Raw genomic sequence first — 57,671 nt, 5'->3', positions numbered from 1 at the left:
TCTTCGCGTAGAGGTTGACCATCTCCAGACAGGCCATGGCCGCCTCGGCGCCCTTGTTGCCGGCCTTCACCCCCGCGCGATCAATGGCCTGCTCCACCGTGTCACACGTGAGCACGCCGAAGGTGACGGACACGGGCTTGGACATCGCCGCGGCGCTGAAGGCCACCGAGCCGATGCCCTTGGAGCACTCGCCCGCCACATAGTCGAAGTGGGGCGTGCCGCCGCGGATGACGGCGCCCAGGGTGACGACGCCCACGTAGCCCTGAGACTCCGTGACACGCCGTGTCAGGCCGGGCAGCTCATAGGTGCCGGGGCAGCGGTAGACGTCAATGTCCGAGTCCGCCACGCCGTGGCGCACCAGCGAGTCCACCGCGCCCTTGACGAGCTCCTCGGTGATGAACGCGTTGAAGCGGGCCACGCAGATGGCAAAGCGGCCCTTGGGGGGCAGGAAGTCACCTTCGATGTAGCGAGGCATGAGAGCTTCCTACACCAGCGGCCTGCCCCGCGTCTTCACGACTTGTCACGCCGACGGCGGGGAGTGCGCGCCGCCACCCTCCGCTGGGGCTCCCCGAGGGCCAGGGGGATCTGCTCCACCACCTCCAGGCCGTAGCTCTCCAGGCCCACGATCTTCTTGGGGTTGTTGGTGAGCAGGCGCAGGCGGGACAGGCCCAGATCCTGGAGGATCTGCGCTCCGACGCCGAACTCGCGCAGGCGCGTCTGGTCCGGCTTGCCCTGGACGACTTCCTCGTTGGACATGTGGGTGCACTGCAGCCGGTACTTCGCCGGGACGTCCTTCTGGAGATAGACGATGACGCCCCGCCCGGCGGCCTGGATCTGCTGGAAGGCCTGTTCGAACTGGGTACCGCACTCGCACTGGCCGCTGCCCAACAGATCGCCCATGAGGCAGGCCCGGTGGACGCGGGTGAGCACGGGCTCCTTGCCGCGAAGGTCCCCCTTCACCAGCGCCACGTGCACGGCGGAGTCCACCTCGCTGCCGAAGGTGTACGCCTGGAAGGTGCCCGCGCCCCGGCGCTCGATGGTGGACGTGGCGATGCGCTTGACCAACCGCTCGCGCTCCAGCCGGTAGCGGATGATGTCCGCCACCGAGAGCAGCACCAGCTTGTGCTTCCGGGCGAACTTCACCAGGTCCGGCCTGCGGGCCATGGTGCCATCGGGCTTCATGATCTCGCAGATGACGCCGGACGGGGTGAGCCCGGCCATGCGAGCCAGATCCACGCTGCCCTCGGTCTGCCCGGTGCGCACCAGGACGCCGCCCTCCCGGGCGCGCAGAGGGAAGATGTGGCCTGGGCGCACCAGGTCTCCCGGCTTGGCGTTGGGAGCCACCGCCGCCAGGACGGTGCGAGCCCGGTCCGCCGCGGAGATGCCAGTGGTGACGCCTCGCGCCGCCTCGATGGAGACGGTGAAGGCTGTTTGGAAGGGCGAGGTGTTGTCCTGCACCATCAGCGGCAGGTTCAGCCGGCGGATGCGGTCCTCGGTGAGGGACAGGCAGATGAGGCCGCGCCCGTGGGTGGCCATGAAGTTGATGGCCTCGGGCGTCACCTTCTCGGCGGCCATGACGAGATCGCCCTCGTTCTCGCGATCCTCGTCATCGGTGAGGATGACCATGCGCCCCTTGCGGATCTCCGCGAGCGCCCGCTCCACCAGCCCGATGACGTCCGTTCCCTTCGTGCCGCTCGCCATGATGTCGCTCTCCTAGCCTTTCACCCCGAAGCCAGCCGCCCGGAGCGCCTCTTCGGTGAGCCCGCTGCCTGGGCCCTGGCGCAGCGAGAACAGCCGCGCCACGTACTTGCCAATCATGTCCGCTTCCAGGTTCACCCGCGAGCCCACGCCCTTGGCTCGCAGCGTGGTGCGCGCCTGCGTCTCCGGAATGAGCTGCACGGTGAACCGGTCCGGGAGCACCGCGTTGACGGTGAGGCTGATGCCATCCACCGCCACCGAGCCCTTCTCGATGAAGTAGGGCGCCAGCTCCGGCGGCAGGCGGAAGGCCATCACCCACGAGCCGCCCTCGGGGCGCGTCTCCAGCACCTCGCTCACCGCGTCCACGTGGCCCGCGACCAGGTGCCCGCCGAGCCGATCGCCCAGCGCCATCGCTCGCTCCAGGTTCACCTTGGAGCCCGGTCGCAGCTCGCCCAGGGTGGTGCGGCGGAGCGTCTCCGGAGCGGCCTGGACCTTGAAGGTGTCTCCGCCGCGCTCCACCACGGTGAGGCAGGCGCCCTCCACGGCGATGGACTCGCCCAGGGCGAAGCTGGCCGCCCCGAGCGCCGTGCGGATCCACAAGTCCGTCATCCCACCTGGGACGACACGGTCGACCACACCCACATCTTGAACGAGACCGGTGAACATCGGCGGGGCTTATAACGAATTCTTCAGAGCCGTGCCTGAAGGAGCAGATCCTCTCCGAGCCGCTCGAAGGTGACGTTCTTCAACGCCAGGGCGTCGGACATCAACTTCACCCCGAGCTCGCCCGACCAGGAGAGCCCCTGGCTGCCCACGAGCTTGGGAGCCAGGAACAGGGCCAGCTCGTCGGCCAGCCGCTCGCGGAGGAAAGAGCCGTACAGCTCCGCGCCGCCCTCCACGAGGACGTGGTTGAGCCCCTGCTGGGCAATGCGGGCCAAAAGGGCCTTGAGATCCACCCGGCCGCGCTTCTCGCGCACCTGCCATACCTCGACGCCCTGCTCGGTGAAGCGGCGCGCCTTGCGGCCCTCGGGAGCTTCCAGCGTGGCCAGCACGGTCTTCGCCTTGGAGCGCTGGGTGAAGACGGTGTGCTTGGGCTTGAGGCTCAGGTGCGAGTCCACCACCACGCGCACCGCATCCCGGCCTCCGCCGCCCGGCAGCCGCGTGGTGAGCTGGGGATCATCCAGGCGCACCGTGTTGGCGCCCACGAGGATGACGTCCACCCGGTTGCGCAGCTGGTGCACCCACGCGCGGGCCGGCTCGCCCGTGACCCAGCGCGAGTCCCCGGTGGCCGTGGCCAGCTTGCCATCCAGCGTCACCGCCGCCTTGAGCGTGACGTAGGGCATCCCCGTGCCAATGGCCTTGAAGAAGGCCCGGTTGAGCCAATCCGCCTCTTGCTCGAGGACGCCGGTGAGCACCTCCACGCCGTGGCGCCGCAGCTTGGCGATGCCCTTGCCGTTCACCTTCGGGTTCGGATCCCACGAGGCGCTGATCACCCGGCGAACCCCGGCCTCCAGAATGGCCAGGGTACACGGCGGCGTGCGCCCATAGTGGTTGCAGGGCTCGAGCGTCGTGTAGAGATCCGCGCCTCGCGCTCGAGGCCCCGCGGCCCTCAGCGCCATCACCTCGGCGTGCGCCTGGCCCGCCGGCTGGGTGAAGCCGCGAGCGATGATGCGCCCACCCTTCACCAGCACCGCGCCGACTGCTGGGTTGGGACTGGTGCGGCCCAGGCCCTTGGTCGCCTCCTCCAGCGCGATGCGCATGAAGAACTCGGCCACGGCGCGATCGAAGTCCGCCGCGCGCTTCGCCCGCGGAGCCCTGCTGGCCTTCAGCCGTGCCCGCGTCAACAGCCTCATGACGGCTGGCCACCCTTGCCCGGCTGTGGCTTGGGCCGGCCCTCCTTGGACTGGTCGGCCAGCTCGCGCAGCTCGTTCATGAACTCGGCGATGTCTCGGAAGCTCCGGTACACCGAGGCGAAGCGCACATAGGCCACCTCGTCCAGCGTCCGCAGCTGCCGCATCACCTCTTCGCCGATGACCTTGGAGGGCACCTCCTTCTCGCCCATGCCCTGCAGCATCCGCTCGATGGTCTCGACGGTGTGCTCGATCTGGTCCGCCGACACGGGCCGCTTCTCGCAGGCCTTCTTCAGCCCGCTGACGATCTTGTCCCGGTCGAACGCCTCGCGCCGGCCGTCCTTCTTGACGATGAGCGGGTAGAGCTCCTCCACTCGCTCGTACGTGGTGAAGCGGCGCTTGCACTCCAGACACTCGCGGCGCCGGCGGATCACCGAGCCCTCATGCGACTCGCGCGAGTCGATGACCTTGTTCTCGGTGTCCTGGCAGAAGGGGCAGCGCATCGGGAGCGGAGCGGCAGGTTACTTCAGGCGCGAGGCGTACAGCGGGAAGGACTTCGTCAGCTCCTTCACCTTGCCACGGATGCGCGTCAGGTGCGCCTCGTCCGAGGCATGATCCAGCGCCTCGCCGATGAGCTGGCCGACGATGGCCATGTCCGCTTCCTTCATCCCGCGGGTGGTGATGGCGGGGGTGCCCACGCGGACGCCGGAGGTGGTGGCCGGCTTCTCCGGATCGAACGGGATCATGTTCTTGTTCACGGTGATGCCGGCCTTGCCAAGCACGTCCTCGGCCACCTTGCCGGTGAGCTTCTTGGGCCGCAGGTCCACCAGCATCAGGTGGTTGTCCGTGCCGCCCGAGCACAGCCGCAGGCCCGCCTTCTGGAGCGCCTCGGCCAGCGCCTTGGCGTTGGCGACGATCTGCCGCTGGTAGGCCTTGAACTCGGGGCTGAGCGCCTCCTTGAAGGCCACCGCCTTGGCGGCGATCACGTGCATCAGCGGACCGCCCTGGATGCCCGGGAAGATCTGGCTGTTGACCGACTTGCCGAAGGGCTCCTTGCACAGCACCAGGCCGCCGCGAGGCCCACGGAGCGTCTTGTGCGTGGTGGAGGTGACGAACTCGGCCACCGGCACCGGAGAGGGGTGCACGCCCGCGGCCACCAGGCCGGCGATGTGCGCCATGTCCACCATCATCGCCGCGCCCACGCTGTCGGCGATCTCGCGGAACTTGCCGAAGTCGAGCGTGCGCGGGTAGGCGCTGGCGCCCACGACGATGACCTTGGGCTTGTGCTCCTTGGCCAGCGCGGACACCTGGGCGAAGTCGATCGTCTCCGTGTCGCGGGTAAGCCCGTAGTGGACCACCTTGTAGAGCTTGCCGGAGAAGTTGAAGGACGCGCCGTGGGTGAGGTGGCCGCCCGAGTTGAGATCCAACGACAGCATCGTGTCGCCGGGCTTCATCAGGGCCATGTACGCGGCCATGTTGGCCTGGCTGCCCGAGTGCGCCTGGACGTTGGCCACCTCGGCGCCGAACAGCTCCTTGACGCGGTTGATGGCCAGGGTCTCGGCCACGTCGACGAACTCGCAGCCGCCGTAGTAGCGCTTGCCGGGATAGCCCTCGGCGTACTTGTTGGTGAGCGTCGAGCCCAGGGCCGTCAGCACCGCGGGGCTGACGAAGTTCTCCGAGGCGATCAGCTCGAGCCCCTCCTCCTGGCGCTCCGTCTCCTGATGGATGACCTGGGCGATCTCGGGATCGACCTCGGCGAGCGTGCGGGTGTTCTCCATGATTCCCCTCGGAAGGTTGGGTGCTGCGGGAGGCCCCCAGCCGGGAGGCGCTCGGCCGAAGACTGGACCGCCGGCCGGTGCCGGGACAAGCAATACGAGCGGGCCCGAGGTGGAAAAATCCCCTCGCCGCTCAAGCAAGCCTCATCGCTCTGATTCGGCCTCGCGGATCATCTGGACGCGGCGCGCGTGCTTGCCGCCCGCGAACGGCGTGGCCAGGAAGGCCTCGAGGATGCCCTTGGCCACCCCGGCGCCCAGCACCCGCTGCCCCAGGCAGAGGATGTTGGCGTCGTTGTGCTCGCGGGCCATGCGGGCCTCGAACTCGGTGCTGCACAGGGCGGCGCGGATGCCCCGGTACTTGTTGGCGACGATGCTCATGCCAATGCCCGTGCCGCACACGAGCACCCCGAGGGTGTACTCGCCCGCGGCCACGGCGCGGGCCACCTTCTTGGCGAAGTCCGGGTAGTCCACGGACTCGCTCGTGGTGGGGCCCACGTCCTGGAACGAGACGCCCTTCTCCTGCAGGAGGCCCACCAGGGCCTGGCGCAGCTCGAGGCCCGCGTGGTCGGACGCGAGGATGATCTTCACGCGGGGCTCCTCCCGGACAGCGCGGTGCTACTTGAAGCGGCGGAACAGCAGCACCGCGTTGGTGCCACCGAAGCCGAACGAGTTGCTCATCACCGCGTCGACGCGGACCTCGCGAGGCTGGTTCGGGACGTAGTCCAGATCGCACTCCGGATCGGGCGTGGTGTGGTTGATCGTCGGAGGCAGCACGCCGCGCAGCAGCGCCAGCACGCTCACCACCGCCTCGGCGCCACCGGCCGCGCCCAGCATGTGCCCGGTCATCGACTTGGTGGACGAGACGGCCACCTTCCGCGCGTGATCGCCGAACACGGCCTTGATGGCCTTGGACTCGTTGGCGTCATTGTACGGAGTGGAGGTGCCGTGGGCGTTGATGTAGCCCACCGCGTCCGGGTTCATCTGCGCGGAGGCCAGGGCCAGGCGCATGCAGCGGGCCGCGCCCTCGCCCTCGGGGGCCGGGGCGGTGACGTGGTTGGCGTCCGAGTTGGCCGCGTAGCCCACCAGCTCCGCCAGGATGTTGGCGCCGCGCTTCTTCGCGTGCTCCAGCTCCTCGAGGATGATGATGCCGGCGCCCTCGCCCATCACGAAGCCATCCCGGTCCTTGTCGAACGGGCGGCTGGCGGTGGGATCGTTCCGGGTGGACAGCGCCTTCATCACCGAGAAGCCACCCATGCCCAGCGGGGTGATGGCGGCCTCGGCGCCGCCGGCGATGACCGCGTCACACTCGCCCAGCCGGATGGACTTCCACGCCTCGCCAATGGCGTGAGCGCTGGTGGCGCAGGCGGACACCGGGGACCAGTTGGGGCCCTTGGCGCCGTACCGGATGGAGATCAACCCGGGCGCCATGTTGATGATCATCTGGATGATGAAGAAGGGCGAGAGCCGATCAAAGCCCTTCTCCAGGCCCTTCTTGTGCTGCTCCTCGAGCGAGGAGATGCCACCGATGCCCGAGCCGACGATGACGCCGACACGCTCCTGCTGGTAGCCGTGCGGCTTGTCCGTGCCGATGGGCAGGCCGCTCTCCCGCATGGCCATCTCCGAGGCGGCCACCGCGTACTGGGCGAACAGATCCATCCGGCGCACTTCGCGCTTGTCGATGAACTGCTCGGGCTGAAAGTCCTTCACCTCGCCCGCCACCCGCGTGTCGAGCTTGGCCAGCTCGAAGCGCGTGATGGTATCGATCCCAGACTTGCCGGCGAGCATCGCCTGCCAGCTCTTCTCGGTGCCGGTGCCCAGTGCCGTGATCAATCCGGTACCTGTGACGACGACTCGACGGTTTGACACGATCCTCTCCAACGGGTGCGCGGCCACGGAATGTACGCGGCCACGGAACGCTTGCGACCAGCGTCCCTCCGGCCCGGCCGCGCTTGCTACCTGACTTACTTCTTGTGGCTGTTGATGTAATTGATGGCGTCGCCGACGGTCTTGATGTTCTCGGCCTCTTCGTCGGGAATCTCGACCTCGAACTCCTCTTCCATCGCCATTACGAGCTCCACGATGTCGAGGCTGTCGGCGCCAAGATCCTCGATGAACGAGGACTCAGGCTTGATCTCGTCCTCACCCACGCCGAGCTGGTCGGCGATGATGGACTTGACCTTGGTTTCGATGGCTGACGTCGACATAAGTGATGAACCCTCCAGGGAACCATGTGGGGACCCACCATACTCCCGGGTCCGGTCAAAGGCGGGCGCGGTATATCCCACGCCCGGCAGCAATCCAACCTTGGGCTACATGTACATGCCGCCATTCACCTTCAGAACTTCTCCGGTGATGTAGGTAGCCGCATCGCTGGCCAGGAATACCACGGCAGAGGCGACTTCCTCCGGGGTGCCCAAGCGAGCCATGGGGATGTTCTCCAGCATCTTTTTACGCAGCTCGTCGTTGAGGCTGGCCGTCATGTCGGTGTCGATGAAGCCCGGGGAGACGGCGTTGACGCGGATGTTGCGGCTGGACAGCTCCTTGGCCACCGACTTGGTCAGGCCGACGAGGCCCGCCTTGGAAGCAGAGTAGGCGGCCTGGCCCCCGTTGCCAGACTCGGCCACGATGGAGGTGAGGTTGATGATGGCCCCGCCCCGCTGCTTCATCATCGGGCGGCTGGCGGCGCGGATGAGCGCGAAGGCGCCCTTGAGGTTGGTGTCCAGCTGCTTGTCCCAGTCCTCGTCCTTCACACGCATGACCAGGCCGTCCACGGCCACGCCCGCGTTGTTGACGAGCACGTCCAGCCGGCCATGCGTCTTGACGATGTTCTCCACTGCGGCGGCGCACGCGGCGGTGTCCGCCACGTCGAACTTCATCGCCTCGGCCTTGGCGCCCGCCCCCTGGACGAGCTTGACCGACTCCTGGGCCGCCACCTCGTTGCCGGCGTAGTTGATGACGACCACGGCCGCGCCCGCCTTGGCGAACGCCACCGCGCACGCCCGGCCGATGCCGCGCGAGCCGCCCGTCACCAGCACCACCTTGTCCTTGAACCCGTTCATGCTACCCCCAGAGCCGCCAGCGCCTTGTCGAGGCTGGCGGAGTCCTCCACGTTGAACGTCTCGATGTCCTTGCTGATGCGCTTGACGAGCCCGGCCAGCACCTTGCCCGGCCCCAGTTCGATGATGCGCGTCACGCCCTCGGCCTTGAGGGCCTCCACACACTCGAGCCAGCGCACCGGGGCGCTGACCTGCTCCAGCAGCAGGGGCACCACGCGCGAGGCGTCGCTGTTGGGTCTGGCCTCCACGTTGGTCACCACCGGCATGCGGGGCGCGGACACCTTCACCTTGCCGAGCACCTCGGCCAGCCGCGGCTTCACCGGATCCATCAGCGCGCAGTGGAAGGGCGCGGACACGGGCAGGGGCATGACGCGCTTGGCGCCGGCCTCCTTGAGCTTGGCCTCGGCGCGAGCCACCGCGGAGGCGTGCCCGGCGATGACCGTCTGCTCCGGCGAGTTGTAGTTGGCGGGGGCCAGCACCTCGCCCTGGGCCGCCGCGTCACAGGCGGCCTTCACCTTGTCGGGCTCCAGGCCCAGCACGGCCGCCATGGCGCCGACGCCTGCGGGAACGGCCTCCTGCATGAAGGTGCCACGCGCGCGCACGGCCCGAGCGGCATCCGCGAGCGGGAACGCACCCGCGGCCACCAGCGCCGAGTACTCCCCGAGCGAGTGCCCCGCGACGAACGCAGGCGCCGGCACACGCTTGGAGACGATGGCGTGCACGGCCAGGGACACGGTGAGGATGGCCGGCTGGGTATTGGCGGTGAGCTTGAGCGCGTCCTCGGGCCCCTCGAAGCAGAGGGTGGACAGCTTCTCGCCGAGCGCATCATCCACCGCCTCGAAGACGGCGCGAGCCTCGGGGAACTTCTCGAACAGGTCCTTCCCCATGCCGACCTTCTGGCTGCCCTGCCCGGGGAAGACGAATGCGATCTTCGACATGTGTACTCACTCCCTCCCTGACTGCCCCACTGCTACCACCGTACCACCGCGCTGCCCCACGTCATGCCAGCCCCCACGGCCATCATGGCGATGAGGTCTCCGCGCTTGAGCTTCCCGGCGCGGTTGACTTCGTCCAACGCGATCGGCACCGAGGCGGCCGAGGTGTTGCCGTATTTGTCCAGGTTGATCCAGCACTTCTCGATGGGAATCTCGACGCGCTGGAGCACGGCCTCGAGGATGCGCAGGTTGGCCTGGTGCGCGATGACGTGGTCCACCTGGTTCGGCTTGAGCCCGTGGGCCTGCAGCGCCTCGTGGGTGATGGCCGTGAGCTCGCGCACGGCGGTCTTGAAGACCTCGCGCCCGTTCATGGACACCTTGTGGCGCTGCTCGCGGAGGATCTCCTCGGTCAGCGGCTCCTTGGAACCGCCCGCGGGGATGGTGAGGATGTCGGCCAGGGTGCCGTCCGTGCGCAGCCGGGTGGAGAGGATGCCGCGGCCCTCCTCCTCGGCGGGCGCGAGCACCATGGCTCCGGCCCCATCTCCGAAGAGGACGCAGGTGTTGCGGTCCTTCCAATTCAGCACACTGGTGAACAGGTCCGCGCCGATGACGAGCGCCCGCTTCGCCTGGCCGGTGCGCATGAACTGGTCCGCGACCGACAGGGCGTAGACCGAGCCCGCGCACGCGGCGGCCACGTCGAAGGCGAAGGCCTTCTTGGCGCCCAGCTTGGCCTGCACGAGCACCGCGCAGGAGGGCATGGGCATGTCCGGCGTGATGGTGCCGACGACGATGAGATCCAACTCCTCGGGACGGGTGCCGGCCATCTCCAATGCCTTCCGAGCGGCGGCGACCGCCATGTCGCTCGTCGCCTCTCCGGGCGCGGCTTTGCGGCGCTCGCGAATCCCCGTGCGCTCGGTGATCCAAGCATCGGAGGTATCGACGATCTTTTCGAGGTCTCGATTGGTGAGGACTTGGGCGGGCGCGTAGGAACCCGTTCCGATGATCTGCGCGAGGGGCACGTGGTACTCCCGGAGTGTCGTCGGAACACAACGCTTGAGGGCGGGCTCTCTAATCGGAAAAAGCGTGGGCTGTCGCCCTTTTTCCTCGCCGCCAAGCGGGCAGCCAGACTGCGGCGCGGGCAATGCAGCGCGTCACCGAACGAGCAGGAGGCAGCATCCGCCATCCGGGTGGGCTTCTGGGGGCACGCCATCCCAACCGGTCTGACAGCCAGACAGCTTTGGCCAGAGTGCACCCGAGGGGAGCCTCATCCGATGCAGGTCATCAGTGAGCCGAGGGAGAGCGGGACGGCCGGCGCGGGAGGACCCGTCCGCTGACGGGGGGCCCCGCGCCGAGACGAGGGACCCGCGACCTGCGTTCCCAAGACTGTGTCACCGCCGAGCCCCGTGCACACGCGTGCCCATCTCGGACGAGCTCGGAGCCCATCCGACGCGGGGAGTCCGCTGTTGTCCCTCTCCACCCGGCCCGCACGCGCAACACATGCCCACGAGCACCCTTCGTGCTCCGGGTCCATGCGCGCGAAACGGTACGCCGCCCTCGACTGTAAAGACGGGGGCGCAATCGCCGCCCACCGCATCGAGGACGAGCCGGGCCAGCGCCTCAGCTATTCGGTGGCGATGACTTCTCTACCGCCATAGGTGCCGCAAGCGGCGCAGGCGCGGTGCGGCAGCACCGGCTCCTTGCACTTGGGGCACTTGATGACCTGCACGGCAGAGCGCAGGTTGTTGTTGGCCGCGCGACGGCGATCCCGGCGCATCTTCGAAGTCCGCTTCTTGGGAACTCCCACGACTCACCTCTAGTTCAGCTTGATGTTCATCAGCGGCGCGAGCCGAGGGTCGATGACCTTCTGCTCGCAGCCACACTGCTTCTCATTGAGGTTCTGGCCGCACTGCGCACAGAGCCCCTTGCAGTCCTCACGGCAGACCGCGTTCATCGGGAGGGCGAGCAATACCTGCTCACGCACGATCGGATCCAGATCGATCGTCTTCCCATTGAAAACTTCCTCGTCCGCGTCCTCCAGCTCGAAGGACCCGGCCGTCTCGCCCTGCTCCCGGTCCTCCGCCTCCCCATCCTCGGTGTCATCGCCCCGCAGGAGCGACTCGGGCACCAGGTTGAGGGTGAAGGACACGGGCACATCCAGCGTCACGTCCACCAGGCACCGCTTGCACGGGGCCGCCACGTGGGCCGTGAAGTTGCCCTGCACGAGCACCCCACCGCTCACCTTCCGAAGGGAAGCGTGGAGCGTCGAGGGCCGGGTCGCCCGGAAGCCGGTGTTCTGGCCGCTTCCTCCCAGCACCTCTTGGAGCAGCTCGAGAGCGATGGGCTCATCGAGCTTCAGCCCCGTCTCTTGAATTTGTTCAATCTTTACGACCATCTACAAGGCTTCCAGGCAAAAGGGCGCGCAACATAGTGGGGGGATCCCCAAAAGTCAACGCGCCGCTGTTCACGAAAACCACGGAGATTTCACCCTCCCGTCACCCGTGGGGGATCCTCCTTCCGTGGATCCCTTCAATAACGCTCTGGTACGGTCCGTGTAATGCACGGTTGGCGGCTTCGTGTGGTGGTCAGCATTCTGGTAGGCGGGCTCCTGAGCCCTGCCTTGGCGTTGGCTCGGCCGGCCTTCCCCGGGCCACTGCTCTTCCAGCTCGGGCCGACGAACGCGGAGATCTCCCGCGCCCAGGAGCAGATCGAACAAGGCGACTTCGAGGAGGCGGTGAAGACCCTCCAGGCGGGCCTGGATGCGCCCGACGTCACGGACGATCAGCTGGTGGAGCTCTACCGCCTGCTCGGCCTGGCCTCCTTGTACCTGGGCGATGAGGCGCGGGCCCGCGAGGCCTACGAGCGGCTGCTCCAGGCCCGGCCGGACTTCGAGCTGCCGCGCAACGCGCCTCCGAAGCTCCGCCAGCTCTACGCGCGCATCAAGGAGGACATCAAGAGCCGGCGCGTCCGGCCGGTGACGCTCCTGGTGGACCCCATCCCGGATCCCACCGGCGGCGAGCCGGTGCAGGTGGACGCGCGCATCGAGAACATGGCGCTGGGAGCCAAGGCGAAGCTCTTCTTCCGGCGCGCGGGGGACGAGGCGTACAACTCGGTGGACCTCGTGCGCGCTCGGGGAACCAAGGACCGCTACCAGGCCACCCTGCCCGCCTACGAGCTGCCCTCCGAGGCCAACCCCTACGAGGTGGAGTACTACTTCGAGGTCGCCGACGCGGCCCAGCGCCGGCTGGCTGGCCGAGGCGACTCCTTCCACCCGCTCATCTTCCAGGTGATGCCGCGGCAGGCCGCGGGCCAGTCCGCGGAGGCCAGCAACGGGCGCCCCTGGTACAAGAGCCCCTGGCTCTGGGTCGGCGTGGGCGCGGTGGTCGTCGGAGGCACCGCCGCGGGTGTCGCCCTCGCCTCGTCCCCGGATCGCGGCCACGTCCCCGTCACCATCCGCGTCAACCCATGAACCCGCGCCCGTTCGCCCTCGCCCTGCTGGCCCTCCCGCTCACCCTTGGCTGCGGCGGAGCGCCCTCCTCCAACACGGCCTTCTTCGGGCTGGACCTGGTCGTGGACAAGGCCGTGACAGACCAGCTGGGCGCCTTTCAGATTGTCGTGCTCCCGAACGGCAAGCAGTACGACTGCACGGAGGTCCAGAAGACCTGCCTGCGGCAACAGGTGAAGCCGAGCGACCCGCTGGTGCTGAGCGACGGCAAGGGCTTCGAGGGCCGCGCGCTGCACTTCCCCGTGAACCTGAGCGGCACCGGCACCACCTCGCAGGATGTCAGCATCGAGGTGCCCGTGGGCCGGGACTACGCGCTGGTCATCGAGGCGCTCTCCAATGACGCCCCGCCTCGCTTCCTGGGCAGCTCCTGCAACTACCTGCCGGAGGTCAGCGCGAGCCAGAACAACCCGGTCATCGCCGCCCCCATGACGCTGACCCCCGTGGACTGCAACCCCACCTTCTGACCCTTCGACGGCTGGCTCCCAGGCATTCAACGGAGCGGGCCAGGGGGCACGGTGTGTTCACACCGCTGTCACAGAGGGATCTGCTACTGGTGCGGCGCCACGGGGCCGTCACGCGGCTCCCCACCGGAGGCAGGGAAGTCATGGCGCGCATCCTGATCATCGAGGACGAACAGGACCTCGCTGGGCTCGTCGAGTACAACCTCCGCGCCGCGGGGTTCGAGACGGAGACGGCGAACACCGGCGCGGGCGGGCTGGCCAAGGCGCGCGCCCGGATGCCGGAGCTGGTGCTATTGGATCTGATGCTTCCGGACGTGGCCGGCAGCGAGGTGCTCCGGATGCTCAAGAGCGACTCGGAGCTGCGCAAGGTGCCGGTGGTCATCGTCAGCGCCAAGGGCCAGGAGTCCGACCGCATCCAGGGCCTGGAGGCGGGGGCGGACGACTACGTGGTGAAGCCCTTCTCCGTCCGCGAGCTGATGCTCCGGGTCAAGGCGGTGCTGCGGCGCTCGGACGCGGAGGAGGGGCCTGCTCCGCAGCTCAGCACCGGGGACATCCAGCTCGACACCTCGCGCCACCAGGTCCGCGTCAAGGGCGAGGAGGCCGTCCTCACCGCGCTGGAGTTCCGCCTGCTGCGCACGCTGATGGAGCGCGGCGGCCGGGTGCAGACGCGAGAGGTCCTCCTGTCGGACGTCTGGGGCATCCAGGCGGAGATCCACACCCGCACCGTGGACACCCACATCAAGCGCCTGCGCGAGAAGCTGGGGCCCGCGGGCGACATCATCGAGACGATCCGAGGCGTGGGCTACAAGCTCAACTCGCCCTGAATCCGCTCGGCCCGCCCATGCGCGACATCTTCCTCCCGCTCCTGCTGCCCGCGACCGTCGTCCTGGTGGTGCTGATGGTCCTGGGCACGCCGGGCACCGTCCTCGTCGCGGCGCTGATCACGATGGCGGGCTTCGTGATGGCCATCATCGCCAGCCGGGACAGCGTGCAGCGGCAGCTCCAACTGCTGGCGCGCCGGACCCGGGGCCGCGCCGAGGGCACTCCCGCCCTGCCCTCCTCCTCTGAGGACGACACGCTGGAGGAGGTGGCGAACCTCGCGGGCGCCATCGACTCGCTGCACGCTCAGCTCAACAGCCAGAACGCCCAGCTCACCCAGGAGGCGCGCACCCTCACCGCCGTGCTGGACGGCATGATCGAGGGCATCTGGGTCACGGACGCCGAGGGCACCGTCGTGCGCCACAACGACGCCTTGCGAGAGATGCTCCAGCCGGGCAGCGCGGGCATCACCGGCCAGCGCCCGCTGGCGCTCATCCGCAACGAGGAGCTCAACGACGCCGTGATGCGCGCCTGCCGCGAGGGGAGCTCCTCGCGCCTGGAGCTCACGCTAGAGGGACTGTTCCCGCGCACGCTGGCCATCCGCGTGACGCCGCTGGGGAAGGATCTCCCGGGCAGCGCCGCCGTCTTCCACGACGTGACGGAGCTGCGGCGGCTGGAGAAGGTCCGCAAGGACTTCGTGGCCAACGTCTCCCACGAGCTGCGCACGCCCATCACCGCCATCCGAGGCTACGCGGAGACCCTCCAGAGCGGCGCGCTGAAGGACGCGGAGATGGCGCCCAAGATGGTGGAGATCATCCACCGCCAATCCGAGCGCCTCTCCGAGCTCGTCGAGGATCTGCTCGAGCTGTCCCGGCTGGAGTCCCGCGAGGTGCAGCTGAAGATCGCCAACGTCCCCCTGGCGGTGGCGGCGTCCCGGGCGGCCGAGACGGTCAAGCCCAAGGCGGCGGGCAAGAACATCCACGTGGAGCTGCAGCTCCCCCCCACCCTGGTGGCGCGCGGAGACGAGCGAGCGGTCGAGCAGGTACTCCTCAACCTGCTCGATAACGCCGTGAAGTACACCCCTGCGGGCGGCCGGGTGGACGTCTTCGGCACATTGGAGGAGGGGCGCTGCGTGGTACGGGTGAAGGACACGGGCGTGGGGATTGAGCCCAAGCACCTGTCTCGTATCTTCGAGCGCTTCTACCGGGTGGACAAAGGTCGCAGCCGGGACATGGGCGGCACGGGGCTAGGGCTGTCCATCGTCAAGCACCTGCTCGGCGCCATGGAGGGCGAGGTGAAGGTCGAGAGCCAGCCCAATGTAGGCAGCGTGTTCGTCATTTTTCTGCCCGTGGCTACCGCCAAGGCCGCATCCGGGTAGGATACGGCCACGATGCGGGTCGCGATCCTCGCGGACATTCACGGCAATCTGCCCGCCTGCGAGGCAGTCCTCGAGGACATCGAGAGGATGGCGCCCGACTACATCGTCGCGGCGGGAGATCTCGCGCTGCGCGGCGCCCACCCTCGCGAGACGGTGGAGCTGCTGGCCGACAAGTGCGACGCGTTGCTGATGGGCAACACGGACTGCTACCTCGCGGGCAACTACCTGGGCGGCGCCTACCGGGAGCGGGACCACTGGAAGACGGAGCTGCTGCGCTGGACGCGGGATCAGCTCGGCGAGGCCCACCTCAAGATGCTGGGCGCCATGCCCTTCTCGGTCCGCTACACGCCGCGCAAGGGGCAGGATCTGTTCATCTGCCACGCGAACCCGAAGAACCTCGAGGAGTCGCTGGACCCCACGCTGGACGAGCTCTCCGTGCGCCGCTTCTTCATGCACCTGGACGCGGCGGCGTGCGCCTTCGGGCACCTGCACTTCCCCTACCGCCGCCGCGTGGGCCGGATGATCATCGCGGACGTGGCCAGCGCGGGCATTCCCCGGGACGGGGATCTGCGCCCGGCCTACGGCATCTTCACGTACACGCCCAAGGGCTGGCGCGTGCAGATCCGCCGGGTGCGCTACCCGGTGCGCAAGGCCACCCAGGCGCTCACGGCTCGCAAGGTGCCTGGCGGCCCCATCCTCATCCACAAGCTGGTGGAGGCACGCTACCGCCATCACCACGCGCTGCTGGAGGCCGCGCGCCGTCACTCGGGCCTGCCGCCTCCGGGGCCCGTGCTGCGCCCGCCTCCGGGTGCGCCGCCGCGGCCCGCGCCCGCCGAGCTGCCCGTGGCCGAGGAGCTCCCCGTGCCCCGAGACGAGGTCGAGGCCGCCGCCCTGCGCCAGGAGGCGGTGGATCCATCCGATATCGGTCACGCGCAGGCCACGGCGCTGGCCTCGGAGCCGGCGCTGGCTTCGCAGCTGGACTCCGTGAGCGATCTGGACGGCTGACACCCAGGCGTGGCTTGCCTCTGTCCGCGGCGCGGGATTAGGAGGCCGCCTCCATGCCTGTGCACTCCCTTCCGTTGATGCTCGTCCGCCACGCCGTGGCCGAGGATGAGCACCCGATGCGCTCAAGCCCGCGGATTCCGAGGTCCCCGTTCGTCACGCACTTGTTGCCCGTGTGTCACGCCAAAGCAAACGGGAGCGGCCAGATTGCACCGCCATGTCTCACGTCCTCATCGTCGATGACGAGCGCGACCTCGCCCAGCTGAGCTTGTTGATATGACGCTCCAGCGAACACTGCCTGAGACGCTGTCCATGACCCTCCCGTCGCCCAATCCCCGCTTCAAGATGGAGGCTCGGGAGCTGACGCTCCGCTACGGCACCAAGGTGGCCGTCAACCAGGTGAGCCTTGCGCTCCCCGAGCGGCAGGTGACGGCACTGATCGGCCCCTCCGGCTGCGGCAAGTCCACCTTCCTGCGCTCGCTCAACCGGATGAATGATCTCATCCCCGGCTCCAGCCACACCGGCACCATCCTGCTGGACGGGGCGAGCATCCACGCCCGGAGCGTGGACGTGGTGGACCTGCGCCGCCGGGTGGGCATGGTGTTCCAGAAGTCCAACCCCTTCCCCAAGTCCATCTTCGAGAACGTGGCCTACGGCCTGCGAGTGGCGGGGATGAAGGACAAGGCGCAGCTCTCCGCCCGGGTGGAGAAGTCCCTACGAGGCGCGGCGCTCTGGGACGAGGTGAAGGACCGGCTGGAGGACAGCGCCCTGGGCCTGTCCGGCGGCCAACAGCAGCGCCTGTGCATCGCCCGAGCGATGGCGGTGGAGCCCGAGGTGCTGCTGATGGACGAGCCAGCGAGCGCCCTGGATCCGATCGCCACGGCGAAGATCGAGGAGCTCATCCACGAGCTGAAGGCCACGTACACGATCGCGATCGTCACCCACAACATGCAGCAGGCGGCGCGGGTGAGCGATCGGACGGCCTTCTTCTACATGGGCGAGCTGGTGGAATGCGGGGCCACGGAGCAGATCTTCACGAACCCGCGAGAGAAGCGCACCGAGGATTACGTCACCGGAAAGTTCGGGTAGGAGCGAGGCACGCCATGCCAGCAACGCACACGGACAAGGCTTTCGAGCAGGATCTGCGCGACTTGCGCGAGCGGCTGTTGGCCATGGGGGCCAAGGTGGAGACGCTCATCGCCCAAAGCGTGCGAGCCCTCACCGAGCGGGACTCCGCGCTGGCCGAGAACGTGATCAAGTCCGACAAGGACGTAAACCGGCTGGAGGTGGAGATCGACGATCTCTGCCGCCGCATCCTGGCGCTGCGGCAGCCCGCGGCGAGCGATCTGCGCCTCATCACCACGGCGCTGAAGATCGTCACGGATCTGGAGCGCATCGGGGACCTGGCGGTGAACATCGCCGAGCGCGCCATCGATCTGAGCCAGGTGGCGCCGCTGGCGCCCTACGTGGACACGCCGCGGCTGGCGGAGCTGGCCCAGCAGCAGGTGAAGAAGGCCCTGGACGCCTTCGTGTCCAGCGACGTGGCCAAGGCCGAGGAGGTGCTCAAGGGAGACGATCTGCTGGATGCCCTCTTCCTGAAGATCTTCAACGAGCTGCTGGCGTACATGATGGAGGACTCGAAGAACATCCGGCGGGCCACGGCGTTGATGTTCATCGCCAAGCACCTGGAGCGCATCGGCGACCACGCGATGAACGTGGCGGAGATGGTCGTCTACATGGTGCGCGGCAAGGACATCCGCCATCCGCTGAGCCGGAACATTCCTCAGGAGTAGGAACCGGCGCGGCACTTCACGCCGCTGTCACTCCGATTTCCCGCGGCCGCCTCGGAGCGGTCACGTCGCTCCCTCCCAGGCCATGGAGCGGCAGCCACGAGCGAGTCCCTGTCCGCCCCCCTGCTCCCCGAGCCAGCCTGCTCCGGCCCCCGGGGTGAATGAGGGAGTGACGCCGGGGAGTTTCCCTTGCGTCAGGGAGGATCTTTGAGCCGACCGTCAGACGATGCACACAGAGTCCTAGTCGTAGACGACGATGCGGACTGGCGAGAGTTCCTGAAGGTGTGCTTGGAGGATCTCGGCTACGAAGCCATCGAGGCGTCAGACGGGCAGGAGGCCTTGGACTCGCTCTCTCGTGAGCGGTACGGGGTCATGCTCCTGGACCTGAACATGCCGGGAATGAGCGGCCTGGAGGTCGTCGAGCGGATGCCTCGCAACACACAGCCGCGCATCGTCTTCCTCACCTCCGCGGCGGCGCAGGACGTTGGCAACGCTCTAATGTCGGGCCCTCACTACTATCTCCCCAAGGGGGCCAGCCGCGACCAGCTGTCGCTGCTCCTTCAGTCGCTGAACGCCTGAGCGCCTGGCGGCAGGAGCGGTGGAGGGCTGCCCGGCACACTCCACCGTGAGTAGGAAACCCTTGAGTGGAGGCCATCATCGCGTCGGAGCTCCTCATCGTCCTGCTGCTCGTGCTGGCGAACGGTGTCTTCGCCGGCGCGGAGCTCTCCCTGCTGACGCTGCGCAAGACCCGGCTGCGCGAGTTGCTGGATGAAGGGAGCCGGGCGGCCCGGCTGATCGCCACGCTGCGCGCCAACCCCGAGCGCCTGCTCGCCACGGTGCAGATCGGCATCACGGTGATCAGCTCGACGGCCGCGGCCTTCGGAGGCGCCTCGCTCGCCCACCCGCTGGCGGGCTTGCTGGCCCGGCTGGGCGTGGGCGAGCCAGTGGCGGAGCGCCTCGCCTTCGCCCTGGTCGTGGGCGCGATCTCCTTTCTGTCGCTGGTGCTGGGCGAGCTGGTGCCCAAGTCGCTCGCCTTGCGTTACTCGGAGCGGTACGCGCTGCTCATCGGCCGCCCGCTCTATGGACTGTCCTGGCTGGTCCGGCCGCTGGTGTGGCTGCTGACGGCCAGCTCCAACCTCCTCCTGCGCTTCTTCGGAGACCGCACGAACTTCACCGAGGCGCGCCTCTCTCCCGAGGAACTGCAGCAGCTTGTGGAGGAGGCCTCGAAGGCGGGCACGTTGGATCCCCGCGCCGGGGAGATCGCCTCGCGCGCGTTCGATCTGGCGGCGCTCACGCTGGCGGCGGTGATGGTGCCTCGCAACCGCATCGTCGCGCTGCGCCGGCACGCGAGCACCGAGGAGCTCCGGCAGCTCCTGCTGGAGCATGGGCACTCGCGGCTGCCGGTCTACGAGGACACACTGGACAACATCGTCGGCTACGTCATCGCGAAGGATCTGCTGAGCGTGGCCTGGGAGGGGAACCTCATCCTCCTCGAGGACGTGCTGCGCCCGCCCTACTTCGTCTTCGAGACCATGCGAGCCATCGACGTGCTCAAGGAGCTTCAGCAGCGCCGCATGCAGCTGGCCATCGTGGTGGACGAGCGCGGGGGCGTGATGGGGCTGGTGACGATGGAGGATCTCGTCGAGGAGCTGGTGGGAGACATCCTGAGCGAGACGGAGACGCCGGAGGAGTTCATCCGGCGCGAGAGCGCGACGAGCGCGGTGGTGCAGGGCACGGCGAGCCTCCGGCAGCTCAACCGCGAGCTCGGCCTGGAGCTGGAAGAGGGCCATGGGTACTCGACGGTGGGCGGCCTCTGCTCCGCGCGAACGGGAGACATCCCCAAGCCGGGGGCCCGGCTGACCCTGGACGATGGAACGGTGCTGGAGGTCCTGGACGCCACGCCGCGCCGGGTGCGCACGGTGCGAATCCTCCTGGCGCCCGAGCACTCGGCCTCGGCTCATTGAGGGGGCAGGAGTGGGGCAACGCAGCGGCCCCAAAGCGAAGGGCCCGGAACCCTCAGGGAGTCATCCCTGCGATTCCGGGCCCTTACACAGCGCGCGATACAGGATTCGAACCTGTGGCCTTTGGCTCCGGAGGCCAACGCTCTATCCAGCTGAGCTAATCGCGCAGGAGGCCTACAACCGAGGGCACAACTAGCCGACTTCCCCAGTTGACGCAAGCACGCAATCCCACAACCGATGACAGGGCGACGCCACTTCCGGACACTGTGCCCCCCCGGCACTCCGCCAGCCAGGAGCACCCGCTCCCTACCAGAGCGAGCGGCCCTCCCTGGCGGGACAATCCGCTGGGGGCGCTAGGAGCGCAGCTCAGGCCGCGATCTTGATCGCGGCGACGGTCGGGTGACGCGGCTCCAGCCCACGCCACTGGCGGATCTCCTCCCAGGCCACGCCCACGGCTCCGGCGGCGATGGCCCGCAGCCACGAGCGGCCCGTCACCTTCTCGATGAACCCGTGCACCTTCTGACGATCCTGCAGCACAGGGGTCAGCGTCCGCGGATCGTTGAAGTTCTCGACGAAGGCGTTGGCCAGCATCTGCTGGCCGCTGGAGTTGTCGAAGCGGCCGTCACTGCCGTACTGGGCGATGAGCAGATCGCGCGCGCCGGGCGTCGGGGGCTCCAGCAGCATGTTGCTGAAGGCGTACGTCGCCGCGCCGTGATCCGCATAGAAGCGCTCGAAGGTGTCCGTCATCCACTGGGCGTCGAACGGCCGATCCCCGTGGGCGATGACGCACTCCACCAGGTTGCGCACCATCTTGTTGCCGTTGTTGGCGCCCTGGCCCGCGATCGGATCCAGCGACATCGCCGTGTCGCCGATCGCCGTCACCAGCCGGCCCGACGGCAGCCGCCCCACCGGCTTGCGCACGGTGGGTGCGAACTTACCCACCAGCCAGCCCAGGGGATCGGAGACCTCGGCGTTCTTCACCCAGTTGTAGTCCCAGGGCATGAACTCGCGGATCACCTGCTTGGCGATCTCCAGCACCTGCTCGCCCGACTTGGCCCCCCCGAAGCGATCCATCGGGCCGCCCGGCAAGGCCTCGAAGACCATGTTCCAGCTGGCCCCCGCATCCTTGTGGTAGTACGGCACGAAGAGGGTCTCCCCCACCCCACCAATGGTGTTGTTCTTCACCGGGAGCATGGGGACGCCGTTGAAGCCCATGGCGGGGCCCTTCACGCACACCATGGCCAGGTGGCGCTGCGGCTTGTCGTAGATGCTGCGCTCGGCATCCCGCTCGAACAGGCGGCTGAGCTCCGCGCGCCCCGCGGCCACGATCGTCAGATCGTTCTCGGCGGAGATCTGATCCAGGCGCTCGAGGTTGATCGACTCGATCTGGAGCTTGCCGCCGCGCTTGACCAGCTCGAGCATCCAGGCGTGGCTCTGCAGGCGCAGATCAATGGAGAGGCAGGGCCGGCGGAAGGTCCCCGTCATCGTCAGCATGCGGTTGCCCGGCACCGGGCAGAGCGTCATGTGCATGCCGTCCGTCCACGGCGCGTCGTTCTCCCAGGAGCCGAGGCCCAGCTCGTACTCGAACTGGAGCGACAGATCGAAGCGGGTGGCGGTGCCGGTGGGCCGGCTCTCATGCAGCCACTGCTCAGGCGTCCGATCCGAGTAGAGCGTCACCTCGTAGCCCGCCTTCAGGAGGGCGTGGGCGGCGAGAAGTCCGGCCTGTCCAGAGCCAATGATCGCAATACGGCGCATGGTGCCCTCCCTAGGGGAATGAAGTCGAAGGTGCCGGGTGGCGTTGCGGCTGCTCGCACTTACTTGCTTGCTGCGACAATCCTAGAAGGTTGCAACGGCTATGCCCTTTCCCCGTTGAGCGGGGATGCGGCGCTGCGTCATGTCTCAGGGCCGTCTCTTTTCCGCTGACAAGGCACAACCGAGGCTCTCGGCCTCCGTTGAATGGGCAAAAGGCCCCAGATCAGCTCCGTCAAAAACGGACATTCCAGTCTTGTTGTAATTCCATGGATACCAAGCACCGCGGATCTGCTAACCCCACTCACAGACACTCCGGTTGGAATTCAGAGTCAAATCAGACACATGGGTTTGAAAAACCCCTATTATGCAACCAAGGATTTTCATTGAGGCATGAGCCAAGGAGGGACCTGGATCGGCCCCCCTCTGGCTGGGAGCCGTGTCAAAAAAGACATCTCAGGTGACGGAAACCCCGTCGATTCCCTCAACACCCACCTGTGGCACCAGGTGAGCGACGCTCTTCCGCTTCCGGCGCATCGCCGGGTGTTCAAGGGGTGGGTCAGCAGCACCTCAACGAAGAGACTCCCCAGATCCTCTGCCTCAGCAGGCCCATCGCTATATAGGAGGCCCATCGCTATATAGGAGGAGAGTCGGCTCACGATATAAGAGGAGACTCGGCGCACGTGGCGGCGGCAATCTTGATCCTCGATCAGGAGAGGATGCCGGGGGCTTTTTGGATCCTGGGTTCCGCCGCCACATCAAATCCAGGGGAGAGCAACAGCTCGAAGTCGAGGGTGTGGGATGAGGACGGAGAGAACGAGCTTCGCGAGAAGGCCGGCGCGCACAGACATGGCGAGGGCCACGAGAGAGCGTGAAGCGCGGGTGCTCCCGGTTGCGACGCGCACTGTGGATGCCCACCCTGGACGTCGTCAGGTTCACTCCCTGACTCATGCTCGCAACGGGCAGTCGCTGGCCGAGGGCAATGAGATCAAGGGGGTGGGTCGGCCCCAGAATATGGGTTATGACCGACTCTACCTCTCGTGTTATCCATGTCTTGGCCAACCCAGTCGGATCAAGCCATACCCTTCAGCACACCGTAAAACCCGCTTACTCAAAAAAAAAGACTGAACCCGCTAGAAGTTTTTGACCCGCGCATAAAAATCCACTACAGTGACGTTCGTTAAGTCGGCGGTCGGGGGGAAGTAAATTTCTAAAAGTTACCCGCAGCCCCTGTGTCGATGCTCGAAGGGGGTCCAGGGACACCCAATCGAGGAGACCCCACCATGATGAAGCGAGTTGCAGAGCGTATCGAGGGCAACAAGAAGCGTCTGGATCAGTCGGCCCTGATGATGTTCGTCCAGGACGCCAACGTGGATCCGCGTCGGCGTTTCGGCTTCGTGCCCTGCATGGCGCCGTTCGTCATGGGCTTCTCGGATGTGAACAAGTACGGCCTGCGCGACGAGCAGTCCGCGGACCCCACCCAGCAGATCATCAACACGCACAGCCAAGAGGATGATCACCACTGGGGCATGTACCTCAAGGATCTGCGCACGCTGGGCGCCAACACCCAGATGGACCTCAACGGCGCGCTGCGGCTGCTGTGGGGCGATGATCGCCAGGCCACCCGGCAGACCATCTACAAGCTGATGGGGCTCATCGAGGACACCTCCCCCGCCGTGCGCCTGGCGGTGGTCGAGGCCATCGAGGCCACCGGCGATGTGGCCTTCACCCGGTTCAGCGACCTGGCCAACGAATTCGAGAAGGCCACCGGCAACACGCTCTGCTACTTCGGCGCGCTCCACAAGGATCTCGAGAGCGGCCACGCCATGGGGACCGAGGACATCGAGGGCAAGCTGCAGACCATCGAGCTGACGCCCGAGCAAGAGGCCGAGGCGATGGGGCTGGTCGACGAGGTCTTCGAGCTGTTCCACCGCATGTTCGACGAGTGGATGGAGTACGCCCAGAAGCACCAGCCGGACGCTGGCGCCGCCGTGCGTGTCCGGACCGTCAACAAGCGCAGCACCGCGGTCGCCGCCCCCGCCTAGAGGCTAGAGGCGGCGCCCCGCGTGGGCGCTACTTCCAAGCGATGTGGTAGATGCAGTGGTTGTTGCCCCGGGAGCGGCATGCTCCGGGCACGTGCTTGACGCTGGACGTGCGCTCGAAGCGCTGCGCCATGGACGTCAAGATGCCCTCGTCGAACGGGCACGGGTACGGCGTGGTGCACTTGCTCACGATCAGCTTCTTGCCCAGCTGTCGCTCGTAGCCGTAGTTGCCGATGCGATCGATCTTCTTTCCCGTCGCGGGCGAGAAGAGCGGCACACCGCTCATCGCGTGATTCATGTGGTACGCCACGTCGATGGCCTGGATCGCGGTGTCGATGTCCACGACCGTCGGCGGAAACACGGCGTTCTTCGGAATCGCCAGGCCGACCTGGTGCTGGATGTACGCACCGAATTCCTTGCCGATCCGCTCGAAGGCGCGCAGGAACGCGCCCAGCGGGTACCACTGATCCTTCTGGAAGATGATCGAGCCGTCGCCTCCGCTGGCGCCGAGCCCCTCGTCCAGCAGGATACGGTTGCCCAGCAGGGAGAAGTTTCCGAAGCCATCCACGATGGCTTGAAGATTCGCGCCCAACACATCCACATCCGCGAACTGGTCAGGAGTCTGCATAGTCAAGGTGCTCTCACAACGAAGGTTGAGGTGAAACTCTGCGACCGCGAAGACGAAGAGCGCGGCTCACTCGGGGGAAGGGTCCGAGTGGGCGGTATACCGCGTTCCCCTTGCGCTAGTGGAGGCGCGAAGACGTTCGAGTGGAAGAAGCAAGAGCGAGCGAGGGCCCGTCACCGAGCGCCCTCTCGAAGCAGGTGGCGATGAGGAAGCCCCCTTCCGTGGGCGCGCAACGCGCCCCACGCATGGAGGTGGGTGGACTCTGGAGAGGGTCGCGCCGGAGGCGGCGCCTTTCGTGCTCAAGCGACATCCATGCTCCTAGGTGGTTCCCCTCCCGTGATCACCGAGTGTAGTGCACCGTGCACTTTCGTCTACCCCCCTGTCGGATCCACTCGTCACTCGCAGATAAGTCGGAGTCCTCGCGCTTTCCTGTGAAAGCCTTCGTTCAGGCTTACTCCCCCGCCACGCGCACCTGTGCGTGTCCCCAGCCTGCTCGACGCGCAGAGCGATCTGCCCTCCCTTAGGCGTGAACTGGAGCGCATTGCCGAGCAGGTTCGAGAAGATCTGCAGCAGGCGATCCCAGTCGGCCAGGACGGCGGGATCTGGCCCGGGCCATCCGCTATGCCCTGGAGGATGAGCGTCGACCCCTCCCCAGGAGCCACAGCAACAGTCCCACCAGCGCCATCATGGAGCCCGGAGCCGCGGCGCACCCCTTACTCTCCCGCTCGGGCGGGGTCTCGGCAGGCGGATCCGAAACCTCCGGCGCTCCCGTCGGCGGTGGCTCCCCGGCCGCTGGAGGGCTCGGCTCGCTCGGGCTCGGGCTGGTGACAGGAGCGCTCCCGAGCCTCACGCTGTGCCCACTCACCCGGAGCTCGTTGTCGAAGTGGCCGCTCTTGAGCGACACCTTGCCGAGATCCGTGATGGCAGGCGCATCGGAGCGGAATCCGAAGTTGTCGGCCAGGAGCACCTCGTTCCCCCCCGGGGGCCTCACCCAGACGCTGTAGCGCTTCGCACCGAGATCCGCTCGCATGCGGACGTGGTAGGTGGCGTTGATCTCGTAGGGCAGGCTGGCGAGGGCGGCATAGTCGCCCCCCCGGCGCACATCGAAGAAGCCGCTGGGGTTCAAGCGGATGAGCAGGGACAGGCTGGAGTAGGCGGTGACGTTGGTGGCGCGGCCCGCGTATCCAATGACGGCGTCCACGGGCTTGCTGAGCGGAGTCACATCGAACTCGGCCACCTGCACCCCGGTGTTGTTGGCGCCCAGGTCATGCAGGCTGCCCGGGAAGACGAGCGTCGAGTACCAGCCGCCCGCCCTCGCCAGCTTGTAGCGGATCAGCGCCTCGACGAAGTAGTAGTCGCCGTAGATGAGGCTCTTGTCGATGTCGCTCCCTGGCGGATTAACGGGCGTCATGTAGAACCCCACGCCATGCAGGAGGATGCCGGGGCTGCTGCTACCGGAGGCCAGGTAGGCCGACGAGCTGAGGCTGTCGAGCATCGCGAGGGCCGCGTTCCGGTACCGCTGCGCCACGGCCGGGTCCGTCACGTAGGTGCTCAGCTCCTGGAGCGCCGAGGCGACGGCGGCGGCCGCGGACGAGTCCTTCACCTGTTGGCCCGCGGGCGCGTTGAAGTCCCAGAAGGGAATGGAGTCCGCCGGCAGGTGGTCCAGGTAGTAATTGGTGACCTTCTGCGCGGTCTGCAGCATGCGCGCATCACGCGTGTACCGGTACGCCATGGTGAAGCCATAGATGGCCCAGGCCTGGCCGCGCGCCCAGGTGGAGCTGTTCGAGTATCCCTGGTACGTGCCCCGCGAGCGGATGTGGCCCGCGGTGTCGTAGTCCACCACCTGGAAGGTGCTGCCATCCGAGCGCACCATGTCCGTCATGGTCTTCAGTGCATGGTTGAGGGCCATGTCGTTCCAGGCGGGATCGCCTCCATTCCGGGACGCCCAGAAGAGCAGCTCCAGGTTCATCATCGTGTCGACGACTGTCGGCACCTGCCAGGCCGGGTTCCAGTCACAGCACTTGATGACCCCCACCGTGGAGTTGTAGCGGGTCGCCAGTGAACGGGCGGCCGTCAGGAGCACCCCCTGGTAGTAGGCGTCTCCCGTCAGGCGGTACGCCTGGCCGAAGCTGGGCATGAACTTGAAGCCCAGATCATGCGTCTGCGTGTTGGTCTTCTGGAGCTCCAGGTTGCGCGTCCACGCATCCCCCCGTGACTTCCAGGTGGCATCGCGGCCCTGGTCGTACATGAGCCAGAGCAGGCCGGGGAAGAAGCCCTGGGTCCAGCCCACCATGTCGTCGTTGCGCACGAGCTTCCACGTGCCGTCGGTGCTGGCCTTGGGATACTGGTTCGTCGGCACCGCCGGGTTCGTGGCCGTCTTGTTCAACTGAGTCCGAGCGAACTGCAGCGCCCGATCCGCCGCCGCGTCATCGAAGGCCTGGGCCGGCCACGCCGCGAGCACGCAGAGGCTCCCCACCAGCAGCCAACCCACGGATCGTTCCCGAAGTCTGACAGTCATGCACACCCCTCCCCTGTTGCTTGAGGAAGATGGGGTGGGCGTAGCCCGCGACCAGTGGCACGCTGGCGGAGGCGCTGTCCACGCATCAACGTCTCGGCTGGCTCGGTCCCTCGCTCGCGGCTCCTGCTCTAGCGGGCGATGCCAGCTCCTCTACTCCTGGGCGGCGTAGATCTGACCGCGCATCTCTCCGTAGTAGGTGTGCGCCTTGGTGTGGAGGTTGAAATAGAGCACGCCCTTCCTCGCCAGGTACTCCAGGCCGGCGATGGTCTTGGTCTGGGTGGGGAAGCCCAGCTCGGCGGGGCAGCTCTCCGGCAGCGCGGGCTTCAGCCCCTTGGGCATGTCCTTGATGAAGACCATATTCTTGTTGGTGAGCTCCAAGGTCATCTTGCCGTTGACGAACTTCTTCGACGCGCCCTCGTCCGCGCCGAAATCCACGATGATGGGGCCCAGGACTCCCGGAGGGCCGCAGTGGATGTGGAACATGATGATGTCATCCGGGTTGACCCCCTGGATGTCGACCTCGACATAGGCCTTGCTCAGATCCTTGGCGAAGCGGATCTGCCCATAGCCCCGGGACTTGCGGCTCTCGCGCGGCACCGAGGGAGCCGTGCCCGACAGGCCGAGGCTCTTCTCCACCAACTTCGGAGCGTCCGTCTCCTCTCCCGGTTGCTGGGAGGGGCTCATGTACGCCTCATAGACCGTGAAGGTCGTCGCGCCCAGGGAAGGGTCCTTGGCGTGGGCAGGCAGCGTGGACAAGGCGAGGGCGAAGGCGAGGACGGCTGGCGTGCGCATGGGGCATTCCACCTGGAAGTTGGGGGCTTCTTTCGTAGCCCCCCGAGCGCGCGGCCGATGGCCAAAGACGGACATGCGGTGTCCAATCGCTGTGCAGCGAGGAATCCACGCAGCGAGGCACGAGCATGGATCTGGAAGAGTTGAGGGCGTTCCTTGACGTGGTGGAGACCGGCTCGTTCCTGGCCGCCGCCGAGTCCCTGGGCGTGTCGCGGACCACCTTGAGGCGCCGCGTCGAGGCGCTCGAGGCGCGCGCCGGCGTGCCGCTCCTCAAGAGCACGCAACAGGGCATCGTCCTGACCGAGGCCGGGGAGCTGCTCGCCCAGCGCGGCCGGATCATGATGCAGGAGACGAGCGCCCTGCTGGCCTCCATCCGCGAGGTGGGCCAGGAGCCCTCGGGGGTGCTCCGGCTGGTGCTGCCCGTGGGGCTGCCGCCGCATCTGCTCACTCCGCTCTTCGGAGCATTGCGGTCCAACTATCCACGGCTGAGTGTCCACGCCCGCCTCAGCGACAACCCCCTGGGCGAGCCGCTGGACAACGTGGACCTGGCGGTCCACTTCGGAGAGGACACCCCCCGGGGGCCGTGGCTCTCGCACGTGGCGATGCGGGTGCGAGAGGGGCTGATCGCCAGCAAGGAGTACCTGCGGCGGCGAGGAGTCCCACGCTCCCTGCAAGAGCTGCAAGGCCACGAGCTCTTCTCCTGGGAGGCTCCGGGAGACGATGCGCGCTCCTGGCCCACGCTCCGAGGCGCCGTGTTCACGGTCGAGCCGGCGCTCATCACGGCGGACATCCACCTGATCCGCACCTGCTGCATCGCCGGGTTGGGCATTGGCCTGATCCCCAGCGTCGAGCTGGCGGATCCCGACACGCCCGAGGATCTGCTGGTGCCGGTCCTGCCAGACCTGGTGGGGCGCGAGCGCCCGGTCCGTATCAGCGTGCCCGAGGCGCTCTCGGAGATTCCCAAGATCAAGCGGGTGCTCTCGCACATCCGCCAGTTCCTGGAGCCGCTGTGAAGCGGCGCCCGGCGTGACGTGCGAGAGCGCGACCGGGCTCGGCTACGAGCGCGGGGTGCTGCTGTACGTCTTGATGACGTTGTTCCAGTGGCTGTTGAGCCAGGCGGATCCGGCCTTCTTGTAGTCCGCATCCACGGAGCCACGGGGCGCGTAGACGGTCAGGCCGGTGGACGCGGCGTAGGGGTTGCTCGACCGGACAGGCGTGAGATTCCGGCTGTCCGGGACTGGGATAGCGACGTCGCGTGAGCCGGAGCTCTTGCCGGCCGTGGAGCTGATCCCGACGCCCTTCTCCGTGGTCGTCTTCGCCAGCTCGGCCAGGAGGGCATTGGCCGCCGTCTTCAGGCTGGCGTTGGTGGTGCTCGCCGCGACGCGCTTGGCGAAGTCACCCAGATCCATCTGGTCCGCGTCATCGAAGCGCAGCGCCTTGTCGTACGCGCCGCGCAGCGTCTTGTCCTGCAGGCCGCCGGCCTTGACCAGCGCGTCGCTGAAGTCGTTCAGCTTGGTGTTGAGCCCAGGCAGCTTGGACAGGTCCGTCACCGACACGGTGACGTTGTCCTTGGGGCCCGCGGCGTACGAGTCCTGCACGGCCTTGGCCATCTGCTCGGCGCTGACGGAGGTGTCGCCGTCGAACAGCTTGCTCACGCGGCTGAGGAGATCCGTGTAGTTCCAGCCGGTGCCCGGCTCGACCTCCTCGCTGCCCACCAGGAAGTCCGCGCCCGCGGCCTTGGCGGTGTCAGCCACCTCGACGGTGGCCATCAGGCACGCGTCCGCCGAGAGGATGTCGATCTTCTGCGGCAACCCGGTGAGCGCCTGCTTCAGCTCGTTCATGTCCAGGTTGCTGTTCGGGTGGTCGTCATACGAGACGCCGCGCCAGTCGTTGCCGTGGTCCCACAGGTCCACCATGTAGTGCTTGGACTGGGTGTTCTTCTGCACGTAGTCCAGCGCGGCGCGGAGCACCTCGGGGCTGCCCGTGTCCAGCTCGCCGTTGCCCTTGGCCAGCAGCTTGCCCAGGTCCGAGTTCGGGTCCACCTGGATCTCGCGCGAGATGACCTTGTTGGACTTGTTCGGATCCTTGGTCACGTACATGAGGCGCGTGCCGGTGTTCCAGTTGTTCACGGGGTCCTTGAGGCTGCCACCATCCACCAGGGCGATCATGTTCAGCTTGCCCGGAATGGAGCCGCCGCCGGCCTCCATCTCGTTGAGGTCGGCCTTGCCAAAGCTCTCGAGGTTGTTGTCCGCGTTGAGGTTGACGAACATCGTCCAGTCGGCCGCCGGGATGTCCTTGGGGCTGATGGGGCCGGCGCCGGGAGGCAGCGACGGAGCCGCGCCCTGGACCTCACCGGTCAGCACCGCGGGCCGGGACTGGGTGCCGCGCTTGGAGTCGAACGCATCGGACCGCGGGGAGACCAGCTCGTTGCCACGCTGGGGCGGAAGCGCCTTGGTCGTCGGCGGCGAGGCGGAATCGGAAACAGAGCGCGGGAGGGGGGACTGGGGGTTTTGGACTTTCATGTCAGGACTCTCGGGCTATCCCTGCGATGGTGCCGGTGGAAGATTCCCAAAACATTAAACCCCGGATAGCGCGCGCCCGTCCAGCGCTGGCGTGGAAGCCGAGTCATCCCGACTGAAAGGGTCGCTCGGGTCTTCCAGCCATGGGCGCAAACGCTGTCCGTGCCTATCCACGTGCGGCCAGGCGCGCGCCAGCGCTGAGTCGGCTGGATTCACCGGGGAGCGGCCCGAGCAGCCCTCCCCGAAGTCAGCAAGCGGACAGGCCTGCGCCCCATCGGTTGGAACACGCCGCGGCACCCGTCCGCCAGGCCCCCGCGCATCCTCAAGGCCGGCGAATTTCTCAATAACCTCCAGGGTTTGAGAGTGCACGAGCCGGGGATCGAACCCGGACGGCCCTTTCGGGCCAGCGGATTTTAAGTCCGCTGCGTCTGCCAGTTCCGCCACTCGTGCCCGAGTGCCTCTTCTGGAATCGGGACCTTCTCTCAACTGCTGGACGGCCGCAATGCGCTCAACGGTCGATTCCGGCCTGCCCTTGTTATAAAGCCGCCCGCCATGCTCGAGACTGTCACCAAGGGCTTCCGTGCCGCCAAGAATCGCCTCGCTGGCAAGAGCGAGCTCTCCCAGGACGTCGTGGACGAGTCCCTCCGCGACATCCGCGTCTCCCTCCTCGAGGCCGACGTCGCCTTCGATGTGGTGAAGAAGTTCGTCGCCCGCGTCCGCGAGAAGACGGTGGGCGAGGTGGTCCAGACGACCATCACCGACAAGTCCGGCCAGAAGCGCAAGGTGAGCCCGGCCGACTACTTCGTGAAGATCTGCCACGACGAGCTCGAGGCCCTCATGGGCCCGGTGGACACCAGCCTCAAGCTCAAGCCTCGGGGGCAGCTGAGCGGCATCATGATGGTGGGCCTGCAGGGCTCGGGTAAGACGACGACCACGGGCAAGCTGGCCAACAAGCTCCTCCAGGAGGGGCGCAAGCCGCTGCTCGTGGCGGCGGACATCTACCGCCCGGCCGCCGTGGACCAGCTCAAGGTGCTGGGCGAGCGGCTGAAGGTGCCGGTGTACCACGAGCCGAATGTGCCGCCGCCGGAGCTGGCGGCGCGCGGGTATGCGGCGGCGCGCGAGCAGAAGTGTGACGTGGTGCTGATCGACACGGCGGGCCGGCTCGCCATCGATGAGGCGCTGATGGCGGAGCTGGAGGCCATCAAGGGCAACGTGCACCCGGACAACATCCTGCTGGTCTGCGACGCGATGATCGGCCAGGACGCGGTGCGCACGGCGGCCGAGTTCGACCGGCGGCTGGCGTTGGACGGCTTCATCCTCACCAAGCTGGACGGTGACGCGCGTGGTGGCGCGGCGCTGTCCATCAAGGAGGTGACGGGCAAGCCGATCAAGTTCCTCGGTATCGGCGAGGGAATGGACAAGCTCGAGGAGTTCCGGCCGGACGGGCTCGCGGGCCGCATCCTGGGCTTCGGCGACATCGTCGGCCTGATGAAGGACTTCGAGAAGGTCGTCGACGAGAAGAAGGCCGAGGAGGACGCGCGCAAGCTGTTGTCCGGCAACTTCTCGATGAAGGACTTCGTCGAGCAGATCCGAATGGTGCGGCGGATGGGGCCGCTGAAGGACTTGCTGGAGAAGTTCCCGCTGTTCGGGGACCTGACGGAGCAGCTGAACCCGGACGAGAAGGAGCTCACGAAGATCGAGGCGATGTACGACTCGATGACGGAGAAGGAGCGCCTGCGGCCGGATCTGATCAACGCGAGCCGGGTCGATCGCATCGCGAAGGGCAGCGGGCGCAAGGTGGAGGACGTGCGCGAGCTGCTGCAGAAGTTCGGGATGATGCAGCAGGTGATGGGGACGATTGGGCAAAACCCGGGGCTGCTGGGGAAGATCCCGGGGTTCAAGCAGCTGGGGCAGCTGTCGCAGCTGAAGAACATGGACCTGTCGAGCATCATGGGGAAGGACAAGGTGATGCAGCAGGCCATGGCGGGGATGGGAGGGATGGGAGGCCTGCCCATGCAGATGCCGCAGATCGCCCCGGGCTACACGCCGCCGATGAGCCAGGCGGCGATGGCCAAGGCCCGCCTGATGGGCTACGCGCCGCCGTCGGCGGCGGGCAAGGCCGAGGACCGGGACGCCATCAAGGAGCGCCGCAAGCGCGAGAAGGCCAACCGGAAGAAGAACCGGAAGAAGAAGTAGCCCTCTCCCCCCCTGCCTCCGGGCCGCACCGTCCCGCTTCATGGACTTGGGAGTCCAGGTTCGTGGACGGTGCTCCTGAGAGCCTCCACTGCAAGCCGCTGGCGTTCGAGAGGGGAACCGTCTTTCCTGCGCCTCCAAGAGCCTGATTTCAGGCCAGGAGCGTCCACCGAGCGCTGTGGAACGCCCCTTGCTTTGGAGGAGCAGCATGTCCCAACTCAAACGCATCGTCCCTCTGCTACTGGCCGTCCTGCTGTCCGCCTGCATCAACCTCCCCGAGGTCGCGGAGCCTGAATCCCCGGATGCAGGGGGCACGCCCGACGCAGGCTCCACGCCCGACGCAGGCACACCCGCCGACAGCACTCCTCCCACCATCACCACGGCCTCACCGCTTCACGGTTCGACCAATGTGCCCACCAACACTCAGTGGGTCCTCACGTTCTCCGAGCCCATGAACGTGACCACGGTACAGTTCAGCATCGCACCCACGGTGGCTCTCAGCGCCTCGACGTGGACGAACGGAAACACCCAGCTCACGCTGCAGCCGGCGGCGCCGCTGTCACAGAACACCACCTACACCCTCGTCGTTGATGGCAAGGACCTGGCCGGAAAGGCGCTGGCGGACCGCAAGGCGTTCTCGTTCAGCACGACCGGGCCGGCTCCGGACACCACGCCTCCCACAGTCCTGAGTTTCAGCCCGGCCTACGCAGCCATCGGAGTGGCTCGGGATGCAGTCGTCACCGTGACGTTCTCCGAGCCCATGGACAAGGCTTCTGCCCAGACGGCCTTCGCCATCACCTCACCACCGGGGTTCAAGTTCGGAGTCTTCGGCTGGAATGCGGCCGGCACCGAGATGACCTTCAACCCAGACACGGACTTCGCCTACGGCACGGAGGTGATCTGGAGTGTCGCCACCACCGCCAAGGATCTGTCCGGCAATGCGCTGGAAAACAACGTGACCAGCACGTTCCGCGCCGTACGGCAGAACACCGTCACTCTCGACTTTGATGTACGCACAAGCGGTAATGCCTCTGCACCGGATTACTGGAGAAACGGTGGTGCATATAATTTTGAATCAGTTGGGGATTGGTTTGGAGATAGCCAGAATCGCCTCCTGCTTGGCTTCAAACTCGATGCGCTTCCAGAAGAACTGACTCACATCACCTCCAGCAGACTTAAATGGTATATCACTGGCCAGCGCGGCACTCCCTTTGCCGTCCTTGGCCGACTCCTCCTTGAGCGAGTGTATATCGGTGAAACAATTGCATACTCTGGCGCAGAATCAGTCAATCCTGACGCCAAGGTCCAATACGAGTCACCAGCGCTAAACCCTCCTATCATCGTCCCGAGCAATGCCATAACCACGATGGGGACCTTTGACGTGACCTCGTTCGTGACACAGGATTGGGCAGACAGAGGCAGTCGCAACACCAAGCGCTCTCAGTTCAGGCTCCGATTCGAGGTACCAAGCGACAATGACAGCGCTTATGACGACATCTACTCAGACGTAGAGCAGACTCCCAAGTTGGCGGAACTTGAGGTCACCTACGAGTACCCGTAGCACCTGAACTCGGACTCGTGAGGCCACTGCGCCGCAGAATGCAAGGGTTCATCAACCCTTGCGCTTAGGGACTACAAGGCCCCGCGCAAGGCGGCGCAGAACACGCCGCTTCTGTCGCCGCTTATAGAGCTTATGCGCATTCTCACCCTCCTCATTCAGCCGTGCCGTTTCCTGGTCCATGATCTGGAACTCCACCAGCGTGAACACGATACGGCTCTTCCGCGAGCGCTGATCCTCTTCAGGAGTGGTGAGATATGCATCCATCCGCAAAGGCATATCTACGATGAAATTGAGGGCGCGGTAGGTGCTTCCTGAAAATTGATTACTGCCACGGTCCTCACGATCCTCGTAATCGCGATCCAGATGCAATTGCGCAGCGAACTCCTCGAAATGAGGGTAGTCCTGCAGCACCGACTTGAATGAGATAAGCGAGTTCTCTGTCTGCCCCGGTACCAAGAGGTGGAAGGGAAACAGACGCTGCGTGAGGAAGTAGAGGATCGGAAGAATGTCAGCCCGGTTCTTCGTGATGATGCGGAACCGCGTCCGATCATAGACCTGAGCCGCCACCGTCTCCTTCTTCGCAATCAGCTTGGTGACGAGCGAGTCGCGCGTCTTGATGGAGTGCGCGAACTCCACCACCGGCAACCCCCTGGCCTGAATCTCCTGGGCCACCGCCAACACCTTGTCTGTTACCAAGTCCGCCAATCCCGCCTCGGAGACGGCCAACCGGAAGAGCAGGTCCCGTCCTTCGATGTGCTGGATGACGTGCATCACCTTCAGCACGATACAGGCGATGCGGCGATACTTCGGCAGTCCCTTCGCCCCGGACGCATAGAGGAAGAGATCGTGGATCTCCGGGGGGCTGGCCACTGCATCCGCGACCCGGTAGTCGAAGGTCTTCCGCAGGTACTCCACGGCGTCCGCGAGAACCAAGCGCGCCCAGGCTTCATCGTCAGCCCGCGAGAGGTCGAGCTGGCAGAGCCGCAGGAAGTGGTCCACCTCCTCGCGGGACTGGAAGTGCATCCGCCGCCAATCGATGACCGAGCCCCCACGGAGGATGAGCCGGAGGCGCTCCAGCTCTCGGAGCCCCATCTCCGCTACGGTGCAGATGGGGATTTCGGGCAATAAGGGGGCGAGGGACACGACCTTCACAGGGGCGCTTGTATCCGAGCCCGTAGGTCAAGAGCAACGCACAGGAACAAGAAAGGCCCTCCTCCGCTGGGAAGGAGAGCCCTCGGTACTGGAGCAAGGAGGAGAGCTACTTCGCGTCGACCTGCTTGTCGTCGCGGAACTGCGCCTCGCGAACCAACTTGCCGTCCTCGGAGAACTCCTGAGTCAGGCCGTGACGCTTCCCGTTCACGTACTCCTCAATGAGGCGCGGCTTGCCATTGAGGAAGTACTGCACGCGCTTGCCGTGGTAGCTGTCAGCGCTGAATTGGGTGCGACCGGTCTGCTTGCCAGTCTCGTCGTAGAAGGTCCAAGTGCCGCTGCGGAATCCTTCAAAGTACTGCCCCTCGAAGCGCTTCTGCCCATTGGGGTAGTACGAGACAGCCGGGCCGTGAGCGAAGTTGATGCCATTCACGGAAATCGTCTTGCGGCAATAGATGCTCTCTTCCGGAGTACCGAACTGCTTGGTCCCCGCTGGACAGTTCAACTGGGGAACCGTCCCCGACTTGGGCGCTGCATCCTCCGCCAACGCTGCGGTGCCAGCGAGGCTCAACCCCAGGGTCAAGGTGCGAATCAGCTTCGAAGACAACATGGGTTCTCCTTTTGAAGGCCGCCGGAAGCTCCGTGCGTGCGCCATGAAAGACGCTCGCCTCTCGGCCAAATTCATGTTTCATCGCCGACACACCGCACTTTCCTGATGGGTTGGCAGGTGTGTAGGTCCGCGTCCCTACGACATAAGAGGCCCTGCCCAGCAAGTCGCCAGACAGGGCCTCAGGTAAACCGGAATGCTGCACAGCTTCAACTGCGTCTCAGGCTAGAGGTAGCTCGCCTGGAAGCAGAAGAAGTTGCCGTTGATGAAGTAGAAGCCTGTCGAGGTCGTCGTGCTGTCGGCAGGGCGGCAGAGGCTGTACACAATCGAAGCGTTCTCTCGGTTGTTCCCAGAGACAACGTAGTTACCCGACGAGGTGCTCACAGACTTGGTCGCGCTGTCCTGCGTTCCCTCAACAACAACGTAGAAGAAGCCATTCAGCTCATCCTTGGTCGCCGGGAACGGGGTGCTGGAGTACGCGGACAGGGCGATCTTCACACGCTTGGGATTGGCCGTGCCACAATAGGCCGTGTCCGTCGCCGAGCTCTGCACGGTGGCCGAGTAGATGATCGTGCCCGTGGTGCCGAGCGAGCTCTTGTTCGGGAAGTTCGTGTAGTTCTGGCACGAAGGCGCCGGGAGGGCCGTGCAGGTGCTCGAGCTGCAGAACTCCGTGCCGTACTTGCACGTGGCCTGGCCCTCGCCGCTGCAGGTGCCACCGGGGTTGTTGTTCACGCAGGTGTTGGTCTGCGGGTCGCAGGTCTGGCCGGTGCCGCAGGCCGGGCTGCAGGTGCCCGTGCTGCCCGCCTTGCACTGACCTGTCGCCGTGTCGCAGGTCCGGCCCGTGCCGCAGGCCGCGTCCGAGGTGCACTTCTCCTCGCACACCTTGTCCACGCTCGAGCAGACCAGGTCAGTCGACGTGCTCCCCACTCCATTGCACAGCTGGTCCGTCGAGCACTGGCAGATGTTCTTGCTCGCGCCGGTGAACGCCGCGCACGTCTTCGCCGTGTCGGGACAGTCCGATGCCGCCGTACACGACTGGACACAGATCTTCGCGGTCGGGTGGCAGACGTCCGTAGTCCCGGTGCAGTCAGAATCCGTCGTGCACGCCGTGCTGCCCGTATCGCCCGAATCGCAAGCCGTCATCACCACGCTCAACGCGCTCAGCGCAGTGAGCAACACCACCGTCTTCCGAAGCTGCATGCTGGACTTCCTCCTGTGGGTGTCTCGCATGGGGCTTCCCGGCCTCACAAGCCCCCTCCATTCCTTGCGAGCGGGCGTGGCTTTAGCCCTGCTCGTCCGGATGTGTCAACGAATGTCGACGCACCTTGGACGATCGACCCATTGAGAAATTCAGCAGCGTCAGAAGCGGACAGTCCCACGACCCAGTGTCACGGCCCTGACACTGTCCGCTCCCTGCTCCCCGTCAGAACGTGAACGGGAAGTCGATGGGATCTCCCTGCTTCTTGTGCCGCGGGAAGGTCCAACCCTTGATCAGCCCGGAGATGCAGCTCGCCATGTAGGTCTTCTTGAACTCATCCGACTTCACCGCCACGCCCGTCGTCTTGCCGCTGGTCTGGATCATCCAGTGCATCACGAGCTTGCCGGAGACGCCTGGATCCCGCTTCTTCTGCTCGTTCACGCACTTGACGATGGCCTGCTTGTTGGCCAGCACCACCGCCATGATGTCCGACTGACCCAGCCGCTCGGGAACGTTGGCGCCACCGCCAGGCTCGGGCGGAATGTACGTGGAAGGAGTACCGCTCGCCTGGCTACCGCTCGACTTCTTCTCCGTCTTCTTCGGGCCGAAGAGATCATCAAAGTCATCGCCCAGCCCGTCATCCTTGCCCTTCGCGGGCGCGGCCGCGGAGCCGACACTCTCCGACTTGCCCTCGGACCGGCCCTCGGAGCGGCTCTCGGACCTGCTGCCCGAGCGCGAACCCGTCCGCTCCCCTCGCGGCTCTCGAGTCCCCGAGTTGGGCCGCGTGGCAACAGCCTCGCTCGCGGGAGGCGGCGCCGGCGTCGTTGCCGGAGGAGGCGTGGGCGTCGCCGCCGGGGCGGGAGTCGTCGCAGGAGGTGTCCCTCCAGCAGCAGCCACGGCCGGGGCAGGCACAGGCGTCGTGCCCGCAGGAGGTGTGGGCGTCGCCGGGTTGGCCACGGCCGGGTTGGCCGCGGGCGGCGGCTTCACCTCGGGCGCAGGCGTGGGCGTCACCGCCGCCACGGCCACGGGAGGCTGCGGCTGCGGCTGTGGCTGCGGAGAGGATCTCCCGAAGGCGAAGTAGCCCCCGATGGCCAGCACGACCACGGCCGCGGCCGCGATGCCCGCGATCATCACCGTCTTGTTGCCCCCGCCCTGGGCCCCTGGCGCCGCCTGCGGCGGATAGCCCGGGTACGCAGGCTGCGGGTAGCCCGCCGACGCGTAGGCCGGCTGCGCGTACGCAGGGGCCGGCTGCGCATACGCCGGCGCGGGCGCACCGGGCGCGTACGGCGCGGGCTGCGGAGCACGCATCGGCTCGGCGGCGGCCATCATCGGCGCCACTCGCGCGGCCGGAGCCTGTGCGGGCTCCGGAGGCGGCAGATCGAGCAGCCCCGGCACAGAGGACTTCTCCTCCACGGCGGGCTTCGGAGGTGGCTTGGACAGCGCCTCGTTCTCCTCCTTCACCAGCGAGGCGAGCACGCTCGCGGCGGACGGCTTCCACCCCGAGGACGTCGGCTCCTGGCCCAACGCCGGGGCCGCGGGGATCTCGGGGCGCGTGTTCTTCGCGGCCGCTCCCGCGCTGAAGGCGGACTCGACCGGCGCGGACACCGTGGGGACCGAGGTGGACACCGGCGACGGCGCGACGATGACCGGCCTGGCCGGACGCGGCGCGAGCACCGAGGCCAGCTCCGTCACCTCCGAGAGCGGGATCCAGTCGCCGAAGCCCTGACGCCAGCACAGGCTGTCTGGCCCCACCTCGCCGCGATCCCAGTGCTCCTTCACCTTGTCGACGGTGAGCGGGCCCACCTGCTTCTCGTCGATGGCCACGTACCAGTCGTTCGCGGGAGCCGCCGCCCTGGGCTCGTCCGGCTCGGACTCGGCCTCCGCGAGCTTGCGCACCGCGTCCGGCGTGGTCGGCTTGCTCTCACGCGCCGGCTCTCCTCCCGGGATCTTCTGCGAGCCGGAGAGGACCTGATCGAACACCGCGCCGATCTCGTCCTCCTCGACGTCCGTGAAGAGGCCACCCTCGGGCGGAGTCCCGAGCGAGGCGACCCCGCTGGGGGCATTGGAAGTCGCGGCACCATTGGGCGCAGCGGCGGCCGTGGCTTCCACCGCCGGAGCCCCCTCGTCCTTCGGCGCCGCGGCACCGGCAGGACGCACCACAATGACGTGGCCGCACTTTTTGCAACGAATCTTGACGCCCTTGGCGCCAATCTTGTCGTCGCTAATCATGTACTGCGCGCGGCAGCTGTCGCAGACGAAGCGCATCGTTCCCCGCAAGTCTCAGAAAAGACGGAAGAAATCCTGCCAAAATCGTAGAGGTGCTCCCCGGGGGGGTCAAGGATGCGTCCCATGACCGCCCGGTCGCCTTTCAACGGCTGAACCCTGGCCCGGGTTCTAACCGCTACTTCCTCACCTGTACCTCCACGTGCGTCCCTACGGCGACACGCAGATCATGCAGGTCCTCAGAGGTGGCGAATACCAATAGATCCCGGACCTTGGTGCGGGGAGGCACCCGGAAGGCCGAGCCTGTCTCCCCGGTGACCATGCGCGAGACGGCATCCATCTCGCCCGCGGCGAAGAGGCCCGCGCGGGAGGCGGTGAGTTCGGCGCCCTCCAGCCAGGTGCGCACATCCGTCGGGTTGGCCGTGGGCAGGTAGGCCCTCGCCACCTTGGCCAGCGCCCCCCGGGCCGGCTCGCTGAGGTTCTTCTCCAGCAGCCCCCGCGCCTCGGCGAAGAGGCGCGGATCCACCGTGTGCCGGATCTGCGCCACCATGCTGAGCGCCGCCTGGAGGAGGGCCTCGAGGCGATCCGGCGCTAGCCGCTGGCTGAAGGCGAGCTCCGGCCGCGCCAGCGCGAGCGTGCGGCCCAGCAGGTAATAGACTTCCTTCTGGCCCTGCTCCGCGAAGAACTTGCCGCCCACTCGCACCGCGGCCGGGTGCGTCTGCAGCAGGTCCACGTTGATCATCGGCTCGGGCGCGGGCTCGTTGGTGCGCCGGCTCAGGCGCTCGCGGGTGGCCACGAGGAAGGGCGAGTACAGCTCCACCGCCTCCATGCCGAACAGCCGCGCCACGTAGCGGTAGTGGTGGACGTGGTACTCCTGCGAGGTGCCGACGTCGATCCGGTGCTTCTTCGGGACGAGCTGGTACTGCTGGAAGGGCACCGCGTACAGGTGCCCCACCTGCTCGAACAGGATCCCCAGCAGCTCGGACAGCGGCGTGCGCACCTTCGGGTGGAACAGGTGCGACTGCCACAGCCTGTCGGTCAGCGCGCGCTGCGCCACTTCCTTACGCTTGGCGTAGGGCCCGAGCTTGGTGAGGATCTCCTTCTCGTCATCCCCCGCCTCGTTCACCAGCCCCGCCACCGCCTGCGCGGCCAGCCACGCCCCGTCGTAGTCCTTGCGCAGCGCCATCAGGCGCACGAGCTGCCCGCACACCTTGCGCGGATCCTTCGTGTTCGGCAGCGCGCGGCGGAGCGCCGCGATGGCCTCCTCCTCCTTGCCCGGGAGCTGCCCGGCCACATCCGCGAACGTCTCCTGCACCGTGGCGTCGTCCGGCAGGCCCTTGGCCACCACGCCGTAGGCCGCCACCGCGCCCTCCGTGTTCTTCAGCACCTGGAGGTACAGGTCGCCCAGCGCCTTCCACAGCGCCATGCGCGCCACGTGCGTGTCCGGCGTCTTCGGGATACGCGAGAGCATCTTCGCGTAGTTGTCCTCCAGCGCCTTCCACTGGCTGGCCTGGCCCAGCATCGCCTCCAGCGCGCTGAAGGCCTCGACGAAGCGGTGATCCAGATCCAGCGCCCTGTTGAAGGCCTCGGTGGCGCCCTCGACGTCCTTCGCCTCGTCGCGGCGGATCTCCGCGAGCGCGAACCACACGCGCTTGGCCTTGTGGGGCTCGGCGGCCAGCGCCGGCAGCGACAGCATCCGCTGCAGCACGTCCGCGGCCTTGTGCCCCTGGCGCGTCTCGCGCAGCAGCACGTACAGCGAGTCCATCACCTCGAGCGCATCCGGCTGCTCCTTGAGGGCGCCGCTGAACGCGTCGATGGCCATGTACGGATCCTGGAGCTTGTCCCGGGCGATCTGCCCCAGCTCCAGGAAGACGCGGACCTTGGCCTCCCCGTCCAGCACGTTGACCAGCTGCTGGCGCAGCTCGGCGGACTTCTCGTACTGGCCCGCCTTGTCCATCAGCTTCACCAGGGCGCTCAGGGACGGCTCGTGTCCCGGATCGATGGCGAGCGCCTTCTCGAAGTGGTTCTGGGCGCGATCCGCGTGGCCGAGCGCGGCCAGCACGTCACCGAGCTGCCAGTAGACCTCCACCACCTCCAGGTCCGTCAGGCTCTCGCGGTGGTGGATGAGGATGGCCTGGAAGACCTTGAGCGCGTCGTCGTAGCGCTTGGCATGCACCAGCAGGTTGCCGAAGCTCTCCAGGTTGGCCAGGTAGCGCGAGTCCAGGCCGTAGGACTTCTCGTACGCGTCGAGCGCTTTCTCGCGCTTGCCCAGCTTCTCCGACACGTAGCCGAGCCGATAGAGCTGCCGTGACAGCTCCACCGTCAGCGCGCCATCCTTCTCCGCGATGGCCTTCTCCGCCATCTTCCGGGCGACGATGTCGAGCATCTTCTCGCCCATGACCCAGTCCTCGCGGGCGATGTAGACGTCCGCCAGCGGGCGCGCCGCCTCGAGGCTGTCCGGCACGTGCTTGAGCACCTGCTCGAAGTAGCGCGTGGCCGTGTCCTGATCCTGCCGAGTCTCCACGTGGTACTTCGCCACGTCCAACAGGGCGCGGGCCTTGGCCTGCGGATCCTCGGAGCTCTGAGCCTCCTGGAGCAGCGTCTGCTCGTAGCCGCCCCAGTCCTTCTCCTGCTCCTGGATGCCCTTGAGGGCGCGGATGCTGGGCAGATACCCCGAGTCGATCGCGAGCGCCTGCTGGTAGTTGCTCTTGGCGCTGCCCGTGTCCATCAACATGTCTTCGTTGATCTTGCCCATGCGGTGGAACAGCTCCACCGCCTCCTGCGTCTGGCCCGCGACCTGGGCCTCGCGCTGCAGCATCTCCAGGGCGAAGGGCCAGTTGCCGCTGCGCTCGTAGAGGTTGCCCAGGGCGTGCATCGCTTGCCGGCAGGTGGGATCCACCTGCAGCGCGTAGCCGTAGCTGTCCACCGCGCGGTCCACCACCTTGAGCTGCTGGTGGTAGACGGTGCCCATCTCCACGTAGAGCTCGGCCTGTTCCTTCGGCTCGGACGTCAACGCGAGCTGACGTTCGTAGGCGGTGATCAGATCCTCCCACCGCTCCTGCGTGCGCCGCAGGCGGATGAGCGTCTTGATCGCCTGCATGTTCGTCTGATCGATGGCCAGGATGGCCTCGACGCAGGCGTCCGCGTTGGCGGGGTTCTGGTACTTGTCCTCCCAGATGCCGGCGCTGCGGAAGAGCACGCGGACGCGCTCGCGGTAGTCCGTGCTCAGCTCGAGCATCCGCTCGTACACGGCCAGCAGCTCCGCCGGCTGATCGAGCTTGGTGTGCAGCCGCTCCAGGGACTCCAGCGCCTCGCGGTTCTCCGGATCGAACTCCAGCGCCTGCCGGTAGGCCACCACCGCGGCCTCGTCGTCACCGATGTCCCGCTCGTAGACGCCCGCCACCTGCACCTGGATGCGCGCACGCTCCTCGGTGGTGGCGGCGAGATCCCTCGTGCGGAGCAGCGTCGCGGCGACGTTCTGGTGCTGGTTCTGACGGCGATAGAGCGCCGTGAGCACGCCCAGCGTCTCCATGTCCGGCTCGAGTTCCAGCGCTCGCAGCAGGGACGTGGCGGCCTCCGCCGGATCGCCGATGGTCTCGTCGTAGACGCGGGCGATCTCCTTCAGGATGCCCTTGCGCGCCTCGATGGACGCGGCAGCCTCGAGCTTCTGCTCCAGGGCCACCACGTACTCGCGGTCCCGGCCACGCTTGTGGAACATCGCGGCCAGCCCGTCGAGCGCCGTGGCGTTCGTCGGATCGAACTCGAGGATCTTGCGGAACGCGGCCTCGGCGGCGGGAGCATCATCCAGCCGCTCGTTGTGCACGCGCGCCAGCGTGGCGTAGATGCGCTCGGCCAGCGGGCCTCGCGGCAGCGAGTCCGCCACCTCCTCGTAGACGGCGGCCAGCTCCTCGTGCGAGCCCGTCTCGTTCGCCAGGCGCTCCACTTCCTCGCGGAGCGTGTCATCCGCGGCGTCGATCTGGAGGGCACGGCAGAGCGCCAGGAACGCCACGTCCTTCTGCCCGAGCCGCTCCTCCTGCACTCGCGCCAGCTCACGCAGCCAGGAGAGCTTCTCCTCGTCCGTGACGAGGTGAGGCATGTAGCGGTCCACCACTCCGGCGTAGGCGCGCCAGTCGTTGTGGCCCCGGTACAGCGTGGACACCCGCTCGAAGGCCTTCCGGTTGGCCGGATCCAGCTCCAACACCTTCTCCAGCGCGCCGGCGGACAGCTCGGGCTTGGCGCCCGGGCCTTCCCACATGTCCGCCACCGCGAAGTACGTATCGACAGCCTGCTCCCGCTCCTCGGCGGCCAGGTGCACCTGCACCTTCAGCTCCAGGGCGCGAACGGCGTCGTTGTAGGCGCGCAGCGAGACGAAGAGCGCGTGGACCCGGTCCAGATCCGGCACCGAGTGCGGCTCCACTTCCAGGGCCCGCCGAGCGGCGTCCAGCGCCTCCTCGCGGCGGTTCATCTCCGCCAGCACCTCGGCCAGGCGCAAGCGCAGCGCCTTCACGCCCTCGGAGGACTCCTGCAACGGCACGAGCCGGCGCAGCACGCTCACCAATTCGTCGCGCTGCTGCGTCTCTTCGTAGAGCTCGCGCAGCGTGTCCAGCACTCCGCGGTGGCGTGGGTCGCGATCGAGCGCGGCCTTGAAGTACGGCACCGCCGCCTCGGGCTGCTTCAGCAGGCGGTACACCACCCGGCCCAGGCGCTCGTTGAGGCGCACCACCTCGCGCGGATCCAGCGTCTGTGCCAGACGGTCCGCCAGCAACGTGCGCAGCTCCTCCGGCCGGCCGGCACGCTCCAGCAACCCTTCCAGCGCGCTGAACGCCTGCTCGTTGCGCGGGTTCTTCGCGAGCAGCTCGCGGTACAGCTCGATCGAGCGGCCCAGATCCTCCAGGCCCTCGTCCGACACCTGCGCCATCTTGCCGAGCACGCGCTCCTTCTCGGAGCCGGAGACACGCTCGAGCTCGTGCTGGAGGATGGCGTACAGCTTGTCGTTCGCTCCCGCCGCCTCGTACAGCCCCTCGAGGAGCCGCGCGGACGCCAGGTGTCCCGGATCGATCTTGAGGATCTGCTCGTAGGCCGACGCGGCCCGGTCCAGGCTGTCCAACCGCTCCTGGAAGATCTGCCCCAGGCGGAAGAGGAAGCCCACCTTGTCCGCGGGCACCGTGGCACCCGTGGCCAACTGCTCCAGCACGCCCGCCAGCTCCGGCCACGCCTCCAGCTCCACGTAGAGCCGATCCAGCGCGAGCAAGGCCTTCTCCTGCACCGAGGCGTGCAGGCTGCGCGCGCGCTCGTAGTAGGTGATGGCGCGCTCGGGCTCCCTCAGGCGCGTCTCCAGCATCTGGCCGAGCTTGAGGCAGACCTCCGCCGCATCCGCCGCCTCGGCGACGCGCGGCAGGGACTCCTCGTAGGCGGACACCAGCTCGTCATACGTGTTGGAGGCGTCGGTCGCGCTCTCCAGCCGGCGACGCAGCTCGCCGTCGTTGGGGTCTTCCTTGAACGCGCGGAAGAGGGCGAGGAAGGCCAGCTCCGCCTCGCCCTGCGTCTCGCGCAGGGTGGCCAGCTCTCCGAGCAGCGCCTTCTTCTCGAACGCGTCCGTGGACACACCGACGCGGATCTCGATGAACTGCGCCAGCTTGGCGATGTCGCCGCTGGCCCGGAAGGCACGCAGCAGCGTCTCCACCGCGAGCAGGTTCTGCGGCTCGCGGGTCACCCACGCCTCCATGCGCGCCACCGCGCCCGCATGGTTGGGCTGCAGCGAGAGCACCTCGCCGTAGAGCGCCAGCGCTCCCGTCTTGTCGAGCAGCTTCGTCTCGCGCACGGTGGCCAGGCGGAACTTCAGCTCCAGCCCCTGCTCCGGCGGCATCAGCGCGATGCGCTTGGCCAGCACGTCCGCCAGTTCCGGCCACCGCTCCTGCTTCTGGCAGAGGCTCTCCATGCGGGCCAGCGCCGCGGCGTCGTCCGGCTTGAGCTCCATCAGCCGCCGGAAGGTGGCGAGCGCTCCCAGGTTGTCCTTGAGCTGATCCTCCTGCAGCACGCCGATCTGGAAGAGCACCGCGGCGCGGCGGGCCGGATCCTCGGCCATGGCGAGCTGACGGCGCAGCACCTCGAGCAGCTCCGTGGGCTTGCCCTCGGACGTCAGCAGGCGCCCCACGCTCTCCAGGGCCTCCTCGTCCGTGGGACGGACCTCGAGCACCTTGCGCCACGCGGCGAGCGCCTCGTTGTCCTCGCCCATGCGCGCCTGGAGCCGAGCCACCGCCCGGTACAGCTCTCCCCGCGCCGCATCGCTCGCCTTCGGGGCGATGCCGGCGAGGACCTCCACCAGCTCCTCGGCCGTTCCCGCCGGCTCCACCAGCGAGAGGCACAGCTCCAGCGAGCGAGGCTCATCCGGCAGATCCTGGAGCGCCCGCACCGCGTACACGAACGCCAGCTCCGCGTTCTGCATGGGCCCCGCGTAGGTCTCCGCGATGCGGCGCTGCAGCGCCGCGCGCTCCTGGGGCACCGGCTCCACGGAGGCCCGCGCCTCCAGCATCTGCACCTGCTTGAGGTGGTCTCCCACCCCGGCGAACACCGGCTCCAGGGCGCTGGCCGCCGCGCCACGCAGCGGGCTCTCCGAGCGCGCCATCTCCTCCAGCGCGCCCACCGCTCCCGCGTGTCCGGCCCGGCGCGTGAGCACCGCCTGGTACACATCCAGCGCGCCGCGCGGATCATCCAGGCGGGTGAACTTCAGGCGGCCCAGGCGCACGCGCAGATCCGAGGCCTCCTCCACCGCGTTGCGCGCGTCCGCGAGCTGGATCTCCCGCTCGATGTGCTGCGCCAGCTCGGGCCAGCGCTCCATCTCCGTGAGGACCTTGCCCAGCAGCTTGAGCGCGTTGCCGTTCTCCGGCCGCCGATCCAGGACTTCGCGGTAGGCCTGCGCGGCGAGCGCCTTGTCCGACAGCGTCTCTTCCGCCAGGTGGCCCAGCTCGAAGAGCAGGTTGATCTGCGAGCTGGCGTTGGTCTCCGCCGCCACCTGCCGCCGCATGATCAGCGCCAGATCGCGGTGCGCGCCCGTGCGCCGGTGGATGCGCGCGATCGACTCGAGCACGTCCTTGTTGTACGGGTCGCGCCGGCTGACCTCCTCCAACGCGCGGACCGCCAGATCGTAGCGCTTCAGGCGCCCGTCGTAGATGGCCGCCAGGCGCCGCCACAGCTCGCCCGCCAGGGGCTCCTTCACCCCGCGCTCGAGCTGATCCTCGTAGGCGGCCGCCACCTCCTCGAAGGAGCCCGAGTCGGCCGCGAGCCGCTCCAGCTCCTCGAGGACGCTCGGGGCCTGCGGGAACTCGTTGAAGGCGCGCAGGCGCGCGGCGAAGCCCAGCGACGTCTGCCCGAGCGCCTCGCGCAGGATGGCGATCTCCTGCATGCGCTCCAGCCGCTGCTCCGGCGGGGCGGAGACCAGCAGCACCTCCAGCACCTCCACCAGCTTCCGCGTGTCGTTGACGCTCCGGTAGACGGGCTCCAGCAGGCGGGCCGCATCCAGGCGCTGACCTTCTTGCGCGAACAGACGCTCCAGGCCCGCGATGCCCTGCGGATCGCCCGGCACCAGCTCCAGCAGCCCACGGTAGGCGATGAGCGCCTCGGCCGTGCTCCCCGCAAGCTCCAGGAGCTGGGCGCGGCGCAGCATGAAACCACGGCGGGACTCGGCGTCCGCCGCCAGCTCCGCGAGCTGGGCCAGCACGTCCGCCTGCTCCTGGACGCGGTGCCCCTTCGCGAACAGCTTGTCCAGCGCGAGCAGCCCCTCGGTCCCCTTCTTGATGGCGAGCGCCGAGCGGTAGGCCTCGATGGCCTTCGCGTCCTCACCCGCGCTGGCGAAGGCGTCACCCGCCTTGAGCAGCAGGCCACGCCGCGCCTCGGGATCCGTCGAGAGCTGGGCCTGCGTCGCGTACACCTCGGAGAGGTTCTTCGCGTTCTGGCCCTTCTCGTACAGGCGCGACAGGGCCTCGAGGGCCTGGCGATCCTGGGGTGCGTCCTTCAGCAGGTTCTTCCAGAGGCGGGTGGCCTCCTCGGGCTGGTTGAGCTGCTCGCGCAGCTCCGCGGTCCGGCGCAGCAGCGCCAGCGCGGACGCATCGCCCGAGGGCAGATCCGTGGCCGCGTCCTCGTAGATCTCCGCCAGGGTCTCGTGCGAGCCCGTCTCACGCGCGAGCCGCTCCAGGTCCGGCCGCAGCGCTTCCCGATCGATCCCCGCGGCGAACGCCTTCACCGCCGCCATGAAGGCGAGCGACGGCTGCTGCATCTCCTGCTCGTAGATGCGGCGGATCTCCGCGGCCAGCTGCGCCTTCTCCACCGTGAGCGCGGCCTCCATGCGCGTCTCGCGCAGAGCCACGCGGCGGGCATGATCTCCTAGCTGCTGGAGCACCGGATCGAGCGTCTCCAGCGCCGCCCGGCTCGTCGTCAGGGCCGCCTTCACCCACTCCTCCAGCGCGGCGCGAGCGCCCGGGTGACCCGGATCCTCGGCCAGGATGCGCTCATAGAGCTTGAGCGCGGCGTTGGGGTTGTTCAGCGACGTGCGCAGCAGCTCCGCGAGACGGAAGGAGACCTCGCGCCCCTGCGGGCTCTGGCCCTCCTGGCTCCGCCGCAGCGCGAGCGCCCAGGCCAGATCCTGCGTGCGGTTGAGCTCCGTGTAGAGCCGGTCCAGCGAGGCAGCGGCCTCACGCTGGAGCGCGTCACGCTCGGCGATCGCACGCCACGCAGCGGCGGCGCGCTCCTTGTTCGCCAGCTTGCTCTCGTGCAGCAGCGCCGCCTCGCGCAGGCAGGCCACCTGCTCCGCGGTCTCGGTGGAGACGGAGGCGAGCTTCTCGAGCACCTCGGCCACCTCGGCCCACTGCTCGCCGGCGCGGTGGAGCCGCTGCAGCGACTTGAGGCAGTCGATGTTGGAGGGCTCCAGCGCCAGCAGCGCGCTCAGCGCCTTGATGGCGCCGGCCTTGTCATCGAGCTTCTTCTCCTGCACATCGGCCAGCTCGCGCAGGATCGCGGCGCGTGCGGGACCGACATTGCCCTCCTCCGCCAGCTCCAGGAGGATCTCCGCGAAGCTGTCGAGCGAGTCCGCGTCCTCGGCGGCCTGGCGCGCGGTGGCCCGCAGCCCCGTGTCTCCCGGCGTCAGGCGCATGGCCCGCGCGAGCGACGCGAAGGCCAGCTCCGGCTGGCGCAGGTGGGTCAGGTGCGCATGGGCCGCCTGGCGCAGCGCCTGGGCCCGAGCCCCATCATCCTTCGCCACCTCGGCGAGCACATCCAACGCGGCCACCAGCTTGCGGTGATCCTTGGTGAGCTCGTACGCCGGCAGCAGGGCCCTCGCCGCCTCCTCGCGAGCGGGACCGGAGGCGAGCATGCCCTCCAGCGCGGCGAGCGCATCCGGATCGGACGGGCGCTGGCGGAGGATATCCGCGTAGCTGCGCACCGCCTCGGCCTGATCGCCCCCCGGAGCGCCCTGGAGGAGCTGTGCGCGCTTGAGCTTCAGCCGCGCCACCTTCTCGGTGTCTCCCGCCGTCTCCGCGAGCGCCACCATCCGGGCGAGCGTCTCGTTCAGCTCGCTGGTGCGTCCCGCCTTCTCGTACAGCTCGGCGAGCCGCGGCAGGTACTTGCCCTCTTCCGCGCCGTGCGACAGGGCTGCCTGGAGCGCCTCGGCGGCATCCGCCGGACGCCCCGTCTGCGCGTTGAGCTCCACAAGCTGGAGCAGCAGCTTCAGGCGCTCCTGACCCTTGGCCGTCTGGATGCGCTTGCGAAGCAGCGCCTCGGCGTCCGCCGTGCGCCCCGCGCGCCAGAGCAGCCGCAGCAGCCGCTGGAGCAGCTCGGGAGACTCGGGAGCCCGGCCGAACGCCGCCTGCAGCGCGTCGATGGCGTCCGGCACGGCGCCGACCTGTTCGGCCAGGGCCGCCGAGTCCGACAGGAGCTGCACGGCGACCGCCAGCTCCTCGGTCTCCGTCGCCAGCCGGCGCAGCACGCGCACCAGCTCCGCCTGCGCGGAGAGATCCTGCGCCAGGCGCAGCGCCTCGGTGCGGCTCAGCTCGTCCTTGGGGTTCTCACGCAGCGCGCGGACGCGGCAGTCGAAGGCCGCCCGGCTGTCGGCGAGCTGCTTCTCGTGGATCGTCGCCAGCACCGTGAACAGACGCTGACGCGCCGCGGGCTCGGTCGTGGCATCCAGCTGCTGCTGGAGCGCGGCGACCTGCCGCTGGTGATCGCCCGTCCGGCCGTAGTGGTTGGCGAGCGCCTCGGCGATCTCCCCGGTCCGGATGTTGGCCGAGGCCAGCCGCTCGAGCCCACCCACCACCAGACCCGTGGAGACGTTCTCCGCCAGGAGCTTCAGGAAGATCTGCGCCGCGTCCTGGGGCCGGTTCAGCCGCTCGGCGTAGAGCTTCGCCTGCCGCGCCGTCCAGTCACTGCGCTCCACCTGCGTCTCGGTGAGCGTCGCCAGCTTACCCGCCAGCGCCGCGGCCTCCTCGAACTTGGAGAGCGACACGCACACCGCCTGAAGCCGCTGCAGCGGTCCAGGCTCCTCCGGCGCCAGGGTGACGAGCTGCCGAGCCAGCGGCTCGATCTCCTCGGGAGGCGCGCTCGCGGCCTCCTTGCGCTTGATCTCGCCCTCCAGCTTCACCCGCGGATCGTCCGCGAGCGCCGCCGCCGCCTTGAGCGACTTCACGGCCTCCTCGGCCACCGAGTCCCCCGGCGAGCGGGCCAGCACCTCGCGCCAGGCCGCCTCGGCGCCCACGGGATCCGCCAACGGCCCCTGGAGGATCTGCGCGAGCTGCCGCCAGATGGCCAGCGCGACCTGCTCGGGCGCCACCAGCACGGCGCGCTTGAGCGCCATGGCCAGCTCGGCTTGAGCCTCGGCCTTCTCCGCGTGCTCCACCACCGTCCCCAGCAGCAGCGGCCGGGCGGGATCCAGCACCAGCGCCCGCGACAGCACGCCGAAGGCCCGCCGCGCGTCCCCCTTCTCCTCGAAGACCATCGCCAGGGACTCGCAGAAGGCGATGCGCTCGGTCTTCGGCCGTGGGGCGAGCATGGCCAGATCCAGCAACGGCTCCACCACGTCGAACTGCTCGGCCTCCGCCAACAGCCGGGCGAGGTGGAAGGCCGCGAGCGCGTTGGAAGGATCGCTCTTGAGCGCCGCCTCCAGGTGCACGCGCGCCGCGGCACCGTCCTGCAACTGCCCCAGGCACAGGTCCGCCAGCCGCATCCGCAGCGAGGACTGCGTCTGGCGATCCTTCACCGTGGCCACGTGCTTCTCGAGCACCGCGACGGCATCGGCCGCCCGCCCGTGCTCCATCAGCATCTCGGCCGCCAGGTTCACCGCGTCCGCGCGAGTAGGATCCGCCGCCGCCGCCTTCTCGATGGCCGCCAGCGCGCCCGCCGGATCGTTGAGCCGCGTCAGGCGCCCGGTGCCCACGCGCAGCCACAGGTCCACCTGGGCGGTGCGATCCTTGGCCTCGGCGGCCATGGCCTCGAGCTGGGCGATCGCCGGGGTGAAGTCCCCGCTGCGCTCGGCCAGCTTCTCGATCAGGTTGAGGGCCTCGGGCATGCCCGGCCACAGCAGGAAGCACCGATCCAGCGCCTCCTTCACCTTGCCCGCCGCCGTCGGCTCGTACCAGGCGAAGAGCTTCGCCACGAGCAGCGACAGCCGCGCCGCGCTCTTCCGGTCCCGCTCCTCCAGCGACATGCTGCGCAGCATCCGCACGCGGTCGCGCCACGTCTGCTCGAAGCGCTGCAGCGCCTTCTGCGCCTTCTCCACCCGCGCGTTCTGCGCATCCAGCGTGCGCGCCACGTCGAGCACCTTCTGCGCCAGCGCGTGCTCGGTCGGATCCTCCACCAGCCGCTCGGCGACGACGGCGTACTCGTCGGCCATGCCCTCGGGGCCCAGCGCCTCGCGCTCGCGCTCCAGCGCCTCGAAGACGGGGTGGAAGCGATCCTCGGCCAGCAGGAGCTGACGCAGCCGCCGGTAGGTCGCCCGGTCCGGCTCGGCCCGCGCGGCCTGCTGCAGGCAGAACACCGCCCGGTCCCGCCGGAAGAGCTTGGTCTCGTAGAGATCCGCCGCCTTCAGGAAGAGGGCCGCGCTCTCGTTGCCGGTGGTGGCGCTGGCCAGCCGCTCCAGCGTGTCGGCGAGCGCGGACGCATCCTGCTTGGCCTCGTAGAGTGCCTTGAGCCCACGCAGCACGGGGAGCGGCTCGGGGGCCAGCAGCAGCGCGCGACGCAGCAGCTCCTCGGCACGGGCCGGGTTGCGGAGCCGCTCGAGCGAGAGCTCCGCGGCGCGACCGAGCAGGCGCGCGGCCTCGGGAGCAGGGACCTCACGACCCCGGCTCTCGTAGAGCCGGATGAGCTCCTCGACACGACCGGCCTTCTCCAAGGTGGCCTCGGCTTCGAGGAAGGACCGTTCGTCGGTCGCACGCACAGAGGGGCGCGGAGAGGATGTCTGTTCCATGTAGAGCGGGCCTCGCGGGAAAGGGAGCGCAACCGCACGGAGGCGCTAGAGGGGGCGACTCTAGCGATCCAGAGCGCCCCCGAGCAATCGCGCAAAGCTCGCCAACCGGCGAGAACTATTGACTTTCCTGCTCCCCAGGCGAGGAGGCAGGAGAAGTGGACTCGGAACCGGCTTCGGAACCCGGCTCGGAATCCTTGTGAGCCGAGGCCGCGGGGGCCGGAGGCGTCTCCGGCAGGGCCTTGGCGCGCTCCAAGCCCGCGGCATCATTGAGCCGCGTGTAGAGCTCCATGGCCTTCGCCCGCTGTTGCAGCTCCTCGGCCAGCTGGGCGGCTCGCGCCAGGTTGCCCAGCTGCTCATGGAGCGGGAGGGCCTTCTCCTTGCGGCCAGCCTGCTCCCAGGCCTCGGCGGCGTCGGCGGTCTGTCCCAGCAGCTCGAGCCACCGGGCGCGCCCGGCCGGCTTCTTCTCCTCGTCGGCGCGGGCCAGCTCGCGCTGAGCGAGCGCCTTGGCCTCCTCGTCGAGCTTGAGCCGCTGCATGAAGTGGAACGCCTTGGGCGGAGGCAGAGAGCCGAGCACCTCCACGGCCTCGCGGTTCTGGCCCGCGGCCACCAGGAGCGTCGCCGCGCCCAGTCGATCCCCGCGCTCCACCAGCGACTTCACCTCGAGGCCCCGGACGCGGTTGGCGCTGGCCATGTCCCGGGCGCGCTCGTACGCCTTGCGAGCCTGGGTCAGCTTGTTGGCCCGCTCGTACGCGAGCGCCGCCTGGTCGAACTGCCGGGCCCGCTCATACAGCCGTGCCACGTTCTCGAAGTCCGCCTTGCCGACGTAGTGCTCCATGAGGAGTTCGTACGCGCCGGCCTTCTCCAGCGTGGGAGCGATCTGATCCGCGGGCAGCCCCGAGACGAGGCGGCGCGACGCATCCAGATCCTTGCCCTCGACCGCGCACCGCAGCGCGCTCTTCACGTCCCCGCCCGCCTCGAACAAGCGGACAGCCTCGGCGAACGAGTTGTTGCGCTCGTGCAGCCGGCCCGCGTCCCGGGTGCGGCCCATCGCCTCGAGCTGCTTGGCCTGCTCGGACCAGTCGCCGGTCAATTCCGGCATCGGCTGACGCTCAGGCCGATCAGGACGCTCACGGCGCTCCGGACGAGGCCCTCGCTCCGGGCGCTCACCCCGCTCGGGGCGCTCACGGCGCTCCGGACGCTCACCGCGCTCCGGACGGTCGCGACGCTCACCGCGCTCACCCCGCTCCGGACGCTCACCCCGCTCGGGGCGCTCACGGCGCTCGCCCTCGGCGCGCACCGGCGCCTCCTGCTCCGGGCCCGGCTGACGACCGCTGGCGGAGAACGCCGTCTCGGCCCGCTCGCGCTCCCCCGCGGCGCGCCAGACCTGCCCCACCAGGAACATCACGTCCGAATAGGCGACGAACTTCTCTTTGACCGGATCCGCAGCGGGAGCCGCCGGGGCCGCGCCCTCAGCAGGAGCCGCCGGAGCCGCGCCCTCGGCAGGAGCCGCACCCTCGGCAGGAGCCGCACCCTCGGCAGGAGCCGCACCCTCGGCAGGAGCCGCACCCTCGGCAGGAGCCGCCTCCGGAGCCGGAGCAGCCGCCTCAGCCGCTGGTGCTCCCTCGGCCGGAGCGGCAGGCGCGGCCTCGGGCGCGGGCGGCTTCGGCTGGCGCTGCACGCGCAGCAGCGTGGTGATGAGCCGGCCACGCGTATTCATGTCCAGGTCGTCCAGCGACTTGAGCCGCATGGGGCGCAGCGCGCGGACGATCGCCTCGAGCGGCCCCTTCTGGGACGCGAAGTCGTTCTTGGACAGCGCCTTCTCGAGGGCACCTAGCTCGACGATGACGCGCTGGCCTGGGCCGCTCGCCCGCTCGTCATCCCGGCCACGGCCGCGGCCACGGCCCGGCCCATCGCCCCGGCCACGGCCACCCTCGCGGCCTCCGAAGCCGCCGCCGTCACGGCCCCCAAATCCACCCCCCTCACGACGAGGCCCCTGGCCAGGGCCCCCATCCCGGCCGCGCCCACCACCACCGCGCGGCCCACCACCGCTTCCATTCTCCTGAGGCACGTGTGTCTCCCGCTAGAACGCGTAGCGAAGGTTCGGCATCACCGCGAACCCGACTGTTCCCGAGGAGAGCAGATAGCTTCCAGTCACCTCGAGGCCCACTGAGAAGTGGCGCAGGCGCGTGTAGTACTCCACTCCCGGCCCGGCGAACACCAGAATGTCGGCATCCGGAAGGAGCAGCTTGGGCGAGAACATCGAGTAGCCCACCCCCGCTCGGGCATAGATGAAGGTGCGCTTGACCTCCTGATTGTCCTCGAAGCCCACCAGGTGGGCGCGCAGCGTGACCCCCGGCACCAGGGACGAGAAGTCACCGGACGCCGCCCCGCCCGACTTGCCGATGTAGTCCGAGCCCGCCCGGTTGGCCGAGCCCATCAGGAAGAAGCCCAGGGACAGGCGCTCGCCCAGATCGATGCCCACCTCCACCTGGGCCGCCTGCCCGCTCGAGAAGGGCTGAGGGCCTGAGTCCGCGGGCGGATTGACGAGGAAGGAGGGGCCCGCCTGCACGGCGAAGTACAGGCCGCGCTCAATCTCGTTGAACGTCTCGGCCGGACGATCCTTCACGGGGTTTTTGGAGGCCGTGGCCTTCTGGGCCCGCGCCAGCGTTGGCACGACGAGCACGGTGAACAGGGCAAGGGACGCAAGAGCTTTCATGCAGGTCATGACGTTATCGCGCCCGTGGCAACCGGCGCCGAAAAAGCGACGCGGGCGGACCCGATGCCGAGCCCGCCCGCTTCCCTACTACAATTTTTCATCCGCCCCGCGTTACTCGCCGGCGGCCTTGAAGTTCCACGGGTAGTTGACGACGACCACGCCGCCGCCCTTGGGCTTGGGGAACTCCCAGGTGTGCACGCGGCCCGCGATGCAGTTCTCCGCCTCGGCGTTGCCCATGGTGGACGAGGCCACCGACGAGGAGACCACCTTGCCGTCGGCGTTGATGATGAACTTGATGGTCACCTTGCCGGACAGCTTGGGGAAGCGGGACAGCTGGCTCTCGTAGCAGAAGCGGATCTGCCCCATGTGGTCGCGCACCACCTTGCGGATGAGCTCCTTGTCCAGCGAGCCCATGACCATGGGCTCCGAGGAGGTGATGCCCACGTCCACGCTCTGCTTGCCTCCCAGCACGCCCACGCCCGAGCCATAGGTGCTGGTGCCGCCACCCCGGCCCTTGGTGCCGATGGCGCCAATGCCGATGGTGTCCCCGGTGCCGCCGCCGCCGCCGCCGTTACCACGGATGCCCAGGCCGCCGAAGCCGCCCGAGTCACCCGCCTTGGCGCCGAACATGTTGCCCATGGCGCTCTTGAGCTCGCCGCCCAGGCCCGCGCTGCCGAAGATGGTGGAGACACCGCCCTTGCCGCCGCCGAAGATCTTCTGCGTCAGCGCGCGCGCCTCGTCCTTCTTGTCCTTCTGGCCCTGCGGCGCGGTGCGGTTCTGGGTCTTGGGCGTGTTGTCCTTCTTGCCCATGGCCCCTTCGGTGTCCTTCTGCTTGGCGGCCATCTCGCCGGCCTTCTTCTTCTCCTTCTCGGCCTTCTGCTGGTTGAGCTGCTCGAGGAACTTGTTCTTCTGCGTCTCGGGCGGCTTGATGATCAGCTTGGCCAGGCGCGAGTCGTTGCCGTTCAGCTCGTCGGCGAACTCGTCCCCGTCTCCGCTGCGGTTCATCGCGCTGATGACGAACATCGTCCCGGCGAAGAACATCAGCAGGAAGATGTTGAGCGCGCGGTAGTCCACCGAGTCCGCCAGCGGGACGTACACGCGCTTGGGCACCGGCTGGAAGGTGACCTCCATCGTCACCCCGCCCAGGTCCACCCAGAACACGTCCTCCGGCTCGAGCGTCAGCGCGTAGGCGCCGCCGTCGCTGGTGGCCTTGCCGGACTCGATGACGGCGTTGAGCTCCAGCGTCTCGTCCTTGCGCAGCAGCTCGCCCTTCATCTTGCCGTGGAAGCAGACGCTGAACGTCTGCCCGTCGGTGCGCAGCACCTCCATGCGCGGGCTGCCCAGCTTGGCGTCGCCCATGACGAAGTCCACGCCCGCGGCGCTGCCCACGCTGAGGCTCTTCTTCTTGCCCGGAGCGAGGAAGAACTCGCCCACGCGCTGCTCACCCCACAGGAAGCGCACCGAGGCGCCCAGCGGGCCGCTGGCCTTGGTCCGGCGCACGGCGCGCACGCGGGGCTCGTCCTCGACCGGAGCCTCGGCCACCGGCGCCAGCACCTCGTTCTGCTGAGTGGCGGCGAAGGACGGGTCCATCGCCGGCGCGGGAGCGGCCACCGGAGCGGCCACGACCACCGGAGCCGCCGTCACGGGCGCGGCGGCGGCCTGCGCGAGCTGCGTGGCCACCTGCGCCTCGGCCGTGGGCAGCTGGATCTTCGTGGTGACGTCCGAGTTGGACACGGCGGCGGCCAGGTTCACCGCGGCCACGGCGGCCGGGTTCTCCAGGCGGATGGTGGTGCCACCCACGCGGATCTCGTCCCCGAAGACGACCTTGCCCTTGTTGACGCGCTTGCCGTTGACGTAGGTGCCCTCGACGCTGCCCATGTCGATGATGGACAGAGAGCCGTCCGCCCCCACCTCGATGACCGAGTGGATGCGGCTGACCTTCTCATCGTCCAGGCACAGGTGGGCCGAGGACAGACGACCAATCTTGATGATGTCCCGCTCGAAATCCTTCGAGGAGACCAGGCTCTCGCCCTTGAAGACCTTGAGTGTCAGAGGAACGGCCATTTACGGCTCCCGGTAGACTTTCCCGTGGTGGCAGACACCACGCGTGGCGGAAGGTTCCCGCTTTTTTTCGCGGCTACAGCTCGCCCACGGACTGCATGACCTTGTCCTGGAAGTCCTCACGGATCCGGATGAGGTTGGAGTGCTGCACCTTCTTGCGCGCCTCCACGTACTCGCCATCCGGCTTGGTGAGATCGCCCTCGATGGTGTCGTCCTCGAAGTCGATGGTCTGCGTCTTGTTGTAGCGCACGTTGCCTTCGCCGCCGCCGCCACCGCCCTTGCCGCCACCGCCACCCGCGTCCTCGGCAAAGGCCGGGGCCACCGCCAGCATCGCGCACACCATCAGGAGCTTCCGCATCGCCATCTCCTTAAGAACTTCCAATCGGAACAGGGTCCTAGAATCTCATCATTCGAGGCGGCCCCGCTACTCCCCGGAGCCGCACTCAAGTCCTCGAATTCTGACTAGAATTCGTCACTTGGCTCGGTCGGATCCGCCTTGCCTGGATTCTTCTGCCCAGGGGCGGCCTTCTGTCCGGCCGGGGCCTTCTGCGGCGCGGGGACCGTCTGCTGCGCCGGAGCGGCGGGTGCCCCCTTCTGCTGCGCTGGGGCAGCCGCCTTGTCCGGGGTGGGCGGAGGCAGAGCCGCGGTGGGATCCTCGGGAGGAGCCGCGGCGCCATTGCCGGCCGGAGCCGCCGCGCCCGGGGGAGGCTTCTGGCCGCCCTCGTTCTTCTTGAGCTCGTCCTGCTGCTTCTTCTGAAGGGCCTCCATCTGCTTGGCCTGCTCCTCGGCCTGCTTGGCCTCGGCCTTGGCCTGAACCACGGCCTCCGCCTCCTTCATCAGGCCGAACACGGGCGACTCGGCGTTCATGGCCACCTCGCCGCCGTTCATGCCGATGTACTTCTTGTAGAGCTCCAGCGCGCGCTCCGGGGCGTCCTTGGCGCGGTGCAGGATGATGGCGCGGTTGAGGTAGATGGCGGCCAGGTTCGGATCGAGCTTCTCCGCCTCGTCGTACTCCTGCATGGCCGTGTCGTACTGGCCCAGGCCCT

42 protein-coding genes and 2 tRNA genes (1 of these 44 running past the window's edge) are annotated in these 57,671 nt (G+C 67.9%); 13 read left to right on the top strand and 31 right to left on the bottom strand.

Translation table 11 applies throughout. The features are described 5' to 3' along the window. The 14 genes from ribE to ACJ8AT_RS10305 all read right to left on the bottom strand — a co-directional run. Nucleotides 1–475 carry the 5' portion of a 6,7-dimethyl-8-ribityllumazine synthase gene (ribE, locus tag ACJ8AT_RS10370; RefSeq protein ID WP_407737503.1) on the bottom strand. Its footprint begins 23 nt before the window's first position, so 475 of the gene's 498 nt are visible here — the first part of the coding sequence; the start codon lies at nucleotides 473–475; the stop codon falls past the left edge of the window. 35 nt (nucleotides 476–510) lie between these two features. Further along, a complete protein-coding gene (ribB, locus tag ACJ8AT_RS10365) occupies nucleotides 511–1,701 on the bottom strand; it encodes a 3,4-dihydroxy-2-butanone-4-phosphate synthase (RefSeq protein WP_407737502.1) in 1,191 nt (396 codons plus the stop codon). Between the two features lie 12 nt (nucleotides 1,702–1,713). Then, entirely contained in the window at nucleotides 1,714–2,364 is a 651-nt protein-coding gene (locus ACJ8AT_RS10360) for a riboflavin synthase (protein WP_407737501.1), read from the bottom strand. A gap of 23 nt (nucleotides 2,365–2,387) precedes the next feature. After that, the gene (ribD, locus tag ACJ8AT_RS10355) at nucleotides 2,388–3,551 is read right to left on the bottom strand and encodes a bifunctional diaminohydroxyphosphoribosylaminopyrimidine deaminase/5-amino-6-(5-phosphoribosylamino)uracil reductase RibD (protein WP_407737500.1); all 1,164 of its coding nucleotides are present in this window, start codon (nucleotides 3,549–3,551) and stop codon (nucleotides 2,388–2,390) included. Continuing rightward, nucleotides 3,548–4,051, bottom strand: a complete 504-nt coding sequence (gene nrdR / locus ACJ8AT_RS10350) for a transcriptional regulator NrdR (protein ID WP_407737499.1) — start codon at nucleotides 4,049–4,051, stop codon at nucleotides 3,548–3,550. Before nrdR ends, ribD begins: the two co-directional genes overlap by 4 nt. 18 nt (nucleotides 4,052–4,069) lie before the next feature. Next, nucleotides 4,070–5,326, bottom strand: coding sequence for a serine hydroxymethyltransferase (glyA, locus tag ACJ8AT_RS10345; protein WP_407737498.1), 1,257 nt, complete (start codon nucleotides 5,324–5,326; stop codon nucleotides 4,070–4,072). 141 nt (nucleotides 5,327–5,467) lie between these two features. Next, a complete protein-coding gene (rpiB, locus tag ACJ8AT_RS10340; protein ID WP_407737497.1) occupies nucleotides 5,468–5,911 on the bottom strand; it encodes a ribose 5-phosphate isomerase B in 444 nt (147 codons plus the stop codon). 27 nt (nucleotides 5,912–5,938) lie between these two features. Beyond that, nucleotides 5,939–7,189, bottom strand: coding sequence for a beta-ketoacyl-ACP synthase II (gene fabF / locus ACJ8AT_RS10335; RefSeq protein ID WP_407737496.1), 1,251 nt, complete (start codon nucleotides 7,187–7,189; stop codon nucleotides 5,939–5,941). Between the two features lie 95 nt (nucleotides 7,190–7,284). Beyond that, nucleotides 7,285–7,527 (bottom strand): acyl carrier protein, encoded by a 243-nt coding sequence (acpP, locus tag ACJ8AT_RS10330; RefSeq protein WP_407737495.1) that lies wholly within the window; start codon nucleotides 7,525–7,527, stop codon nucleotides 7,285–7,287. A gap of 105 nt (nucleotides 7,528–7,632) precedes the next feature. Further along, nucleotides 7,633–8,382 (bottom strand): 3-oxoacyl-[acyl-carrier-protein] reductase, encoded by a 750-nt coding sequence (gene fabG / locus ACJ8AT_RS10325; RefSeq protein WP_407737494.1) that lies wholly within the window; start codon nucleotides 8,380–8,382, stop codon nucleotides 7,633–7,635. Next, the gene (gene fabD, locus ACJ8AT_RS10320; protein WP_407737493.1) at nucleotides 8,379–9,317 is read right to left on the bottom strand and encodes an ACP S-malonyltransferase; all 939 of its coding nucleotides are present in this window, start codon (nucleotides 9,315–9,317) and stop codon (nucleotides 8,379–8,381) included. The genes fabG and fabD overlap by 4 nt, the downstream gene beginning before the upstream one ends. A gap of 32 nt (nucleotides 9,318–9,349) precedes the next feature. Beyond that, nucleotides 9,350–10,333: a beta-ketoacyl-ACP synthase III gene (locus ACJ8AT_RS10315; protein ID WP_407737492.1), complete on the bottom strand. Its 984-nt coding sequence runs from the start codon at nucleotides 10,331–10,333 to the stop codon at nucleotides 9,350–9,352. Between the two features lie 602 nt (nucleotides 10,334–10,935). Further along, nucleotides 10,936–11,118, bottom strand: a complete 183-nt coding sequence (gene rpmF / locus ACJ8AT_RS10310; RefSeq protein WP_407737491.1) for a 50S ribosomal protein L32 — start codon at nucleotides 11,116–11,118, stop codon at nucleotides 10,936–10,938. A gap of 9 nt (nucleotides 11,119–11,127) precedes the next feature. Beyond that, nucleotides 11,128–11,706 (bottom strand): YceD family protein, encoded by a 579-nt coding sequence (locus ACJ8AT_RS10305; RefSeq protein ID WP_407737490.1) that lies wholly within the window; start codon nucleotides 11,704–11,706, stop codon nucleotides 11,128–11,130. 225 nt (nucleotides 11,707–11,931) lie between these two features. On the opposite strand from ACJ8AT_RS10305, the gene ACJ8AT_RS10300 reads away from it, so the two are divergent. From ACJ8AT_RS10300 to ACJ8AT_RS10260, 9 genes are all read left to right on the top strand, one after another. After that, entirely contained in the window at nucleotides 11,932–12,780 is an 849-nt protein-coding gene (locus ACJ8AT_RS10300; protein ID WP_407737489.1) for a hypothetical protein, read from the top strand. Then, nucleotides 12,777–13,280 (top strand): hypothetical protein, encoded by a 504-nt coding sequence (locus ACJ8AT_RS10295; RefSeq protein ID WP_407737488.1) that lies wholly within the window; start codon nucleotides 12,777–12,779, stop codon nucleotides 13,278–13,280. Before ACJ8AT_RS10300 ends, ACJ8AT_RS10295 begins: the two co-directional genes overlap by 4 nt. A 140-nt stretch (nucleotides 13,281–13,420) precedes the next feature. Continuing rightward, a complete protein-coding gene (locus ACJ8AT_RS10290) occupies nucleotides 13,421–14,101 on the top strand; it encodes a response regulator (RefSeq protein ID WP_407737487.1) in 681 nt (226 codons plus the stop codon). A 17-nt stretch (nucleotides 14,102–14,118) separates the two neighbouring features. After that, nucleotides 14,119–15,474 (top strand): sensor histidine kinase, encoded by a 1,356-nt coding sequence (locus ACJ8AT_RS10285; protein WP_407737486.1) that lies wholly within the window; start codon nucleotides 14,119–14,121, stop codon nucleotides 15,472–15,474. Between the two features lie 12 nt (nucleotides 15,475–15,486). Then, nucleotides 15,487–16,479 carry a metallophosphoesterase family protein gene (locus ACJ8AT_RS10280; protein ID WP_407737485.1) on the top strand — a complete coding sequence of 331 codons (993 nt, stop codon included), beginning with the start codon at nucleotides 15,487–15,489 and terminating at the stop codon, nucleotides 16,477–16,479. A 342-nt stretch (nucleotides 16,480–16,821) separates the two neighbouring features. Continuing rightward, nucleotides 16,822–17,565, top strand: a complete 744-nt coding sequence (gene pstB / locus ACJ8AT_RS10275) for a phosphate ABC transporter ATP-binding protein PstB (protein WP_407737562.1) — start codon at nucleotides 16,822–16,824, stop codon at nucleotides 17,563–17,565. Between the two features lie 14 nt (nucleotides 17,566–17,579). Further along, complete coding sequence (gene phoU, locus ACJ8AT_RS10270) at nucleotides 17,580–18,269, top strand: phosphate signaling complex protein PhoU (protein WP_407737484.1); 690 nt, start codon at nucleotides 17,580–17,582, stop codon at nucleotides 18,267–18,269. A gap of 186 nt (nucleotides 18,270–18,455) precedes the next feature. Next, nucleotides 18,456–18,845 carry a response regulator gene (locus ACJ8AT_RS10265; protein ID WP_407737483.1) on the top strand — a complete coding sequence of 130 codons (390 nt, stop codon included), beginning with the start codon at nucleotides 18,456–18,458 and terminating at the stop codon, nucleotides 18,843–18,845. A 104-nt stretch (nucleotides 18,846–18,949) separates the two neighbouring features. Further along, a complete protein-coding gene (locus ACJ8AT_RS10260; RefSeq protein ID WP_407737561.1) occupies nucleotides 18,950–20,230 on the top strand; it encodes a hemolysin family protein in 1,281 nt (426 codons plus the stop codon). Nucleotides 20,231–20,320: 90 nt separating this feature from the next. On the opposite strand, the gene ACJ8AT_RS10255 is transcribed toward ACJ8AT_RS10260, so the two are convergent. Both ACJ8AT_RS10255 and ACJ8AT_RS10250 read right to left on the bottom strand, forming a co-directional pair. Further along, nucleotides 20,321–20,394 (bottom strand) — tRNA-Arg (locus tag ACJ8AT_RS10255). Nucleotides 20,395–20,593: 199 nt separating this feature from the next. Next, the gene (locus tag ACJ8AT_RS10250; protein ID WP_407737482.1) at nucleotides 20,594–21,982 is read right to left on the bottom strand and encodes a styrene monooxygenase/indole monooxygenase family protein; all 1,389 of its coding nucleotides are present in this window, start codon (nucleotides 21,980–21,982) and stop codon (nucleotides 20,594–20,596) included. A gap of 1,277 nt (nucleotides 21,983–23,259) precedes the next feature. Between ACJ8AT_RS10250 and ACJ8AT_RS10245 the strand changes: the two genes are divergently transcribed. After that, on the top strand, nucleotides 23,260–24,021 hold the full coding sequence (locus ACJ8AT_RS10245; protein WP_407737481.1) for a hypothetical protein: 762 nt from the start codon (nucleotides 23,260–23,262) through the stop codon (nucleotides 24,019–24,021). 28 nt (nucleotides 24,022–24,049) lie between these two features. Here ACJ8AT_RS10245 and ACJ8AT_RS10240 read toward each other — a convergent pair whose 3' ends face one another. The 3 genes from ACJ8AT_RS10240 to ACJ8AT_RS10230 all read right to left on the bottom strand — a co-directional run bounded on the left by ACJ8AT_RS10240 (nucleotide 24,050) and on the right by ACJ8AT_RS10230 (nucleotide 27,953). Next, nucleotides 24,050–24,646, bottom strand: a complete 597-nt coding sequence (locus ACJ8AT_RS10240; RefSeq protein ID WP_407737480.1) for a hypothetical protein — start codon at nucleotides 24,644–24,646, stop codon at nucleotides 24,050–24,052. Nucleotides 24,647–25,262: 616 nt separating this feature from the next. Beyond that, complete coding sequence (locus tag ACJ8AT_RS10235; protein WP_407737479.1) at nucleotides 25,263–27,161, bottom strand: glycoside hydrolase family 88 protein; 1,899 nt, start codon at nucleotides 27,159–27,161, stop codon at nucleotides 25,263–25,265. A gap of 150 nt (nucleotides 27,162–27,311) precedes the next feature. Next, nucleotides 27,312–27,953, bottom strand: a complete 642-nt coding sequence (locus ACJ8AT_RS10230) for a CHRD domain-containing protein (RefSeq protein ID WP_407737478.1) — start codon at nucleotides 27,951–27,953, stop codon at nucleotides 27,312–27,314. 125 nt (nucleotides 27,954–28,078) lie between these two features. Between ACJ8AT_RS10230 and ACJ8AT_RS10225 the strand changes: the two genes are divergently transcribed. Beyond that, a complete protein-coding gene (locus ACJ8AT_RS10225; RefSeq protein WP_407737477.1) occupies nucleotides 28,079–28,963 on the top strand; it encodes a LysR family transcriptional regulator in 885 nt (294 codons plus the stop codon). A gap of 42 nt (nucleotides 28,964–29,005) precedes the next feature. Here ACJ8AT_RS10225 and ACJ8AT_RS10220 read toward each other — a convergent pair whose 3' ends face one another. Both ACJ8AT_RS10220 and ACJ8AT_RS10215 read right to left on the bottom strand, forming a co-directional pair. Beyond that, nucleotides 29,006–30,472, bottom strand: coding sequence for a clostripain-related cysteine peptidase (locus ACJ8AT_RS10220; protein ID WP_407737476.1), 1,467 nt, complete (start codon nucleotides 30,470–30,472; stop codon nucleotides 29,006–29,008). 361 nt (nucleotides 30,473–30,833) lie between these two features. After that, nucleotides 30,834–30,919 (bottom strand) — tRNA-Leu (locus ACJ8AT_RS10215). 102 nt (nucleotides 30,920–31,021) lie between these two features. Between ACJ8AT_RS10215 and ffh the strand changes: the two genes are divergently transcribed. Both ffh and ACJ8AT_RS10205 read left to right on the top strand, forming a co-directional pair. Then, on the top strand, nucleotides 31,022–32,665 hold the full coding sequence (gene ffh / locus ACJ8AT_RS10210; protein ID WP_407737475.1) for a signal recognition particle protein: 1,644 nt from the start codon (nucleotides 31,022–31,024) through the stop codon (nucleotides 32,663–32,665). Nucleotides 32,666–32,870: 205 nt separating this feature from the next. Beyond that, complete coding sequence (locus ACJ8AT_RS10205) at nucleotides 32,871–34,223, top strand: Ig-like domain-containing protein (RefSeq protein WP_407737474.1); 1,353 nt, start codon at nucleotides 32,871–32,873, stop codon at nucleotides 34,221–34,223. A gap of 51 nt (nucleotides 34,224–34,274) precedes the next feature. Here the strand turns inward: ACJ8AT_RS10205 and ACJ8AT_RS10200 are convergent, their stop codons facing one another. The 10 genes from ACJ8AT_RS10200 to ACJ8AT_RS10155 form a co-directional block, all read right to left on the bottom strand. Continuing rightward, complete coding sequence (locus ACJ8AT_RS10200; RefSeq protein ID WP_407737473.1) at nucleotides 34,275–35,375, bottom strand: TIGR04552 family protein; 1,101 nt, start codon at nucleotides 35,373–35,375, stop codon at nucleotides 34,275–34,277. Between the two features lie 106 nt (nucleotides 35,376–35,481). Beyond that, nucleotides 35,482–35,982, bottom strand: a complete 501-nt coding sequence (locus ACJ8AT_RS10195) for a toxin-antitoxin system YwqK family antitoxin (protein WP_407737472.1) — start codon at nucleotides 35,980–35,982, stop codon at nucleotides 35,482–35,484. Between the two features lie 222 nt (nucleotides 35,983–36,204). After that, a complete protein-coding gene (locus tag ACJ8AT_RS10190; RefSeq protein ID WP_407737471.1) occupies nucleotides 36,205–37,179 on the bottom strand; it encodes a hypothetical protein in 975 nt (324 codons plus the stop codon). A gap of 223 nt (nucleotides 37,180–37,402) precedes the next feature. Then, nucleotides 37,403–39,442, bottom strand: coding sequence for an adventurous gliding motility protein GltJ (gene gltJ / locus ACJ8AT_RS10185; RefSeq protein ID WP_407737470.1), 2,040 nt, complete (start codon nucleotides 39,440–39,442; stop codon nucleotides 37,403–37,405). 136 nt (nucleotides 39,443–39,578) lie between these two features. Continuing rightward, nucleotides 39,579–51,848, bottom strand: coding sequence for a tetratricopeptide repeat protein (locus ACJ8AT_RS10180; RefSeq protein ID WP_407737469.1), 12,270 nt, complete (start codon nucleotides 51,846–51,848; stop codon nucleotides 39,579–39,581). A gap of 115 nt (nucleotides 51,849–51,963) precedes the next feature. Continuing rightward, a complete protein-coding gene (locus ACJ8AT_RS10175) occupies nucleotides 51,964–53,916 on the bottom strand; it encodes a DEAD/DEAH box helicase (protein ID WP_407737468.1) in 1,953 nt (650 codons plus the stop codon). A gap of 12 nt (nucleotides 53,917–53,928) precedes the next feature. After that, entirely contained in the window at nucleotides 53,929–54,564 is a 636-nt protein-coding gene (cglE, locus tag ACJ8AT_RS10170; protein WP_407737467.1) for an adventurous gliding motility protein CglE, read from the bottom strand. Between the two features lie 111 nt (nucleotides 54,565–54,675). Beyond that, on the bottom strand, nucleotides 54,676–56,628 hold the full coding sequence (gene gltG / locus ACJ8AT_RS10165) for an adventurous gliding motility protein GltG (protein WP_407737466.1): 1,953 nt from the start codon (nucleotides 56,626–56,628) through the stop codon (nucleotides 54,676–54,678). Between the two features lie 73 nt (nucleotides 56,629–56,701). Next, nucleotides 56,702–56,983 (bottom strand): adventurous gliding motility protein CglF, encoded by a 282-nt coding sequence (cglF, locus tag ACJ8AT_RS10160; RefSeq protein WP_407737465.1) that lies wholly within the window; start codon nucleotides 56,981–56,983, stop codon nucleotides 56,702–56,704. Nucleotides 56,984–57,087: 104 nt separating this feature from the next. Beyond that, a partial coding sequence (locus ACJ8AT_RS10155) for a tetratricopeptide repeat protein (protein ID WP_407737464.1) occupies nucleotides 57,088–57,671 on the bottom strand: 584 nt, incomplete at its 5' end.

The sequence above is a fragment of the Hyalangium sp. genome (genome assembly GCF_045802625.1).
GTDB lineage: Bacteria > Myxococcota > Myxococcia > Myxococcales > Myxococcaceae > Hyalangium.
This window is presented reverse-complemented; position numbering and strand designations above follow the sequence as displayed.

Excerpts from the sequence above, each read along its gene's own strand:
- ribB (WP_407737502.1), bottom strand. The coding sequence starts at position 1,701 with ATGGCGAGCGGCACGAAGGGAACGGACGTCATCGGGCTGGTGGAGCGG.
- ACJ8AT_RS10360 (WP_407737501.1), bottom strand. The coding sequence starts at position 2,364 with ATGTTCACCGGTCTCGTTCAAGATGTGGGTGTGGTCGACCGTGTCGTC.
- ribD (WP_407737500.1), bottom strand. The coding sequence starts at position 3,551 with ATGAGGCTGTTGACGCGGGCACGGCTGAAGGCCAGCAGGGCTCCGCGG.
- nrdR (WP_407737499.1), bottom strand. The coding sequence starts at position 4,051 with ATGCGCTGCCCCTTCTGCCAGGACACCGAGAACAAGGTCATCGACTCG.
- glyA (WP_407737498.1), bottom strand. The coding sequence starts at position 5,326 with ATGGAGAACACCCGCACGCTCGCCGAGGTCGATCCCGAGATCGCCCAG.
- acpP (WP_407737495.1), bottom strand. The coding sequence starts at position 7,527 with ATGTCGACGTCAGCCATCGAAACCAAGGTCAAGTCCATCATCGCCGAC.
- fabG (WP_407737494.1), bottom strand. The coding sequence starts at position 8,382 with ATGAACGGGTTCAAGGACAAGGTGGTGCTGGTGACGGGCGGCTCGCGC.
- fabD (WP_407737493.1), bottom strand. The coding sequence starts at position 9,317 with ATGTCGAAGATCGCATTCGTCTTCCCCGGGCAGGGCAGCCAGAAGGTC.
- ACJ8AT_RS10305 (WP_407737490.1), bottom strand. The coding sequence starts at position 11,706 with ATGGTCGTAAAGATTGAACAAATTCAAGAGACGGGGCTGAAGCTCGAT.
- ACJ8AT_RS10295 (WP_407737488.1), top strand. The coding sequence starts at position 12,777 with ATGAACCCGCGCCCGTTCGCCCTCGCCCTGCTGGCCCTCCCGCTCACC.
- ACJ8AT_RS10290 (WP_407737487.1), top strand. The coding sequence starts at position 13,421 with ATGGCGCGCATCCTGATCATCGAGGACGAACAGGACCTCGCTGGGCTC.
- ACJ8AT_RS10285 (WP_407737486.1), top strand. The coding sequence starts at position 14,119 with ATGCGCGACATCTTCCTCCCGCTCCTGCTGCCCGCGACCGTCGTCCTG.
- ACJ8AT_RS10280 (WP_407737485.1), top strand. The coding sequence starts at position 15,487 with ATGCGGGTCGCGATCCTCGCGGACATTCACGGCAATCTGCCCGCCTGC.
- pstB (WP_407737562.1), top strand. The coding sequence starts at position 16,822 with ATGGAGGCTCGGGAGCTGACGCTCCGCTACGGCACCAAGGTGGCCGTC.
- phoU (WP_407737484.1), top strand. The coding sequence starts at position 17,580 with ATGCCAGCAACGCACACGGACAAGGCTTTCGAGCAGGATCTGCGCGAC.
- ACJ8AT_RS10250 (WP_407737482.1), bottom strand. The coding sequence starts at position 21,982 with ATGCGCCGTATTGCGATCATTGGCTCTGGACAGGCCGGACTTCTCGCC.
- ACJ8AT_RS10245 (WP_407737481.1), top strand. The coding sequence starts at position 23,260 with ATGATGAAGCGAGTTGCAGAGCGTATCGAGGGCAACAAGAAGCGTCTG.
- ACJ8AT_RS10240 (WP_407737480.1), bottom strand. The coding sequence starts at position 24,646 with ATGCAGACTCCTGACCAGTTCGCGGATGTGGATGTGTTGGGCGCGAAT.
- ACJ8AT_RS10235 (WP_407737479.1), bottom strand. The coding sequence starts at position 27,161 with ATGACTGTCAGACTTCGGGAACGATCCGTGGGTTGGCTGCTGGTGGGG.
- ACJ8AT_RS10230 (WP_407737478.1), bottom strand. The coding sequence starts at position 27,953 with ATGCGCACGCCAGCCGTCCTCGCCTTCGCCCTCGCCTTGTCCACGCTG.
- ACJ8AT_RS10225 (WP_407737477.1), top strand. The coding sequence starts at position 28,079 with ATGGATCTGGAAGAGTTGAGGGCGTTCCTTGACGTGGTGGAGACCGGC.
- ACJ8AT_RS10220 (WP_407737476.1), bottom strand. The coding sequence starts at position 30,472 with ATGAAAGTCCAAAACCCCCAGTCCCCCCTCCCGCGCTCTGTTTCCGAT.
- ffh (WP_407737475.1), top strand. The coding sequence starts at position 31,022 with ATGCTCGAGACTGTCACCAAGGGCTTCCGTGCCGCCAAGAATCGCCTC.
- ACJ8AT_RS10205 (WP_407737474.1), top strand. The coding sequence starts at position 32,871 with ATGTCCCAACTCAAACGCATCGTCCCTCTGCTACTGGCCGTCCTGCTG.
- ACJ8AT_RS10195 (WP_407737472.1), bottom strand. The coding sequence starts at position 35,982 with ATGTTGTCTTCGAAGCTGATTCGCACCTTGACCCTGGGGTTGAGCCTC.
- ACJ8AT_RS10190 (WP_407737471.1), bottom strand. The coding sequence starts at position 37,179 with ATGCAGCTTCGGAAGACGGTGGTGTTGCTCACTGCGCTGAGCGCGTTG.
- gltJ (WP_407737470.1), bottom strand. The coding sequence starts at position 39,442 with ATGCGCTTCGTCTGCGACAGCTGCCGCGCGCAGTACATGATTAGCGAC.
- ACJ8AT_RS10180 (WP_407737469.1), bottom strand. The coding sequence starts at position 51,848 with ATGGAACAGACATCCTCTCCGCGCCCCTCTGTGCGTGCGACCGACGAA.
- cglE (WP_407737467.1), bottom strand. The coding sequence starts at position 54,564 with ATGAAAGCTCTTGCGTCCCTTGCCCTGTTCACCGTGCTCGTCGTGCCA.
- gltG (WP_407737466.1), bottom strand. The coding sequence starts at position 56,628 with ATGGCCGTTCCTCTGACACTCAAGGTCTTCAAGGGCGAGAGCCTGGTC.
- cglF (WP_407737465.1), bottom strand. The coding sequence starts at position 56,983 with ATGCGGAAGCTCCTGATGGTGTGCGCGATGCTGGCGGTGGCCCCGGCC.